Annotated in this window: 49 protein-coding genes and 1 pseudogene (1 of these 50 running past the window's edge); 26 read left to right on the top strand and 24 right to left on the bottom strand. The window is 73.9% G+C overall.

Translation table 11 applies throughout. From position 1 onward, the window contains the following. The 3 genes from AC07BF_RS28275 to AC07BF_RS28265 all read right to left on the bottom strand — a co-directional run. Positions 1–1,734: the 5' portion of an FtsX-like permease family protein gene (locus tag AC07BF_RS28275; RefSeq protein WP_400809874.1), read on the bottom strand. The gene continues 1,131 nt to the left of window position 1, outside the view; 1,734 of the gene's 2,865 nt are visible here — the first part of the coding sequence; the start codon lies at positions 1,732–1,734; the stop codon falls past the left edge of the window. Continuing rightward, complete coding sequence (locus AC07BF_RS28270) at positions 1,731–2,495, bottom strand: ABC transporter ATP-binding protein (protein ID WP_363586731.1); 765 nt, start codon at positions 2,493–2,495, stop codon at positions 1,731–1,733. Before AC07BF_RS28270 ends, AC07BF_RS28275 begins: the two co-directional genes overlap by 4 nt. A 128-nt stretch (positions 2,496–2,623) precedes the next feature. Beyond that, positions 2,624–3,256 (bottom strand): PadR family transcriptional regulator, encoded by a 633-nt coding sequence (locus tag AC07BF_RS28265; RefSeq protein ID WP_063347909.1) that lies wholly within the window; start codon positions 3,254–3,256, stop codon positions 2,624–2,626. Between the two features lie 78 nt (positions 3,257–3,334). Between AC07BF_RS28265 and AC07BF_RS28260 the strand changes: the two genes are divergently transcribed. Then, entirely contained in the window at positions 3,335–4,306 is a 972-nt protein-coding gene (locus tag AC07BF_RS28260) for an endonuclease/exonuclease/phosphatase family protein (RefSeq protein ID WP_363372609.1), read from the top strand. An 18-nt stretch (positions 4,307–4,324) separates the two neighbouring features. On the opposite strand, the gene AC07BF_RS28255 is transcribed toward AC07BF_RS28260, so the two are convergent. The 4 genes from AC07BF_RS28255 to AC07BF_RS28240 form a co-directional block, all read right to left on the bottom strand. After that, positions 4,325–5,509: a PP2C family protein-serine/threonine phosphatase gene (locus AC07BF_RS28255; protein WP_363586732.1), complete on the bottom strand. Its 1,185-nt coding sequence runs from the start codon at positions 5,507–5,509 to the stop codon at positions 4,325–4,327. 190 nt (positions 5,510–5,699) lie between these two features. Continuing rightward, positions 5,700–8,927 (bottom strand): UvrD-helicase domain-containing protein, encoded by a 3,228-nt coding sequence (locus AC07BF_RS28250; protein ID WP_371517223.1) that lies wholly within the window; start codon positions 8,925–8,927, stop codon positions 5,700–5,702. 32 nt (positions 8,928–8,959) lie between these two features. Further along, positions 8,960–12,277, bottom strand: a complete 3,318-nt coding sequence (locus tag AC07BF_RS28245; protein ID WP_363586734.1) for an ATP-dependent helicase — start codon at positions 12,275–12,277, stop codon at positions 8,960–8,962. A 173-nt stretch (positions 12,278–12,450) separates the two neighbouring features. Continuing rightward, the gene (locus tag AC07BF_RS28240) at positions 12,451–12,813 is read right to left on the bottom strand and encodes an MGMT family protein (RefSeq protein WP_371517224.1); all 363 of its coding nucleotides are present in this window, start codon (positions 12,811–12,813) and stop codon (positions 12,451–12,453) included. A 134-nt stretch (positions 12,814–12,947) separates the two neighbouring features. Between AC07BF_RS28240 and AC07BF_RS28235 the strand changes: the two genes are divergently transcribed. After that, positions 12,948–15,704, top strand: coding sequence for a lysylphosphatidylglycerol synthase transmembrane domain-containing protein (locus AC07BF_RS28235; RefSeq protein ID WP_363586736.1), 2,757 nt, complete (start codon positions 12,948–12,950; stop codon positions 15,702–15,704). A 60-nt stretch (positions 15,705–15,764) separates the two neighbouring features. Here the strand turns inward: AC07BF_RS28235 and moeZ are convergent, their stop codons facing one another. The 4 genes from moeZ to AC07BF_RS28215 form a co-directional block, all read right to left on the bottom strand. Next, a complete protein-coding gene (gene moeZ / locus AC07BF_RS28230; RefSeq protein ID WP_363372596.1) occupies positions 15,765–16,943 on the bottom strand; it encodes an adenylyltransferase/sulfurtransferase MoeZ in 1,179 nt (392 codons plus the stop codon). Between the two features lie 228 nt (positions 16,944–17,171). Next, complete coding sequence (locus AC07BF_RS28225; RefSeq protein ID WP_363586737.1) at positions 17,172–18,146, bottom strand: NAD-dependent epimerase/dehydratase family protein; 975 nt, start codon at positions 18,144–18,146, stop codon at positions 17,172–17,174. Between the two features lie 119 nt (positions 18,147–18,265). After that, the gene (locus AC07BF_RS28220; RefSeq protein WP_363586738.1) at positions 18,266–19,366 is read right to left on the bottom strand and encodes a hypothetical protein; all 1,101 of its coding nucleotides are present in this window, start codon (positions 19,364–19,366) and stop codon (positions 18,266–18,268) included. After that, positions 19,366–21,045 carry a DUF3492 domain-containing protein gene (locus tag AC07BF_RS28215; RefSeq protein ID WP_363586739.1) on the bottom strand — a complete coding sequence of 560 codons (1,680 nt, stop codon included), beginning with the start codon at positions 21,043–21,045 and terminating at the stop codon, positions 19,366–19,368. The genes AC07BF_RS28220 and AC07BF_RS28215 overlap by 1 nt, the downstream gene beginning before the upstream one ends. 793 nt (positions 21,046–21,838) lie before the next feature. Between AC07BF_RS28215 and AC07BF_RS28210 the strand changes: the two genes are divergently transcribed. From AC07BF_RS28210 to AC07BF_RS28200, 3 genes are all read left to right on the top strand, one after another. After that, entirely contained in the window at positions 21,839–22,489 is a 651-nt protein-coding gene (locus AC07BF_RS28210; RefSeq protein WP_363586740.1) for a TetR/AcrR family transcriptional regulator, read from the top strand. Between the two features lie 141 nt (positions 22,490–22,630). Beyond that, the gene (locus AC07BF_RS28205; RefSeq protein WP_063347919.1) at positions 22,631–22,858 is read left to right on the top strand and encodes a DUF3107 domain-containing protein; all 228 of its coding nucleotides are present in this window, start codon (positions 22,631–22,633) and stop codon (positions 22,856–22,858) included. 134 nt (positions 22,859–22,992) lie between these two features. Beyond that, on the top strand, positions 22,993–23,316 hold the full coding sequence (locus AC07BF_RS28200) for a hypothetical protein (protein ID WP_363586741.1): 324 nt from the start codon (positions 22,993–22,995) through the stop codon (positions 23,314–23,316). A gap of 19 nt (positions 23,317–23,335) precedes the next feature. Here the strand turns inward: AC07BF_RS28200 and AC07BF_RS28195 are convergent, their stop codons facing one another. Further along, a complete protein-coding gene (locus AC07BF_RS28195; RefSeq protein WP_063347921.1) occupies positions 23,336–24,064 on the bottom strand; it encodes a ferritin-like fold-containing protein in 729 nt (242 codons plus the stop codon). A gap of 706 nt (positions 24,065–24,770) precedes the next feature. Between AC07BF_RS28195 and AC07BF_RS28190 the strand changes: the two genes are divergently transcribed. The 4 genes from AC07BF_RS28190 to AC07BF_RS28175 all read left to right on the top strand — a co-directional run bounded on the left by AC07BF_RS28190 (position 24,771) and on the right by AC07BF_RS28175 (position 28,969). Beyond that, on the top strand, positions 24,771–26,732 hold the full coding sequence (locus AC07BF_RS28190) for a DEAD/DEAH box helicase (RefSeq protein ID WP_478334094.1): 1,962 nt from the start codon (positions 24,771–24,773) through the stop codon (positions 26,730–26,732). Between the two features lie 164 nt (positions 26,733–26,896). Then, positions 26,897–27,520, top strand: a complete 624-nt coding sequence (locus AC07BF_RS28185; RefSeq protein WP_478334093.1) for a PadR family transcriptional regulator — start codon at positions 26,897–26,899, stop codon at positions 27,518–27,520. After that, positions 27,517–28,407 carry an NAD(P)H-binding protein gene (locus AC07BF_RS28180; protein WP_478334092.1) on the top strand — a complete coding sequence of 297 codons (891 nt, stop codon included), beginning with the start codon at positions 27,517–27,519 and terminating at the stop codon, positions 28,405–28,407. Before AC07BF_RS28185 ends, AC07BF_RS28180 begins: the two co-directional genes overlap by 4 nt. Further along, positions 28,400–28,969 carry a cupin domain-containing protein gene (locus tag AC07BF_RS28175; RefSeq protein WP_400844909.1) on the top strand — a complete coding sequence of 190 codons (570 nt, stop codon included), beginning with the start codon at positions 28,400–28,402 and terminating at the stop codon, positions 28,967–28,969. Before AC07BF_RS28180 ends, AC07BF_RS28175 begins: the two co-directional genes overlap by 8 nt. A 23-nt stretch (positions 28,970–28,992) precedes the next feature. Here the strand turns inward: AC07BF_RS28175 and AC07BF_RS28170 are convergent, their stop codons facing one another. Next, positions 28,993–29,880, bottom strand: a complete 888-nt coding sequence (locus AC07BF_RS28170; protein WP_478334091.1) for a fructosamine kinase family protein — start codon at positions 29,878–29,880, stop codon at positions 28,993–28,995. 119 nt (positions 29,881–29,999) lie between these two features. Here AC07BF_RS28170 and AC07BF_RS28165 point away from each other — a divergent pair, with 119 nt between their 5' ends. After that, positions 30,000–30,563, top strand: coding sequence for a YbaK/EbsC family protein (locus AC07BF_RS28165; RefSeq protein WP_478334090.1), 564 nt, complete (start codon positions 30,000–30,002; stop codon positions 30,561–30,563). A 188-nt stretch (positions 30,564–30,751) separates the two neighbouring features. After that, the gene (locus AC07BF_RS28160) at positions 30,752–31,516 is read left to right on the top strand and encodes an SDR family NAD(P)-dependent oxidoreductase (protein ID WP_363589053.1); all 765 of its coding nucleotides are present in this window, start codon (positions 30,752–30,754) and stop codon (positions 31,514–31,516) included. A gap of 285 nt (positions 31,517–31,801) precedes the next feature. On the opposite strand, the gene AC07BF_RS28155 is transcribed toward AC07BF_RS28160, so the two are convergent. Next, positions 31,802–33,451 (bottom strand): FAD-dependent monooxygenase, encoded by a 1,650-nt coding sequence (locus tag AC07BF_RS28155; protein ID WP_478334089.1) that lies wholly within the window; start codon positions 33,449–33,451, stop codon positions 31,802–31,804. Continuing rightward, complete coding sequence (locus AC07BF_RS28150; RefSeq protein WP_478334088.1) at positions 33,444–34,031, bottom strand: PadR family transcriptional regulator; 588 nt, start codon at positions 34,029–34,031, stop codon at positions 33,444–33,446. The genes AC07BF_RS28155 and AC07BF_RS28150 overlap by 8 nt, the downstream gene beginning before the upstream one ends. Before the next feature lie 196 nt (positions 34,032–34,227). On the opposite strand from AC07BF_RS28150, the gene AC07BF_RS28145 reads away from it, so the two are divergent. The 6 genes from AC07BF_RS28145 to tpx all read left to right on the top strand — a co-directional run bounded on the left by AC07BF_RS28145 (position 34,228) and on the right by tpx (position 39,420). After that, positions 34,228–34,764, top strand: coding sequence for a hypothetical protein (locus AC07BF_RS28145; RefSeq protein WP_478334087.1), 537 nt, complete (start codon positions 34,228–34,230; stop codon positions 34,762–34,764). Between the two features lie 508 nt (positions 34,765–35,272). Then, positions 35,273–35,662, top strand: coding sequence for a type VII secretion target (locus tag AC07BF_RS28140; RefSeq protein ID WP_478334086.1), 390 nt, complete (start codon positions 35,273–35,275; stop codon positions 35,660–35,662). After that, on the top strand, positions 35,662–37,428 hold the full coding sequence (locus tag AC07BF_RS28135; RefSeq protein WP_478334085.1) for an alpha/beta hydrolase: 1,767 nt from the start codon (positions 35,662–35,664) through the stop codon (positions 37,426–37,428). The genes AC07BF_RS28140 and AC07BF_RS28135 overlap by 1 nt, the downstream gene beginning before the upstream one ends. Then, the gene (locus AC07BF_RS28130; RefSeq protein WP_478334084.1) at positions 37,425–38,066 is read left to right on the top strand and encodes a hypothetical protein; all 642 of its coding nucleotides are present in this window, start codon (positions 37,425–37,427) and stop codon (positions 38,064–38,066) included. The genes AC07BF_RS28135 and AC07BF_RS28130 overlap by 4 nt, the downstream gene beginning before the upstream one ends. 117 nt (positions 38,067–38,183) lie before the next feature. Further along, complete coding sequence (locus tag AC07BF_RS28125) at positions 38,184–38,666, top strand: hypothetical protein (RefSeq protein ID WP_363589039.1); 483 nt, start codon at positions 38,184–38,186, stop codon at positions 38,664–38,666. Positions 38,667–38,919: 253 nt separating this feature from the next. After that, positions 38,920–39,420: a thiol peroxidase gene (gene tpx, locus AC07BF_RS28120; protein ID WP_063350790.1), complete on the top strand. Its 501-nt coding sequence runs from the start codon at positions 38,920–38,922 to the stop codon at positions 39,418–39,420. Positions 39,421–39,663: 243 nt separating this feature from the next. Here the strand turns inward: tpx and AC07BF_RS28115 are convergent, their stop codons facing one another. From AC07BF_RS28115 to AC07BF_RS28105, 3 genes are read right to left on the bottom strand one after another with little or no spacing between them, the layout of a single operon-like run. After that, positions 39,664–40,419, bottom strand: coding sequence for an SDR family NAD(P)-dependent oxidoreductase (locus AC07BF_RS28115; protein WP_363589037.1), 756 nt, complete (start codon positions 40,417–40,419; stop codon positions 39,664–39,666). Continuing rightward, positions 40,416–41,399, bottom strand: coding sequence for a 3-oxoacyl-ACP synthase III family protein (locus AC07BF_RS28110; protein ID WP_363589035.1), 984 nt, complete (start codon positions 41,397–41,399; stop codon positions 40,416–40,418). The genes AC07BF_RS28115 and AC07BF_RS28110 overlap by 4 nt, the downstream gene beginning before the upstream one ends. A 17-nt stretch (positions 41,400–41,416) precedes the next feature. Further along, complete coding sequence (locus tag AC07BF_RS28105; protein ID WP_063350787.1) at positions 41,417–41,677, bottom strand: hypothetical protein; 261 nt, start codon at positions 41,675–41,677, stop codon at positions 41,417–41,419. Between the two features lie 933 nt (positions 41,678–42,610). On the opposite strand from AC07BF_RS28105, the gene AC07BF_RS28100 reads away from it, so the two are divergent. The 6 genes from AC07BF_RS28100 to AC07BF_RS28075 all read left to right on the top strand — a co-directional run bounded on the left by AC07BF_RS28100 (position 42,611) and on the right by AC07BF_RS28075 (position 49,482). Continuing rightward, the gene (locus tag AC07BF_RS28100) at positions 42,611–43,498 is read left to right on the top strand and encodes a class I SAM-dependent methyltransferase (protein ID WP_363589033.1); all 888 of its coding nucleotides are present in this window, start codon (positions 42,611–42,613) and stop codon (positions 43,496–43,498) included. A gap of 17 nt (positions 43,499–43,515) precedes the next feature. Next, the gene (locus AC07BF_RS28095) at positions 43,516–45,075 is read left to right on the top strand and encodes a flavin-containing monooxygenase (RefSeq protein WP_363632279.1); all 1,560 of its coding nucleotides are present in this window, start codon (positions 43,516–43,518) and stop codon (positions 45,073–45,075) included. Positions 45,076–45,370: 295 nt separating this feature from the next. Further along, complete coding sequence (locus AC07BF_RS28090) at positions 45,371–46,858, top strand: FAD-binding protein (RefSeq protein WP_478334083.1); 1,488 nt, start codon at positions 45,371–45,373, stop codon at positions 46,856–46,858. A 424-nt stretch (positions 46,859–47,282) separates the two neighbouring features. After that, on the top strand, positions 47,283–47,939 hold the full coding sequence (locus AC07BF_RS28085) for an SRPBCC family protein (protein WP_478334095.1): 657 nt from the start codon (positions 47,283–47,285) through the stop codon (positions 47,937–47,939). Beyond that, positions 47,936–48,823, top strand: a complete 888-nt coding sequence (locus AC07BF_RS28080; protein ID WP_363633649.1) for an alpha/beta fold hydrolase — start codon at positions 47,936–47,938, stop codon at positions 48,821–48,823. Before AC07BF_RS28085 ends, AC07BF_RS28080 begins: the two co-directional genes overlap by 4 nt. Further along, the gene (locus AC07BF_RS28075) at positions 48,820–49,482 is read left to right on the top strand and encodes a 4'-phosphopantetheinyl transferase family protein (protein WP_478334082.1); all 663 of its coding nucleotides are present in this window, start codon (positions 48,820–48,822) and stop codon (positions 49,480–49,482) included. The genes AC07BF_RS28080 and AC07BF_RS28075 overlap by 4 nt, the downstream gene beginning before the upstream one ends. A 183-nt stretch (positions 49,483–49,665) precedes the next feature. Here AC07BF_RS28075 and AC07BF_RS28070 read toward each other — a convergent pair whose 3' ends face one another. Continuing rightward, positions 49,666–50,505: an SAM-dependent methyltransferase gene (locus AC07BF_RS28070; protein ID WP_363589602.1), complete on the bottom strand. Its 840-nt coding sequence runs from the start codon at positions 50,503–50,505 to the stop codon at positions 49,666–49,668. Between the two features lie 131 nt (positions 50,506–50,636). Beyond that, complete coding sequence (locus AC07BF_RS28065; RefSeq protein ID WP_400807876.1) at positions 50,637–51,311, bottom strand: helix-turn-helix domain-containing protein; 675 nt, start codon at positions 51,309–51,311, stop codon at positions 50,637–50,639. A gap of 182 nt (positions 51,312–51,493) precedes the next feature. On the opposite strand from AC07BF_RS28065, the gene AC07BF_RS28060 reads away from it, so the two are divergent. The 3 genes from AC07BF_RS28060 to AC07BF_RS28050 all read left to right on the top strand — a co-directional run bounded on the left by AC07BF_RS28060 (position 51,494) and on the right by AC07BF_RS28050 (position 55,151). Then, positions 51,494–52,684 carry a cytochrome P450 gene (locus tag AC07BF_RS28060; RefSeq protein ID WP_363589600.1) on the top strand — a complete coding sequence of 397 codons (1,191 nt, stop codon included), beginning with the start codon at positions 51,494–51,496 and terminating at the stop codon, positions 52,682–52,684. 301 nt (positions 52,685–52,985) lie between these two features. Further along, entirely contained in the window at positions 52,986–53,687 is a 702-nt protein-coding gene (locus tag AC07BF_RS28055; RefSeq protein WP_363633643.1) for a hypothetical protein, read from the top strand. A 102-nt stretch (positions 53,688–53,789) separates the two neighbouring features. Beyond that, entirely contained in the window at positions 53,790–55,151 is a 1,362-nt protein-coding gene (locus AC07BF_RS28050) for a M64 family metallopeptidase (protein ID WP_478334081.1), read from the top strand. A gap of 161 nt (positions 55,152–55,312) precedes the next feature. Here the strand turns inward: AC07BF_RS28050 and AC07BF_RS28045 are convergent, their stop codons facing one another. The 4 genes and pseudogenes from AC07BF_RS28045 to AC07BF_RS28030 all read right to left on the bottom strand — a co-directional run. Next, entirely contained in the window at positions 55,313–55,672 is a 360-nt protein-coding gene (locus AC07BF_RS28045) for a hypothetical protein (protein ID WP_478334080.1), read from the bottom strand. Between the two features lie 318 nt (positions 55,673–55,990). Then, the gene (locus AC07BF_RS28040) at positions 55,991–56,599 is read right to left on the bottom strand and encodes an anthrone oxygenase family protein (RefSeq protein ID WP_363589724.1); all 609 of its coding nucleotides are present in this window, start codon (positions 56,597–56,599) and stop codon (positions 55,991–55,993) included. 211 nt (positions 56,600–56,810) lie between these two features. Then, positions 56,811–57,470 carry a hemerythrin domain-containing protein gene (locus AC07BF_RS28035; RefSeq protein ID WP_400807885.1) on the bottom strand — a complete coding sequence of 220 codons (660 nt, stop codon included), beginning with the start codon at positions 57,468–57,470 and terminating at the stop codon, positions 56,811–56,813. A gap of 84 nt (positions 57,471–57,554) precedes the next feature. Next, a pseudogene (locus tag AC07BF_RS28030) lies at positions 57,555–57,671 on the bottom strand (NmrA family transcriptional regulator); the annotation flags it as partial.

Here is a 57,671-nt window from a genome sequence, read left to right as displayed (position 1 = left end):
GAGCATGACGGCGCCGGAGGGGGCGGCGGCGGTGTACTCGCGGCGGTTCCCCTCGTCGTAGCTGGCGAGGTAGACGCTGACCGCGACGGTGCCGGCGACGGCGGCCATCACGGCGGCGACGGCGGGCGCGGTGCGGCCGCGGTGGCGCACCGAGTCGCGCAGGGCGAGCCGGGGGCCGAGCGAGAGCCAGCGGCCGAGCCGGCCGAACAGGCCGACCAGGTAGGGCGTCAGGGCGACCATGCCGAGTTCGGCGACGGCCGAGCCACCGAGGACGGACAGGCTGCGGTTGGCGAAGCCGCTGGTGGCGCCGAGCAGGGCGAGCGCGGAGCCGCCGCCGAGCATCAGCAGGCCGAGCAGGGCGAGCTTGCGGCTCGGGGGCTTGAGCGAGTCGCGGCCGGTGAGCGCGGCGACGACGTCCTGGCGGGAGGCCTGGACGGCGGGCACGACGGCGGCGAGCAGGCCGGTGACCAGGCCGACCAGGAGCACGCCGAGCAGGTCGAGCGGCTGGAGGTTGAAGTGGCCGAAGCGCTGGCCGGCGTACTCCTCGGCCCGGGTGCGCAGCAGGGCGACCAGGCCGATGCCGAGTCCGAGGCCGACGACGGCGCCGGTGATGCCGAGGACGATGCCGCCGCCGAGGACGACGGCGCGGATGTTGGCGCGCTCACCGCCGCCGGCGGCGAGCAGTCCGAGCTGCCGCCGGGAGCGCCTGGCCCCGACGGCGAAGGCGGGGCCCGCGAGGAGGACGATCTCCAGCAGGGCCATGCCGACGACGGTGGCGAGGATGACGACGGAGGTGCGGTCGAGGTACCCGGGGGTGGGGCCGCCGTGCTTGTCGGCCTCGACGTAGTAGGGGACGTCGGCGCGGGCCGGCGGGTCGAGCAGGACGGCGCGGGAGGCGAGGGTGAAGCCGTAGCCGCCCAGTTCGGTGACCTTGGGCCAGTCCAGGCTGCCGGCGGGGAGCTTGACGAGCCAGCGGGTGGGCGCGTCGGTGCCGGCGTTGCGGCTGCGGTCGGCGCCGGGGAGCTTGGCGAGCTTGCTGATCAGGGTGCCGGGCCGGGCGATGATCTCGGTGGCCGTCAGTTCACCGGGGTACTCGACGACGCCGGTGATGGTGAAGGGGGTGTCCTCCAGGCCGCGGACGGCGGTCTGGTCGCCGATCTTGAGGCCGGAGCGGGTGAGGAAGTCCCGGGTGACGGCGGCTTCGCCGTCGGTGGCGGGGGCGCGGCCCTTGACCAGGTCGACCCGGCCCTTCCAGACCGGGTCGGTGAGGTCCAGCTCGGTGGTCCGGGTGCTGAGCAGGCCCTGGGAGCTGCCGGCGGCGGTGTAGGGGCCCTGCCGCTCGGGCACGAGGACGGTGCCGGGCGGGAGCAGCTGCTTCGCCAGTTCGACGGGTTCGGTGTCGAGGCTGCGCTGCTGGGCGGGGGTGTACTGGGGGGCGGCGCCGTTCTTCGCCTCGTCCTTGGCGCTCCTGGTGGACATTCCCTTGTCGGGGTCGGGCGCCTGGAGGACGATGGCGCCGCGTTCGAGCATCTGCAGTTCGCCGTCGGCCTGGCCCATGACGCGCACGACGTGTTCGGCGGGTTCGAGGTCGGCGCTGCGGAAGACCACGTCGGCGCCGGTGACGCCGAGGACGGGCAGTGCGACCATGGCGACCACCAGGGCGCTGCGGCCCTTGGCGCGCAGGGCGTCGCGGCGGGCGATGCGCAGGGCGACCCGCCAGGCGCTGAGCTTCACTCGTCCACCTTCATGCTGTTGGTGGCGGCGCTGACGAGCAGGCTGGCGGCGTCCTGGCTGACGCTCTCGTCGACCATGCGGCCGTCGCGCAGGAAGACCACGCGGTCGGCCCAGGCGGCGTGCCGGGCCTCGTGGGTGACCATCATGGCGGCGGCGCCGGCGTCGCAGCGGGCGCGCAGGACGGCGAGGACGGCCTCGCCGGTGGTGGAGTCGAGGGCGCCGGTGGGCTCGTCGGCGAGGACGAGGCGGCGGTCGCCGATGAGGGCGCGGGCGATGGCGACGCGCTGCTGCTGGCCGCCGGACATGTCGTCGGGGAAGCGGTCGGCGAGCTCGGGGATGCCGAGCTCCTCCAGGGCGGCGAGCGCCTCGCGGCGGGCGGCGCGGGCGGAGAGGCCGTCGAGTTCGCGCGGCAGCGAGATGTTCTCGCCGGCGGTGAGGGCCGGTATCAGGTTGTAGTCCTGGAAGACGTAGCCGATGGAGCGGCGGCGGACCTGGGCGAGCCGCTTGCGGTTGAGCCCGCCGAGGGCGACGCCCTCGACGAGGACCTGGCCGGTGGTCGGGGTGTCCAGTCCGCCGGCGAGGGTGAGGAGCGTCGACTTGCCGGAGCCGGACGGGCCCATGACGGCGACGAACTCGCCGGGGTGGACCTTGAGGTCGATGCCGCGCAGGGCTTGGACCTCCGCGGCGCCTTGGCCGTGGACTCGGGTGACGTTCTCCAGGTGCAGTACCGGCGTCTGCCGGGCCGGGTCGGTGTGGGACATGGTTCCCCCCTTGTGCTGGTGGTGGGCTCGGCGTCGGGTCCGGGCCGGTGGTTCGGGCGGGCCGTCGCGGTCAGGTGCGCGAGCGGCGGCCGTCGCGGGGGCAGGTGCGCGAGCGACGGCGGGCGGGGTCAGGTGCGCGAGCGGCGGCGGGCGGGCCGAGCGGCCGTGGCGCCGCCGTCGCGGGCGGCTTCGGCGGCGCGGGCCTGTTCGGTCTCCGCGTGCTGGTGGAGCCGGGTCTCGCAGTGGTCGAGCCAGCGGATCTCGGCCTCGGTCTGGAAGATCAGCTGGTCGAGGACGAGCAGCCAGGCCAGGTCGTTGCTCGCGGAGGGCGCGATGCCGGGCCGTGACTCCCCCGCCAGCGCGCGGCCCTTGAGCCGGGTGTAGTCCTGGAGCGCCTTGATGCTGTGGCGGCGCTGGCCCTGGACGACGGCGGAGACGTCCACCCCGGGGACGGTGACGGCCATGGCGAGCTTGATGGCCAGTTCGTCGCGCGGGGGGTTGGTCCGGGGCACCGGGGTGTCGAACCAGGCCCGCAGCTCGGTGCGTCCCTCTTCGGTGACGGCGTAGAACTGGTGGCCCTCGTCGTCCTCTCCGGCGGGCTCGACCAGGCCGTCCCGCTCCAGTCGGGACAGCGTCGTGTAGACCTGCCCGACGTTGAGCGGCCAGGTGGCGCCGGTGCGCGCCTCGAACTCGGTGCGCAGTTGGTAGCCGTAGCGCGGGCCCTGGTCGAGCAGGGCGAGCAGGCCGTGTCGGATGGACATACTCAGTATGTATACCCGGTATGCCCCACGGGCTCAAGCCGCGCCCCCTCCCCCGGCGAGCGGGTACCGTCGTGCGGTGTGAGCCAGTTGCGCATCGCCACCTTCAACCTGCTGCACGGTCAGCCGCTCGCCCCGGACGGCGCCCCGCGGCCCTACCCCGCCGACGCCGGCGGGCCGCTGGCGGAGGCGGTGGCCGCGCTGGACGCCGACGTACTGGCCCTCCAGGAGGTGGACCGCCACCAGTCCCGCTCGGGCGGCACCGACCAGGCCGCGGTGGCCGCCAAGGCCATGGGGGCCGCCGACTGGCGGTTCGCCGCCGCCCTGCACGGGCGCCCGGCGCCGGTCGCGGGCTGGGTGCCGGAGCCCTCCGTGCCCGGCGGCCTGCGGGTGTACGGGCCCGGCGACGTCGGCGACGGCGCCCCGCCCTCGTACGGCACCGCGCTACTGACCCGGCTGCCGGTGCGGCACTGGCGGGCCCGCCGGTTCGCCCCGGCCCCGTTCGGACTGCCACTGCGGGTGGCCGGCCGGCGCGGGCTCACCCCGGTGCCGGACGAGCCGCGGGCGGCGCTGGCGGCCGTGCTGGAGGGCGACCACGGCCCGTTCACCGTGGTGGCGGCGCACCTGTCCTTCGTCCCCGGGTGGAACATGGCGCAGCTGGCCGGCATCCGGCGGTGGATCGCGGACCTGCCGCAGCCGTACCTGGTGCTGGGCGACTTCAACCTGGTCGGCGCGGTGCCGCGCACCGTCCTCGGCGGGGCGACCGCACTGGAGCGCACCGCGCCCCGGGCACGGGTCCGGGAGCTGCGGGCGGCCCGGCGGGCCCGGCCGGCCCTGGCCGAGCCGCGCCGGCGCCGGGTGCGCGAGCCCCGCCCCCGTCTGCAGGGCTGGTACGACCTGGCCCGCACCCCGACGTACCCCTCGCACCGCCCGGCGGTGCAGTTCGACCACGTGCTGGCGGTCGGCGTGCCGCGCGCCGCGGTCGGCCCGGCGGCGGCGCCGCGCGCGGCGGTGTCGGACCACCGGCCGCTGCTGGTGGAGGTCTCGCTCTAGTGCGGGCCCAGCACGGGACTAGTGCCGGGTCAGGACGCCGTGCTGGTGCGGTAGTTGGGTGCCGGCGGCGGGGGCCGGCGCGTACTGGAGGAGCAGCATGGCCGCGTCGTCGCCGAGTTGGCGGCCGACGTGGCGCACCACGTCCTCGTGCAGGCGCTGCAGGACGTCCGCCGGGCGGCCGTCGGCGCAGCGCGGGAGGCGCTCGGCGAGCGGGTAGAAGGCGCCGGAGCGGTCGCGGGCCTCGATCACCCCGTCGGTGAACAGCAGGACCCGGTCGCCGGGCCGCAGTGCCACCCGGTGCACCGGCGGCCGGACGTCGGCCGGGTCGAGGACGCCCAGCGGCGGGACGGTCTCGGCGAGTTCGAGCGGCCGGACATCCCCGCCGCGCAGCAGCAGCGGCGAGGGGTGGCCGCAGTTGACCAGTTCCGCGGTGCCGTCCGCCCCGACACCGATCAGCACCAGGGTGACGAACTCCTCCTCCACGCCCGGGTGGTCGTTCTCGTGCAGGGCCCGGTCGAGGCTGACGGCCAGCCAGCCGGCGACCCGGTCCAGTGCGGGCTCCTGGTGCGCGGCCTCGCGGAAGGCGCCGAGGACGGCGGCGGCGGTCTCGACCGCGCCGAGGCCCTTGCCGCGGACGTCGCCGACCACGGCCCGCACCCCGTGCCGGGTGTTGACCACCTCGTACAGGTCGCCGCCGATCCTGGCGTGCGCGGCGGCGGCCTCGTAGTGGACGGCCGCCTGGACGGTGCCGACCCGCTCGGGGACGGGCCTCAGCAGCACCCGGCGGGCGATCGAGGCGACAAGCTGGGCGTCGGCCAGCGCCCGCTCCTGGCGCAGCCGCAGGGTGGCGCTGACCCAGCCGATCAGCGCGACCAGCAGGATCGCGAAGACGCTGGCGGCGTGCACGGACTGGTCGAGCGCGTCGCTGCGGAAGGCCATCAGGAAGGCCACCGCCTCGGTGAAGAGGCCGATGGCGAGCGGGTACCAGGTTCGGTGGCTGACCACGGCGGCCAGCGCGGGGACGGCGGTGAGGGCCGGTTCGACCGTCACCTCGGTGTTACTGACGAAGTCGAGGGCGACGATCAGCGCCATGCCGATGAAGGGCAGCGCGAGCGCCGTCCTCGGCCAGGTGCCGGTCGTGCCCGGAGCGGGTCCCGGGGTCGGCCCGGTGAACCGCTCTCTGATCCATCCGGTCGCGCTCAACGTCGTTACTCCAGCAGAAGACGCCGATGCCCTGGGGCACCTGCGGTGATGACTGAGGGTTAGGGAATGCGGGCCTCGCTGGCGGCCGGAGCACGGGGGTTGACCGGTTACCGACCCCACAATAGGCACGAAACGTGCATGACGCACAGGTTTCGGGCGCTGCCGTGATGACTTGAATGCTCTGCGTGACTCATTCTTCACTGTTCCCGATCAGGAGCCGTTCCAACTCTTTTCGGTCGGGAAGTCCTGCCGGACGGACGATCCGCCCGCTGCGGACGTACAGGAAGGAAGCCGTGACCTGCTCCGGCGGAACGCCCGCCTGCTCGGCCCAGGCGATCCGGTAGACCGCGAGCTGCAACGGGTCGGCAGTCTCCTCGCGGTGGGTCTTCCAGTCCACCACTTCGTAGCGTGACGCGCCACCGGCTACTGACGTCACGTCACCGTCCCGGTAGACCGCGTCGATCCGGCCGCGCACCACCCGCCCCCCGAGCACCAGCTGGAACGGCGCCTCCACCCGGTGCGGCCGGCGCTGGGCGTACGGGGTGCGCAGGAACGCCTCCTTGAGCTGCTCCAGGTCCTGCTCGTCCTCGATGCCGTCGTCGTCCGCGCCGGGCAGCGCGCCCGGCTCGATCAGCAGCAGCGGTTCGATCCGGGACTGCACCCAGGCGTGGAAGCGGGTGCCCCGCCGGGCGGCCGGCTGCGGCGGGCGCGGCATCGGCCTGGCCAGGTCGCGCGCGAAGCCGTCCGGGTCGGCGGCCAGGCGCAGCAGTTGGGTGGCGGACAGCGCGGCGGGCAGCGGCACGTCGCGGGCGGTGCGCCGGGAGCGCTCCAACTCGCCCAGCAGCGCGGTGAGGTCGCGGTCCCAGGAGGCCGCCTGGCGCTGGTCCTCGGCGGCCATCGGCTCGGGCTCGGGGGCGGGCGCGCCGGCCAGCCGGGCGTGCACCACCTCGGCGACCCGGCGGCGGGCCAGCTGGGCGGCCGGGTCCAGCGGCAGCGGCCAGGGGTGCTCGACGGGGGCGGCCAGCGCCGGGTTCTCGGCGCCCTTCTCCGGCTGCTCGGCCCAGTGCTCGACCTCCCCGGCGCCGGGCCGCTCGCAGTGCTCGCGCAGCTGCTCCAGGAAGGCGGACGGGCCGCGGACGGTCTTCTGGCTGGGCCCCCACCAGTGCCCGGAGGCCAGCAGCAGCGTGCGCGGGCGGGTGAACGCGACGTAGCCCAGGCGCAGTTCCTCGGTGCCGGAGTGCTCGGCCAGCTGCCGTTTGAACGCGGTCATGGCCTTGCCGTCCCACCCGCCGCGCACGTCGGGCAGGGTGTCCGCGTCGCCGCGCAGGGCGTGCGGGAGCACCCGCTTGCTGCTGGTCCAGCGCTCGCGCGAGGTGGTGGACGGGAACGAGCCCTTGACCAGGCCGGGGACGGCGACGACGTCCCACTCCAGGCCCTTGGACTTGTGTGCGGTGAGCACCTTCACGGTGTCCTCGCCGCCGGGCAGGCTGCTGTCCAGGCCGCGCTCGTACTCCTGGGCGGCGCGCAGGAAGCCGAGGAAGGCGGCCAGGCCGGGGTCGCCGTCGAGGTCGGCGAAGGAGGCGGCGACGTCCAGGAAGGCGTGCAGGGTCTCGCGCCGCCGGGCGGCCAGCGCCTGCGGGGAGGCGGCGAGTTCGACCTCCAGACCGGTGACGGCCAGCACCCGGTGCAGCACGTCCATCAGCGGGTCGGCGAGCGAGCGGCGCAGGTCGCGCAGCTCCTGGCCGAGGCGGGCCAGGCGGACCCTGGCCTCGGCGGAGAAGGGCAGTTCGTCGGGCTGCTCCGCGTCGAGGAAGGTCTCCACCGCGTCGGCGAGCGAGACCACCTCGGTGGGGTCGGCCTCGGCGACGGCCGCCGTCAGCGCCTCCACGCCCTCGGGCCGGTCGGTGCGCACCAGGTCGGCGGCCCGGCGACCGAGCAGGGCGAGGTCGCGCGGGCCGATCCGCCAGCGCGGGCCGATCAGCAGGCGCACCAGCGCGGCGTTGGCGGTCGGGTCCTGGAGCACCTCGCAGACCGCCACCAGGTCCGCCACCTCGGGCAGTTGCAGCAGCCCGCCCAGGCCCACCACCTCGACCGGCACCTCGCGGGCGACCAGGGCCGCGTGGATGTCCGGGAAGGCCGCGCCGCCGCGGCACAGCACGGCGATCCGGCCGGGCGCGGTGCCGGTGCGCACCAGGTGGGCGATCGAGTCGGCGAGCCAGTCGACCTCCTCGGCGTGGGTGGGCAGCAGCGCCGCCCGCGCGTAGCCGTCCTGCTCGGCGCCGGGGGCCGGGCGCAGCGCCTCGACGCCCTCGTGCATGGCCCGCAGCGGCGCGGCGAGTTCGTTGGCGAAGGCGAGCAGCCGCCCGCCGCTGCGGCGGTTCTCGCTGAGCGCGTAGCGGGCGGCGGGGCGGCCGTCGGCCTTCGGGAAGTGCCGAGGGAACTCGTCGAGGTTGGCGACGGAGGCGCCGCGCCAGCCGTAGATCGCCTGGCAGGGGTCGCCGACGGCGGTGACGGGGTGGCCGCTGACGGGGTGGGCACCGCCCGGTCCCCCTGGGCCGGCGCCGAACAGGCCGGCCAGCATCAGCCGCTGGGCGACCGAGGTGTCCTGGTACTCGTCGAGCAGCACGACCCGGAACTGGCCGCGGAGCAGCGCGCCGACCTCGGGCCGCTGCTGGGCGAGCCGGGCGGCGGCGGCTATCTGGTCGCCGAAGTCCATCAGCCCGGCGGCGTGCTTGCGGCGCCGGTAGTCCTCGACCAGGCGCAGCAGCTCCAGCCGGGCCCGGGCGGTGGCGGGGACGGCCCGCAGGTCGTCGTTGGTGAGCTTGACGGTGGCGAGGGTGTCCAGCAGGTCCTCGTCGTGGGCGCGCAGGGTGTCCGGCTCGACCAGGTGCTCGGCGAGTTCGCCGTCCAGGGCGATCAGGTCGGCGACCAGGTTGGCGAAGGTGCCGGTGAGCGCGGGGAACGGGCCGCGGGCGGTGCGCAGCACCTTGGCGGCGAGCTGGAAGCGGGTGGCGTCGGCGAGCAGCCGCACGTCGGGTTCGATGCCGATCCGCAGGCCGTGCTCCTTGAGCAGCCGGCCGGCGAAGGCGTGGTAGGTGGAGATCTCCGGTTCGCCGAGCGGCTCCGCGCCGTCCTCCCCGGTGACACCGGCCCGCAGCAGGGCGGTGCGCACGCGTTCGGCGAGTTCGCCGGCGGCCTTGTTGGTGAAGGTGAGGCCGAGCACCTCCTCGGGCCGGACGGCGCCGGAGCCGACCAGCCAGACCACCCGGGCGGCCATCACCGTGGTCTTGCCGGACCCGGCGCCGGCCACGATCACGGCCGGTTCCAGGGGGGCGCCGATGGCCGCCATCTGCTCCCGGTTGAACGGGATGCCCAGCAGCTCCTTGAGCTGGTCGGGATGGCTGAGCACGGCGGTCACCCCGCAACGTTAACCGGAGCGGCGGACAACCTTCACTCGACGAGTTGCGCCCCGTCCCGCTGGGCGGAGCAGCTGCGGCGGAAGGTGCAGCGGTCGCAGCCGCCGCCGGTCTGCGGGACGAAGCGCTCGGCGAGGACCCGGCCGGCCGCGTCGGCGAGCAGGTTCTCGATCCACGGCTCGCCCTCCGGCGGGTCCTGCCGCTGCACCTTGGGGGCGTCCTGGGCGGCCTTGGCGGCGGGCTCGCGCAGGTGGACGAGTTCGGCGCCGCCGGTGGCCGGGGGGCGGTCGGCGAAGCCGGGCAGCTCGTTGAGGGCCCCTGCGCGGACGGCGAGCTGGTAGACGGCGAGCTGCTTGTGCTCGGGCAGCGACCTGTCGGTGGGGATCTGCTTGCCGGTCTTGAAGTCGACGACGTAGGCGCGCCCGGCCGCGTCCTTCTCGACCCGGTCCATCGAGCCGCGGATGCGCACCGAGACGCCGCCGGCGTCGAGGGTGACGTCGAAGCCGTGCTCGGTGGCGACGAGGTCGCGGCCGCGTTCCAGCACGTGCCAGTTGAGGAAGCGCTCCAGGGCGGCACGGGCCTGGGTCTTCTCCTGCTGGGACTTCCAGGGCGCGTCGAAGGCCAGCGCGTCCCAGACGGTGTCCAGGCGTTCCATCAGGACGGCGAGGTCGGCGGGGGTGCGCCCGGAGCCGACCTCGTCGGCGAGCGCGTGCACGACGTTGCCGAAGCCCTGGGCGGCGGAGCCGGCTGCGCGGGCCTTGACCTCCTTGTCCAGGAACCACTGCAGCGAGCAGTTCTCCAGTTGCTCCAGGCCGCTGCCGGACAGCCGCACCGGCAGGTCGGCGCTGCGCAGCGGGTCGGGGGCGGCGGTGGCGTCGGCCAGACCCCACCAGCGGTCGGGGCGGGCGGCGGGCACCAGTGGCAGGCCCTCGTCGTCGGTGGCGGCGGCGAGCAGGGCGAGCCGTTCGGCGGCAGCCCGGCGCAGTTCGGGCGAGCGGGCCGGGTCGACGGTGACGGCCCGCAGTTCGGCGACCAGTGCGGCGACGGACAGCGGGCGGCGCGGACGGTGGGTGACGTCCTCGACGACGACCGGCGGGGTGCGGCGCACGACCCTTCCGGTGCGCGGGTCGACGTCCTCGCGGTAGAGCTCGCGCAGGAAGCGGGAGGGCTCGTCGCCGTCGTCGGCGGGGGCCTTGACGGCGGTGACGATCAGCCGCTCCCGGGCGCGGGTCGCGGCGACGTAGAAGAGCCGGCGCTCCTCGCCGAGCAGGGCGCCCGGGGAGAGCGGTTCGGCGAGGCCGTCGCGGCCGATCCGGTCGGCCTCCAGCAGGGAGCCGCGGCGGCGCAGGTCGGGCCAGAGGCCGTCCTGGACGCCGGCGACGACGACCAGGCGCCACTCCAGGCCCTTGGAGCGGTGGGCGGTCATCAGCCGGACGGCCTCGGGGCGCACGGCCCGGACGGTGAGGGTGTCGGCGGCGATGTCCTGGGCGTCGAGCTCGGCGAGCAGGTCGAGGGCGCCGCGGTGGCCGGTGACCTGTTCCTCGGCGCGGGCGGCGGTCTCGAACAGGGCGCACAGCGCGTCGAGGTCGCGGTCGGCGTTGCGGCCGGCGGCGCCGCCGCGCAGGGCGGCCCGTTCCAGACGTTCGCGCCAGCGGCGGCTGCCGTCCCACAGCTCCCAGAGCGCCTCCTCGGCGGTGCAGCCGCCGGCGAGGCGTTCGCGGACCTTGCGCAGCAGGGTGCCGAGGTCGCGGGCCCGGCGGGCGTGGGCGGGGTCGAGGGCGATCAGCCGCTCGGGTTCGGCGAGGGCCTCGCGCAGCAGGTCGCCGGCCGGGCGCGGGGCGGCCGGGTCCCCGTCGGCGCGCAGGGCGGCGCGTTCCTCCTCGCGCAGGGCGCGGCCGAGGCGGCGCAGGTCGGAGCCGTCGAGGCCGCCGAGCGGGCCGGTGAGCAGGGCGTGGGCCAGGTCGGTGGTGAGCGGGTCGGGTGTGTCGGGGTCGCCGTGCCGGTCGCGGGCGGCCTGCTCGGCGCAGACCCGCAGGGCGAGCAGCAGGTGGGCGACGGCCGGCTCCTCGCGCAGCGGCAGGTCGTCGCCGTCGATCTCCAGCGGGACGCCGGCCGCGCTGAGCGCCCGCCGTACGCCGGGGATGGAGCGGGCGCCGGCCCGGACCAGGACGGCCATCTCGCCCCAGGGCACGCCGTCCTCCAGGTGGGCGCGGCGCAGCAGGTCGGCGATCGAGTCGAGTTCGGCGCCGGGGGTGGGGTAGGTGTAGACCTCGGCCCGGCCGCCCTCGCGGGAGGGCAGCAGCGCGCGGTGCTGGGCGAGCTTGTCGGCGGGCAGCCGGCCCATCGGCATCCGCCGGGCGAGTTCCCGGGAGGCGGCGAGCAGGACGGCGCCGGAGCGGCGGGAGACGCGCAGCACCTTGACGTCGGCGGGTTCGCCGTCGGCCCGGCGGAAGGTCTGCGGGAAGTCGAGGATGCCGTTGATGTCGGCGCCGCGGAAGGCGTAGATCGACTGGTCGGGGTCGCCGACCGCGACGAGTTCGCGACCGCCGCCGGCCAGCTGGCGCAGCAGCCGGACCTGGGAGGGGTCGGTGTCCTGGTACTCGTCGACGAACACCACCTCGTAGCGCCGCCGCAGTTGCTCGGCGACCTCGGGGCGTTCGGCGAGCAGGACGGCCCGGTGGACGAGTTCGGCGTAGTCGAGGACGCCGCGCAGGTCGAGCACGTCGAGGTAGTCGGCGAGGAAGTGCGCGGCGGCGGCCCAGTCGGGGCGCTGGACGCCCTGGGCGAAGCGCTCCAGTTCGGCTTCGCCGAGGCCCAGCTCGCGGCTGCGGGCGAGGACGGCACGGACCTCGTCGGCGAAGCCGCGGGTGGTCAGGCAGGCCCGCAGGTCGAGCGGCCAGTGGATCCGGGAGCTGCCGAGTTTCGCGTCCTCGGCCCCGCCGGCCAGCAGTTCGCGGACCATGACGTCCTGCTCGGGGCCGGAGAGCAGCCGCAGCGGTTCGGCGTAGTCCTGCGGGTCCTGGTGGGCGCGCAGCAGGGCGTAGCTGAAGGAGTGGAAGGTGGTGGCCTGGGGGGCGGCCGAGGAGGAGCCGAGCCGGGCGGACATCCGGTCGCGCAGTTCCGTCGCGGCCTTGCGGCTGAAGGTGAGGACGAGGATGCGCTCGGGGTCGGTGCCGTCCTCGATCCGCCGGGCGACGGCCTCGACCAGGGTGGTGGTCTTGCCCGTCCCGGGGCCGGCGAGCACCAGCAGCGGCCCGCCGCCGTGCTCGACCACGGCGCGCTGGTACTCGTCCAGCACGGGTGGGGCGGGCTGGACGAGCGGGCTGCGCACGAGCCGGTACGGGGAACTCACGGAGGCGGATCCTGGGGTTGTGCTGGAGGCGTGGTCGGGCGGGCCCGCCGGGGCCCGCCCGTATCGAGCCTACGATCCTGCCCCGTCATTCCCGTCGGCGCGGCGGTTTCGCGGCATCCCCGGTCCGCGGCGACCCGGTCCGCGGCGGCCTCGTCGCGCGTTCCGCGGCGGCCTCATCGCGCGGTGCCCGGCTCCCGTCCGTCCCAGCGGGCCCGGCGCAGGTCGACCCGGGGCGGGTCGGCGAGTTCGCGCAGCGGGGTGCCTTCCTCGCCGTAGTGGGCGAGGGCGCGGTGCTCGTGCCCGGGCAGGAAGCGGCCGTCGGCGCGGATGACCCGCCACCAGGGGACCGAGCCGCCGTACAGGGCCATCACCCGGCCGACCTGCCGGGGGCCGCCCTGGCCGAGGTACTCGGCAACGTCCCCGTAGGTCATCACCCTGCCGGGTGGAATCCGCTCGGTCAGGTCGAGCACCAGTTCGGCGAAGGGCGGCAGGGTGTCCGGGAGGCCGTCGTCTGTTACGTCCGTCACCTGCGGCATTCTTCCTCACGGGGGCGCACCCGCGGCCCCGTACGAACGATCCGCCGCGCCCGATCCGGCCCCTGTCCAGCACGGGGCGCCGAGGCATGCCACCATCTTCGGGGCGGTGAGTGGTGATACGAGGACAAGACCAGATGACCGGGACGGCTGACGTGGGTGTGGACGAGGACTCCGACGAGTCCGCCGCCGCCGTGCCCTCGGCTCCCGGTGGTGGGCCCGCGACCGGGCCTACGCCGGAAGTCTCCCTGATCAAGGACCGGACGATCAAGACCCCCGCGCCCGCCGAGGCCTCCGAAGAACCCGCCGAACCCGCCGAACCCGCCGAGGCCCCCGGGGAACCGGCCGTCCCCGGACCGGCGGCTGCCGAACCGCCGGCCCGGCGCCCGCTGCCCGACTACCACGACCCGCTGGACGGCACCCCGCACCTGGACGTCGACGAGCCACTGCTCGCCGCCCGGGCGCACCGCCCGTCCGACCTGATCCGCTTCCTGGCCGGCGTCTTCGGCATAGTCGCCGTCTTCGTGCTGGCGGGCATCGCCACCTCGACCACCACCGGCATCGAACAGGACATCGCCACCAACGCGCCGCACTTCTCCGCGGTGCTCTCCACGATCACCGGCCTGCTCTCCAGCGTCGCGGTGCTCGCCGTGCCGCTGGCCTTCGCGGTCGAGCGGCTGATCAAACGCGACGGCCTGCGGGTCGCCGACGGCGTGCTCGCCTCGGTGCTCGCCTACGGCGTCTCGCTGGGCATCGACTGGTGGGTGGCCGAAGGCGCCTCCGACCACATCCGGGACGCGCTGACCAGGCTGCCGATGGACAGCAACGGCACCCTCACCGACCCGGTGCACGGCTACCTCGCCCCGGTGATCGCCTACATGACCGCGGTCGGCATGTCGAGCCGCCCCCGGTGGCGGGTCGCCCTGTGGGTGGTGGTGGTCTTCAGCGGGATCACCGAACTGCTCGGCGGCTACACCACCCCGCTGTCGCTGCTGCTCACCGTCCTGATCGGCTGGTCCGTCGCGTACGGCACGCTGTACGCGATCGGCTCCCCGAACATCCGGCCCACCGGCCAGCACCTGATGATCGGCCTGCGCAAGGTCGGCTTCACCCCGGAGAGCGCCCACCGCGCCCCGGACGCGCCCGGCGGCACCCGCCGCTACTACGTCACCCAGCAGAGCGGCCCGCCGCTGGACGTCCACATCATCGACCGCGAGCAGCAGGCCTCCGGCTTCTTCTACCGGGCCTGGCGGCGGCTGCGGCTGCGCTCGGTGGCGGTGCGCCGCAGCCCGCAGTCGCTGCGCCAGGCGCTGGAGCAGGAGGCCCTGATCGCCTACGCGGCGGCCGCGTCGGGCGCCCGCGCGCCGCAGCTGGTCGCCACCTCCGAGCTGGGTCCGGACGCCGCGATCCTGGTCTACGGCAAGGTCGAGGGCCGCATCCTGGACGAGCTCTCCGACGAGGAGGTCACCGACCAGGTGATGGCCTCGCTCTGGGAGTCGGTGGCGGCCCTGCACGAGCGCCGGATCGCCCACCGCCGGCTGACCGGCGAGTCGCTGCTGGTGGTGGACGAGAAGACGGCCTGCCTGGTCAACCTCTCCGGCGGCGACATCGCCGCCACCGACCTGACGCTGCGCATCGACGTCGCCCAGCTGGTCACCACCTTCGCGCTGCGGATCGGCCCGGAGCGGGCCGTCGCCACCGCCAACGCGGTGCTCGGCGCCGACCGGGTCGCCCAGGCGCTGCCGCTGCTCCAGCCGGTCGGGATGAGCCGCTCCACCAGGGTCGACCTCGCGCGGCTCACCAAGGAGCGCAAGACCGTCGCCCGGGCCAGGGCGCTGGAGCAGGTCGCGGCCGGCGAGCGCACCCAGCAGCAGGCCGAGGAGGACATCGCGGTGGCCGGCGAGGACCTGCTGAGCCGCATCCGCGGCCAGATCCTCCAGATCGCCCCCGAGGCGCCGATGGAGCCGGCCAAGCTGGAGCGGCTGAAGCCGAAGAGCCTGATCATGGTGATCGCGCTCACCTTCGCCGCCTACCTGGCGCTGACCACCATCAAGCCGGCCCAGCTCAAGCTCTCCCAGATGGACTGGGTCTGGGCGGCGGCGGCCCTGCTGGCGGCCGCGTTCAGCTACGTCGCCGCCGCGATGAGCCTGACCGGATTCGTCCCGGAGAAGCTGCCGTTCCGGCGCACCGTCGCGGCCCAGCTGGCCGGCTCCTTCGTCAAGCTGGTCGCGCCCGCCGCGATCGGCGGCATCGCGCTCAACACCCGCTACCTGCAGAAGGCCGGGATCCGCTCCGGCCAGGCGGTGGCCTCGGTCGGCGCCTCCCAGCTGGCCGGCCTGGCCGGGCACCTGCTGCTGCTGTTCAGCTTCGGCCTGATCACCGGCAGCCAGACCAACGGCGACCTGTCCGCCTCCCGCGCGGTGATCATCGGCGTGCTGACCGCCGCCGTGCTCGCCCTGGTGGTGGCGGCGGTCGCGCCGCTGCGCCGGTTCGTGCTGGGCCGGCTGCGTTCGCTGTTCTTCGGCGTGGTGCCGCGGATGCTCGACCTGATGCAGACGCCCAGCAAGCTGGTCACCGGCTTCGGCGGCATCCTGCTGCTGACCCTGTCCTTCACCGCCTGCCTGGACGCCTCGGTTCAGGCCTTCGGCGGCGACGTCAGCTTCTCGGCGGTCGCGGTGGTCTTCCTGACCGCCAACGCGGCCGGCTCGGCGATCCCCACCCCGGGAGGCATCGGCCCGGTCGAGGTCGCCCTGATCGGCGCCCTGACGGTCGCGGACGTGTCGCCGGCGGTCGCCACCCCGGCGGTCTTCCTCTACCGGGCGCTCACCTTCTGGCTGCCGGTGCTGCCGGGCTGGATCTCCTACAACGTGCTGCAGCGCCGCGGCGCGCTCTGACGTCCACCGGATACGCGGAAGGGCCCGCCGAGGCGGGCCCTTCCGGTGCGTTCCGGCGTTCTAGTAGACCGGCTTGTGCGGCTCGATCTGGTTGACCCAGCCGAGCACGCCGCCGCCCAGGTGGACGGCGTTGGCGAAGCCGGCCGCCTTGACCACGGCCAGCACCTCGGCCGAGCGCACGCCCGACTTGCAGTGCAGCACGATCTTGCGGTCCTGCGGCAGCTTCTCCAGGGCGTCGCCCATGAGGAACTCGTTCTTCGGGATCAGCACCGCGCCGGGGATGTTGACGATCTCGTACTCGCCGGGCTCGCGGACGTCGATCAGGAAGATGTCCTCCTTGTCGTCCTGCCACTGCTTGAGCTGCGCCGAGGTGACGGTCGAGCCGGCGGCGGCGGCCTGCGCCTCCTCCGACACGACGCCGCAGAAGGCCTCGTAGTCGATCAGCTCGGTGACCGTCGGGTGCTCGGAGCAGACGGCGCAGTCCGGGTCCTTGCGGACCTTCACCTGGCGGTAGTTCATCTCCAGGGCGTCGTAGATCATCAGCCGGCCGACCAGCGGGTCACCCACGCCGGCCAGCAGCTTGATCGCCTCGGTGACCTGGATCGAGCCGATGGACGCGCACAGCACGCCCAGCACGCCGCCCTCGGCGCAGGAGGGGACCATGCCCGCCGGCGGGGCCTCCGGGTAGAGGCAGCGGTAGCAGGGGCCGTGCTCGGCCCAGAACACGCTGGCCTGGCCGTCGAAGCGGTAGATCGAGCCCCACACGTACGGCTTGCCGAGCAGCACCGCGGCGTCGTTCACCAGGTAGCGGGTGGCGAAGTTGTCGGTGCCGTCCACGATCAGGTCGTAGCCGGAGAAGATCTCCATGACGTTGGAGTTGTCGAGGCGCTCCTCGTGGAGGATCACGTCGACGTAGGGGTTGATCTCCTTGACCGAGTCCCGCGCCGACTCCGCCTTGGAGCGGCCCACGTCCGACTGGCCGTGGATGATCTGGCGCTGCAGGTTCGACTCGTCGACCACGTCGAACTCGACGATGCCCAGCGTGCCGACACCGGCCGCGGCCAGGTACATCAGCGCGGGCGAGCCCAGGCCGCCGGCGCCGACGCACAGCACCTTGGCGTTCTTCAGCCGCTTCTGCCCGGCCATGCCCACGTCGGGGATGATCAGGTGGCGGGAGTACCTGCGGACCTCGTCAACGGTGAGCTCGTCGGCCGGCTCGACCAGGGGTGGCAACGACACGGGGACTCCGATGGGTGTCTGGTTCAGGTGGCCTGGGCCAGCCTCATGGTGGTTGCTGCGCCGCCACGCGGGTGGCTCCTAGGCCAACAGTGTCACGCCCCTTCGGTATTCCGAGACAGCTCGTCCGATGGGCGAGACGGCCGGCGTCGGATCGTGGGACCGCCCGCCGGAGCCCGGAAAAGCGCCCCGGGCCTGTGCCGACAGGCCCGGGGCGCTCCCGGTGGCCGCTCAGACCCGGCAGGCCGTCTCCAGCCAGACGTCCCCGAGCGACTCCTCCAGCGGCACCTGTGTCCGCCAGCCGAGACGGTCCCGGGCGGTGCGCACGTCCGCCTGCCGCCACGGCACCGGCTCCCCCGCCGCGACCCGGCCCTCCGGCCGGTGGCCCGGCAGGTGGTGGCCGGGCAGGTGGTCGCCGACCGGGCCGCCGGCCTGCGCGGGCAGCAGGACCTGGCGGTTCTCCTCGACGATCGCCCCCTCGAAGCCGGACGCCCGGACCAGCAGCTGGGCCGCGTCCCGGGCCCGGACGGCGTGCCCGCTGCCGATGTTGACCACCCCGGTGGCGGCCGACACCGCCGCCGCCTGAATCGCCCGCGCGACGTCCCGCACGTCCACGAAATCCCGGTATCCGGACAGGTCCGGCATCCGCACCTGGGTTTCGTCCCGCTCCAGGGCCCGCCGCAGCCCCTCCGCGAGCCGCCCGAACAGCGAGGCGGTCGGCGCCCCCGGGCCCACCACGTCGAACACCCGCAGCACCGCCGCGTCCAGGCCCGACGCCAGCACCAGCTCCGTCCCGGCCAGCTTGGACACCCCGTACGGGCCGACCGGCCGCGGCTCGGCCTGCTCCGACACCGGCACCCCGCCCGGCACCGGGCCGTACTCGGCGGCCGAGCCGACGTGCACCAGCCGGGCCGGCTCCCGGCTGCGCCGGATCGCCTCGCAGACGGTGGCGACGGCCAGCGTGTTCGACCGGATCAGGGTGCGCGAGCTGCCGTAGGTGGCGCCCGCGCAGTTGATCACCACCTGCGGCACGACCGCGTCCAGGAACCGGGCCAGCGCGCCCGGGCTTCCGGTGGTCAGGTCGAAGCGGATGTCGGCCGAGTCGCGCCGGCCGAGCACCGTCACCTGCAACTCCTGGTCCATGAGCAGACGATCGGTGACCCGGCGGCCGATGAAACCGTCGGCGCCCAGCAGCAGCACCCTCATCGGGGGCGTCCTTCCACGAAGCGAGGTCGGGGACGACCTGGCGGACTGAAAATCAAGAGCGGACTGAGTGAGAGCAGAGAGAAGGGGGCGGCACCCGGGGCCGCACCGGCGGGCGGGGCTCAGCGGTGCGAACCGGCCCGGCCGAGCACGGCCCAGGCGTACGCCAGCAGCACCGCGGCGACCGCGCCGCCGCCGAGCACCCCGGCCGTCGGCCCGGAACGGCCCAGGGCGAGCAGCCCGAGCGCCACGGCGGGCCCGGCCAGCGCCCCCGCCGCGGCGGCCGCCGTCCGGCCGCAGCGGGCCAGCAGCGCGGGCAGCACCAGCAGCAGGCCCAGCACGCCCTGCGCCGCCCACTGCGCGGCGCCGGCCCGTTCGGCCGCCAGGTGCAGCAGGCCCCCGCCGTGGCCCGGCCCGGGGCGCGGCGCGAGGACGGTCAGCACCGCCAGCGCGGCGAAGGTCAGCACCGCGAGCACCGCCAGGTGCAGGGCGACCGCCACCGGGAGCACCGGCCGCATCCGGGACCGGAACTCTGCCAGCGTGGCCGCCGCGCCGAGATGGCCGCGGCCGACCTGCCGGTACCAGCGGGCCGCCCGCTCGGCCGACCCGGCCGACACCGCCCCGGCCAGCACCAGCGCGGCGGTCAGCCGCCGGTCCCCGTCCGCCGCGGCCAGCGGGAGCAGCAGCAGCGCGGCCAGGCCCAGCCCGTGCCCCAGCGCCGCCGGGTGCCACCGGGAGCCGGCCCGCCGCGGCGCCCGCGCCGGACCCAGCCCGTCCGCCGCGCCGCAGGGGCGGGTGTCCGGCGGGCCGGGCTCGGCGGCGGGGTCCGCGGCCAGGGCGGGCACCAGCACCAGCGGGACGGCGGCCGGCAGCAGCACCGGCCAGCGGGCGCCGAGCGCGACCACGGCCGCGCAGGGCAGCGCGGCCAGCGCGGCGGCGGTCAGCGTCGCCCGGGTGGCGGCGGCGCACTCCCGGCCGCGCGGCGGCTCCGGCACGGGTGGGCGGCGGGGCACCCGCGCGTACAGCTCCTCGGCGAGCGAGAACAGGTCGGCGTGCCGGCAGCGCGCGGCGGCCTGCGGGCCGAGCCCGGCCTCCTCCAGTCCGGCGGCGATCTCCAGCGGGTCGACGGCCCGCTCGCACAGCGCCCGGTGCTCGGCCATCACCTCGCGCACCGGGTCCCCCACCGGGCTCCCGGGGCCGCCCGGCGCCGCGCCGCCCGCCATCAGACGGCCTCCGCGAGGGCGCCGGGGCGCTCTTGCGCGCCGGCGTCACCGCCCCCGTCCTCCGGCCGCTCGGACCCGGCCGGCCCGGCGCCGTGGCGTCCGCCGGAGCCGTCCGCCGCGTCCGGGGCACCCTGGCCGCCCGGGCCGCCCGGCGCGCGGCGGCCGTCGGCGAGCCAGTACTCGGCGGGCCGGGCGAACGGGCGCGGCGACTCCCCGGCCGCGCCGCTGGCCCCGCCGCCGGGGAAGGCCGGGTACTGCGAGACCAGCTCCAGGTAGATCTCCCGGAAGGCGCCGATCACCGGCTCCACGGCGAAGCGTTCCTGCGCCCGCAGCCGCCCGGCCAGCCCGAGCCGGGCGCGCCGCTCCTCATCGCGCAGCAGCGCCAGGCAGGCGCCGGCCAGCGCGCGCGGGTCCCGGGCGGGCACCAGCAGCCCGGTCGGCCCGACCACCTCGCGGGCCACCCCGACGTCGGTGGACACCACGGCCCGGCCGCTGAGCATCGCGTCCGCGAGCAGCCGGGGGCTGCGCTGGGACAGCGCGGAGAACACGGCCAGCGTGCCGCCCTCCCAGACCTCGGCGAGCGAGCCGGGCCGCCCGGCGAAGTCCACCGCCGCGGCCAGTCCGAGCCGCTCGGCGAGCGCCGCGCAGTGCGCCCGGTAGCCGGGCTCGGCCTCCTCGCCGTGGATCACCAGCCGGGCCCTCGGCAGGTCGGCGCGCACCCGCGCGAAGGCGTGCAGCATCAGCTCGGTGTCCCGCCCCGGCTCCAGCGCGCCCGCCCACACCAGGGTCGGCACGGCGGGCTCGGGCCCGGCCGCCGGGCGGACCACCGCGGGCGTCCCCTCGTAGACCACCCGGGTGCGCGCCTGGTCGGCCCCGCAGCGGCGCTGCCACTGCTGGTCGTGGGCGCTGCCGGGGGTCAGGACGGCTGCCTGCCGGTAGGTCTCCTCGGTCAGCGCCCGGAAGTACGCCAGCAGCAGCGCCCGGACCGGCCACCGGTACGGCGCCTCGCGGTGGCCGAGGTACTGCTCGCGCAGGTGCAGGCCGTGCTCGGTGACCACGAACGGCACCCCGTGCAGGTACCGGGCGACCAGCGCGGGCAGCGCCGCGGGGCCGCCGCCGACCACGTGGCACAGGTCGGCGCCGCCGAGGCCGTCGGGCCCGGTGCCGTACCAGGGCGCGGACAACGGCCGCAGGCACTGCTCCAGCAGGTCCGCCGCGACCAGCACGTCGCGGACCAGCGGCTGCCCGGCCGAGGTCTCCGCGCCCGGCAGCCGCCAGACCCGCTCCAGGGTGCGCCGGGCGTGCGCGGAGGCGAGGAAGGCGGGCAGCGTGCCGTCCTCCCGGGCGAGGACGGCCAGCCGGTACAGCCCGGCCCCGAAGCCGGCCCGCTCCCCCGGCAGCACCAGGGCTCTGACCAGGTCCTCGTACGCCCGGGCGTACTGGCGTCCGCGCAGCGTGCCGGGCACCCGGCCGCCCGGCCGGCGCCCCCACAGCGCCAGCTCGCGCGCCCCGCGCCAGGCGGGCGACAGCCGCTCGGCGGTGCCCTGGCCACCCTGGCCGGTCAGCAGGTACAGCCCGAACTCGTGCTCCGGCAGGCCCGCGGCCAGCCGGTCGCACCAGCCTCCGGCGCCGCGCCGGGAATGTGGGCCGGCACCCTCGGTGAGCAGGGCGATGCGCACGGGAGACCTCCAGGGCAGAGCGGATCACGGGCGGGCGGATCGACGGATGGCTTGAGCGGCTTGAGTGGCCACCGGGGCGGCCCCGCACGGCGGCGGGGACGGTCCGGGGGCGAGGAGTCCGGTCGGCCGGGTACGACACCGCGACGCTCCCCCGGGGCGGGGCACCACCGAGCGGTGGTGCGGCCGTCCGGCCCGACGGTCCGGCCGCGCCCCTCCCGCGATCCGTTCCCCCGGGCGCACGCCCGTTCCGGCGGGCCGGGCCCGACCCGCCGGGCCCCCTGGGTGCGGCCGCCCTCCGGATTTCCCCGGCGTCCGCGGCCTCCCCCACACCTGTTCGGTCCGACAGCAGAAAGGTAGGACCGGGCCCGGGCAATCCATCGGTCACATGCCTGGTTGCCACCTGAACGAGTGAACGGGCGTGACCTCGCCCCGAACCGGGCCGTTACCGGGCGGCGCCGGCGGCCGGGCGCCGGTCGCCGGCCTCCCCGCTCATGGCGGACGATGGGAGTGGCCTTGTTCGCCGCCGCGAGGGGCCCCGGGTCCACGATGCCGGCCCGCGCTCCGCGCTCGGTGACGCCGCCGGTGCGGTGCGTCACGAGGTTCGGATTCCGACGGCCCGGACGGCCGTTCCGGCCCCTGTCACACCCCTGCCGACGCCGAGGTCAGCGCCGTATTGTGGGCTCCTGACAAGGAGGCCGAGGTCCTTTTCTCACTCCCGCCGAACGCGGAAGCGGTTACCGAAAAGTAGAATCGGCCCTCTTGCCAGCCCCGAACAACCGAAGTGAGGAGCGCCGTGACGGCCATCCAGGAGGCGCAGGAGCGCCCGCGCGGTGCCCGCCTGCCGCGAAGCGCCCGCCGTGAACAACTGCTCGGTGCCGCCCAGGAGGTGTTCGTCGCGCAGGGTTACCACGCGGCCGCCATGGACGACATCGCCGACCGCGCCGGGGTCAGCAAGCCGGTGCTGTACCAGCACTTCCCCGGGAAGCTGGAGCTGTACCTGGCGCTGCTGGACAAGCACTGCGACGCCCTGGTCGAGTCGACCCGCGACGCACTGTCGACGACCACCGACAACAAGCTCCGGGTGGCCGCGACGATGGAGGCGTACTTCAACTACGTCTCCAGCGAGTCCGGCGCGTTCCGCCTGGTCTTCGAGTCGGACCTGACCAACGAGCCGGCCGTGCGCGAGCGGGTCGAGCGGGCCTCCGAGGCGAGCGCGACGCTGGTCAGCAAGGTGATCCAGGAGGACACCGACCTGCCCGAGGCGGAGTCCAAGCTGCTCGCCGCCGGGGTCTGCGGCCTGGCCCAGATCACCGCCCGGTACTGGCTGTCGCAGGGCCTGGACATCCCGCGCGACGAGGCGGCGCGACTGGTCGCCAGCCTGGCCTGGCGCGGGCTGAAGGGCTTCCCGATGCACCCCACCTCGGAGGGCGGAGAGGCCCTCTAGCAGGGGTGATCCACCGACCTTCGCCGCCGCGGTGATCCCGTGCTCTATGGTGAAGCCGTACGGCGCGGTCGTCGCGAACGCTTGTCCCAGGCGGTCGGGGTGTCCGCGCGTGGAGGCTGCAACCCCGGAGGGACGGAAGCCGTGGAGGTCAAGATCGGCGTGCAGAACACGCCGCGCGAGATCGTGATCGAGAGCACGCAGAGTGCCGATGAGATCCAGAGCGCGATCGCCAAGGCGCTGGAGGGTTCGGAGAAGCTCTTCGCGCTGACCGACGAGCACGGCCGCCGCGTCATCGTCCCGGCCGAGCGCCTGGCGTACGTGGAGATCGGCGAGCAGGCCGCCCGCAAGGTCGGCTTCGGCACCGCCTGAGGCGTCGTCCGAGCTGCTCACCCGGTGCCCCGCTCCCCCAGGGAGCGGGGCACCGTTGCGTGTACGGCCGGGTCGGCCGGGGTACGGCGACAGTGCGGCCGTCGGCGCCGCGCGCCCGTCCCCGGGAGGCAGTTTTGCTGGTCGAGTCGATCGCCTTCGCCCTCGTCGGCCTGGCCGCGGGCCTGGCCGCACTGCTGGCGCGGCCCGCGTACTTCCGGGCGGCTCGCACCCTGACCCTGGGCACCGCCCTGGCGGCGGCGCTGCTCGGCGGGACGGTGGCGCACTTCTGCCTGGACGGGCGCTACCCGGCGGCGTCGATCGCGGCCGCGGCGCTGGCCTCGGCGGTGCTGACCACGACGCTGGCCCGGCCGGACCTCGCCGCCGGGCGGGCCCCGGCGCACCGGCACCACCCGCACCGGGCCGGTGTCCACCGCACACGGCGCCACCGGCCGGCCTGACGCCCGGGCCGGACAGGCCCTAGCTGGCCAGGCCCAGGGCGGCCATCCGCCGGGTGTGCGCCTCGGTGATCCGGTTGAACATCTTGCCGACCTCGACCAGGTCGAAGCCCTGCACCTGGACGCCGCCGACCAGCAGGTTGGACAGCGCGTCCCGCTCGGCGACCACCCGCTGGGCCTGGCTGAGCGCCTCGCCCATCAGCCGCCGGCCCCACAGCGCGAGCCGGCCGCCGGAGCGCGGGTCGGCCTCGATGGCCTGGCGCACCTTGTCCACCGCGAACTGGGCGTGCCCGGTGTCGGACATGACGCCGAGCACCAGGTCGCGGGTGTCGTCGTCGAGCCGGACGGCGACCTCGCGGTAGAAGTCGGTCGCGATGGCGTCGCCGACGTAGGCCTTGACCAGGCCCTCCAGCCAGTCCGAGGGCGCGGTCATCCGGTGGAACAGCTCCAGCGGCTCGACGAACGGGCGCATCGCCTCCTGCGGGTCGGCGCCGATCTCGGCGAGCCGGTCGTGCAGGCGCTGGTAGTGCTGGAACTCGGCGGAGGCCATCCGGGCCAGGGCCGCCTTGTCGGCGAGGTCCGGCGCCAGCTTGGCGTCCTCGGCGAGCCGCTCGAAGGCGCTCAGCTCGCCGTAGGCGAGTGCGCCGAGCAGGTCCAGCACCGCCGCCCGGTAGCCGGGGTCGGCCGAGCACGCGGCCCAGTCCCCGATCGAGCCGGCCGCGGCGTCCTGCGTCTCACCATGGGTCTCCATGACCCGCCACCTTAGTCCCGCCGGCCCGGGGGACCCACCCTGGCCGGCCGTCGGCCGGTCGCCCGGGTGACCGGCCGGAACACCCCTTCCGGCCCGGGTCGGGAGGGGCAATGTCAGACGCGTCACGTGTTCGAGTCGTCGCCTGACTGTATGGTGGTACGGAGCCCCGTCGTGTTCGCACGGTGTCACCGCCGTCTCGGTGTCCCGCGCAAGCCCGCTCCGAAGCGGCACCGTCCATCCGGACGTGTCCGCACCGGAGCCACGGGTACTCACGTACGCGGATGCCCGGTCGGAGAGCCGATCGGCTCCGACCATGGCTTGGACTTCAAGCCTTGGCACCGCATCAGTGGCCGAGCGAGGGCCGCCGAGACCACGCCCCCTGGCGAAGGTCCCGCGCAGGTCCCTCATGGGAATCCTCCCCGACGCCGCCGGCGACGCGCCCCGCACAGGGCAGCGCGCACCGGCCGGCCGCAGGGACCGGCGCGGTTGTGCGTCCGCTCAGCTGCATCAGGGCCGCCAGGCCCGTACGCAGCCGTGCGGCTGCCCGCCCGCCGCTCGCTCTCGGCCCCTTTCACACGGAAGAGGCAGCACCCTGTCCACCACCGCTGAACCCATCAAGACGACGTTCCGGGATCTGGGAATCCTCCCGGAGACCGCCGAGGCGCTCGAGTCCGTCGGCATCGTCCACCCCTTCCCCATCCAGGAGATGACCCTCCCGGTCGCGCTGACCGGCCACGACGTCATCGGCCAGGCCAAGACCGGCACCGGCAAGACCCTCGGCTTCGGCCTCCCGCTGATCGAGCGGTGCGTCGTGCGCGCCGACGTGGACGCCGGCCGGGCGACCGAGGAGCAGCTCTCCGACGGCCCGCAGGCGCTCATCGTCGTCCCGACGCGTGAGCTCTGCACCCAGGTCACCAACGACCTGCAGACCGCCGGCAAGGTCCGCGACGTGCGCGTCCTGGCCGTCTACGGCGGCCGCGCGTACGAGCCGCAGGTCGAGGCGCTCGCCAAGGGCGTCGACATCGTGGTCGGCACCCCGGGCCGCCTGCTGGACCTGGCCGGGCAGAAGAAGCTGAACCTGTCCAAGGTCCGCTCGCTGGTCCTGGACGAGGCCGACGAGATGCTCGACCTCGGCTTCCTGCCGGACGTCGAGAAGATCATCACCATGCTGCCGGCCAAGCGGCAGACCCTGCTGTTCTCGGCCACCATGCCGGGTCAGGTCATCAGCCTCGCCCGCCGGTACATGAGCCAGCCCACCCACATCCGGGCCGCCGCCCCGGACGACACCGGCACCACCGTCGCCAACATCGAGCAGCACATCTTCCGCGCGCACTCGCTGGACAAGGTCGAGCTCGTCTCGCGCATCCTCCAGGCCGACGGCCGCGGGCTGGCGATGATCTTCTGCCGGACCAAGCGCACCGCCGCCGACGTCGCCGACCAGCTGACCCAGCGCGGCTTCGCGGCCGGCGCCGTCCACGGCGACCTCGGCCAGGGCGCCCGCGAGCAGGCGCTGCGCGCGTTCCGCAACGGCAAGGTCGACGTGCTGGTCTGCACCGACGTCGCCGCCCGCGGCATCGACGTCGAGGGCGTCACGCACGTGGTCAACTACCAGTGCCCCGAGGACGAGAAGACCTACCTGCACCGGATCGGCCGCACCGGCCGGGCCGGCGCCTCGGGCACCGCCGTCACCCTGGTCGACTGGGACGACATCCCGCGCTGGCAGCTGATCAACAAGGCGCTGGAGCTGACCTTCAACGACCCGGAGGAGACCTACTCCACCTCGCCGCACCTGTACGAGCTGCTGAAGATCGCGCCGGGCACCAAGGGTGTGCTGCCGCGTTCGGAGCGGACCCGGGCCGGGCTCGGCGCGGAGGAGGTCGAGGACCTCGGCGAGACCGGCGGGCGCGGTGCGCGCACCGCCCGGGCCAAGGGCCCGCGCAGCGGCTCCGGCCGCACCGGCGCCCCCGAGGCCGCCGTGGCGACCGAGGAGAAGCCGCGCCGCACCCGTGAGCGCCGCCGCACCCGGGGCGGCTCCGCGGTCGCCGAGGGCGAGGCCGGGACCGTCGTCGAGGCCCCCGCGGCCCCGGCCGTCGAGGGCACCGAGGGCGAGTCGGCCCCGCGCCGCCGTCGCCGCCGTTCGCGCGGCGCCGCCGCCGGCGAGGCCGCCGTGGTGGCCGAGGCCGTCGCGGTGACCGAGGCGGCCGTGGCGGCTCCGGTCGCCGAGGCTCCGGCCGCGGTGGCCGTCGTGGCCGCCGCCGAGGCCGTCGTCGAGGCCGCCGTCGCGGAGAAGCCGGCCGCCCGCACCCGGACGCGCGCCACCCGCAAGCCCAAGGCCGAGGCCGTCGAGGCCCCGGCCGAGGCTCCGGCCGTCGAAGCCGTCGAGGCCGCTGAGGCCGTCGTCGCGAAGAAGCCGGCCACCCGGACGCGCACCCGCAAGCCGAAGGCGGAGGCCGTCGAGGCCGTCGTCGAGGCCCCGGCCACCGAGGCCGCCGTCGCGGAGAAGCCCGCCACCCGGACGCGCACCCGCAAGCCCAAGGCCGAGGCCGCGACCGCCCCGGCGGCTCCGGAGGCTGCGGCCGCCGACGCCGCGACCGAGGTCCCGGCCCCGCGCAAGCGCACCCGGGCCCGCAAGGCCGCCGCCGCGCCGGAGGCCACCCCGGAGAGCTGACGCACCCCGTCCCGGGGGGGGGGGGGGGGGGGGGGGGGGGGGGGGGGGAGGCCCCCCCCCCCCCCCCCCCCCCCCCCCCCCCACGTCCGGGCCCGCAGAACCATCACGGCCCCGCACCCGTAGTCGCGTTTGACTATGGGTCGTAGTCGTGTTCGACTAGTGATGTGAGCACTTCGCGACTCTTCGCACTCGGCGCGCTGGCCCGGGGCGGGCCGATGCACGGCTACCAGATCCGCCAGGCGGCCCAGCTCGACCGCACCGAGCTGTGGACCGACGTCAAGCCCGGATCGCTCTACAGCGTCCTGCACCGGATGGCCGACGACGGCCTGGTCGAGGTGGTGCGCAGCGAGAAGGTCGGCAACCCGCCCGAGCGGACCGTCTACGCGATCACCGACCGGGGCCGCCGGGAGCTCGCCGCCCTGCGCGACGCGGCGCTGGGCAGGGTGCGCCTGCTGCCCGACCCGGTCGACCTGGCCCTGCAGTACACCGCGGACCTCACGGACGAGGACCTGGCCGGGTCCGTGGCCGCGCGCCGGCGGGCCGTGGCCGACCAGGTGGCCCTGTTCGAGGAGCAGTTCGAGGCCGCCAGGCCGGACCTGACCGGCCTCGAACCGTGGATCTTCGAACACTGCCTCGCCCGTCTGAAGGCCGACCTGGCCTGGCACGACGACCTGCTCGGCACCCTGACGACGAACACCCCGTCGACGAACACCCCGTCGAAGAACACCCCACCGAAGAACACCCCGGCAAAAAACACCCCGCCGAGGAACACCCGGAGGACCCCGTGATACTCGTGACCGGCGCGACCGGCACCGTCGGCCGCGCCCTCGTCGGCCACCTGACCGCCCTGGGCGCCCCCGTGCGCGCCGCCACCCGCCGCCCCGACCGGGCCCGCCTGCCGGGCGGCGTGGACGTCGTCGGCGCGGACCTCGGCGAGCCGGACAGCCTGGCCGCCGCCCTGCGGGGCGTGCGCAAGGTGTTCCTGCTCTCCGACGGCCCCGACATCCCGCGCCACGACGCCAACCTCGCCGCCGCGGCCGCCCGCGCCGGCGCCGAGGCCGTCGTCAAGCTGTCCTCCGGCCGGGCCGCCGACCCGGACGCGGACGACCCCGTCGCCCGCTGGCACCGCGCGGGCGAACAGGCCGTCCAGGACAGCGGCCTGGCATGGACGTTCCTGCGCCCGATGGGCTTCATGTCCAACACCCTCGCCTGGGCCGGGACGATCCGCGCGGCCCGCACCGTGCGGGCCCCGTTCGCCGCCGGCCGGGTCTCCGTCATCGACCCCGCCGACATCGCCGCCGTCGCGGCCCGCGCCCTGACCGAGCCCGGACACGACGGCCGGGCCCACCTGCTGACCGGCCCCCAGGCCCTCACCCCCGGCGAGATGACCACGATCCTGGCCGACGTCCTGGGCACCCCGCTGGCCTTCACCGAGATCCCGCCCCACGCCGCCCGCCGGGCACTCCTGGACCACGGCCTGCGCCCGGAGACCGCGGACGCGGTCATGGCGCTGCGCGCCGCCTCCCTGGAACCGTTCGCCGCGACCGTCACGCCCGCGGTCCAGCAGCTCACCGGCCGCGCGGCGACGCCCTTCCGGGCCTGGGCCGAACGCCACCGCGAACAGTTCACCGAGGAACCCGGCGCGGAGCCCGGCGCGGAGCCCGGCCGTGGCTGACACCCACCGCAAGCAGCCCGGCGCGGAACCCGGCGGCGAGCCCGGCGGGGAGCCCCGCGGGGAGCCCGGCCGTGGCGGCGTCCACCGCGAACCCGTCGCCCTGGCCCCCGGACACGGCGGGCGCCGCCACGTGCCGGGCAGCCCGTACGTCGTCAAACTCGCGGGCGCCCAGAGCGGCGGATCGATCGCCGTCCTGGAGTCCACCTTCGAACCCGGCCAGGGCGCACCCCTGCACCTGCACCGCGGCCACGACGAGACGTTCTACGTCGTCAGCGGCGCGTTCCGCCTGCGGTGCGACGAACACACCACCGAGGCGGGCCCCGGCGCCTTCCTGCACGTCCCGCGCACCCACCCGCACTCCTTCACCGCGATCGGCGACACCCCCGCCACGATCCTGGTGACGCTGACCCCGGCCGGCTTCGAGGAGTTCTTCATCGAGGCCGCCGCCCTCGCCGCCGACGGCCGCCCGAACCGCCGGATGATGCAGACCCTCCTGGCCCGCTACGACCAGGAACTGGTCCCCGACACACCGCAGGACCACCACCGGCCGGACGGCCGCTGAGGCCACCGTCCGAGCGGCCCGCGTCAGCGGTAGGTGCGCAGCACGTCGAGCAGGTCGCCGGTGTGGCCGTCGCGCGCGCCGAAGTGGGCGGCGCAGCTGAGCTGTTCGCGCAGGTGGAGCAGCCGCATGCGGTCCTGCCAGCCGTCGGTGAGGGGGTGGTGTTCGCGGTAGGCGTCGAAGAAGCGGGCGGGGACGCCGCCGGTGCAGAACATCATGCTCAGGTCCGTCTCCGCCCACGTCCAGCACACCGCCGGGTCGATGAACGCCGGTGTCGCGTCCGGGCGGGCGAGGATGTTGCCGTGCCACAGGTCGCCGTGGGTGAGGACGGGTGGTGCGGCGGGGAGGAGTTGGGGCAGCCGGTCGCAGATCCGTTCCAGGTCGGCGCGGCCCCGGGGCCCGAGCACCTGGCGTGCCAGGGGTTCGTCGAGGTAGCGCAGCAGGCGGTGGCGGGCGAAGAACTCGTGTCCGTCCTCGGTCCAGGGGTTGCGCTGTGCCAGGCGGCCGAGCCAGCCGTCCTCGGCCCAGCCGAAGCGCTGTCCGGTGGTGGCGTGCAGGCCGGCCAGCGCGTGTGCGGCGCGTTCCCAGAAGCCGGTGTCGTGCGCGGGCGGCTGTTCGAGGGCTTCCAGGACCAGGCCGTCCGGGTGAAGGGCCAGCACCCGCGGGGTCGCCAGCGCGCCGTGGGTGCGCAGGGCTTGCAGGCCCTGGGCCTCCTTCGCGTACGCGTCGGGGGCCAGTGCCGGGGTGGACTTCACCACCACGCGTCCGCCGCCGGCCAGGGTGACCAGCCAGACGGTGTTCGCGGCGCCGCCGGCCAGGCGCACCGCGTGCGCCGGCGGGCCGGGGAGCAGGTGCGGCGGCGGACCGTCGTGTCCGGCGGCCGCCTCATCGGTGTTCTGCGCAGGATCTTCCATGGCGGGCCCCTTTCCCGCGCCCGGCGCCACCGACTCCGGCCGGCACCGGATTTCGCCGCCCCGGGGGCAGCGGCAGGACCCGCGCCAGGCCTGCCGGGGTGCGCGGTACAGTCCGCTTCATGAACGAGAACGTGCGCGCCCCGTTCGGGAACTTCACCCTCGTCCGCGCGGCGATCGAGGTCTGCGGCGACCTCGCCGCCCCCGTCGCCGACGCGTTGAAGAACGCGGACGCGCAACGGTGGGCCGGATCCGTGCTGTACGTGGACACCGACCCCGACAAGGCGGACACCGCGGTGTTCTGCCAGGCCTACGACGTGCCGCTGGAGCTCTCCGCGAACTGCGTGGTGGTCGCCGCCAAACGCGGCGGCGACGTCACCCTAGCCGCCTGCCTGGTGCGCGCCGACACCCGCCTGGACGTCAACACCGCCGTGCGCAGGCACCTGGGCGCGCGCAAGGCCTCCTTCGCGCCGGTGGACGTCGCCGTCGCCGCCACCGGCATGGAGTACGGCGGCATCACCGCCGTCGGCCTGCCGGACGGCTGGCCGCTGCTGGTCGACGAGGCGGTGGCCGCCGCCGATCACGTGCTCATCGGCAGCGGACGGCGACGGGGCAAGCTGATCCTGCCCGGCTGGGCGGCGGCCCGGCTGCCCGGCGCCGAGGTCCTCCCGGGCCTGGCCGCCTGAGCCCGGCGGGGCCGGCGGCGGCGGGACCGGCCCGGGCCCGGGCTCGGGCCCGGGCGTGCGCGGCCGTGGCCGTGGCCGTGGCCGGGCACCATACCCCGCAGTACCTGAGTGGACGTCAAACCCGGCTGAGGCTGACCTTGGGGGGTCGGGCGGCGGGATCTGGGCGGAACACGGTCGAAAGGGTGGACATGGGAAACCTCAGCGGGAAGGTCGCGCTGGTCACCGGCGCCAGCCGGGGCATCGGGCGGGGCATCGCCGAACGCCTGGCCCGGGACGGCGCCCTGGTCGCCGTGCACTACGGCAGCAACGAGGCGGCGGCGAAGGAGTGCGTCGCGGCGATCGCCGGGGCCGGTGGCCGGGCGTTCACCGTGGGCGCCGAACTGGGCGTTCCCGGCGACGTGGACACCCTCGTGGGCGGGCTGGAGGCCGGGCTGCGCGCGCACGGGGAAGCGGCGCTCGACATCCTGGTCCACAACGCCGGGCTCAATCTCATGGGGCGCCCGATCGAGGTCCTCACTCCCGAGGAGTTCGACGAGATGGTCGCGGTCAACGTCAAGGCGCCGTTCTTCCTCACCCAGCGGCTGCTGCCACGGCTGCACGACGGCGGCCGGATCATCAACATCTCCTCCGTCTCCACCCGTATCGCCTCCGCCCACGGCATCGGCTACCCGCTCACCAAGGGCGCCCTGGAGGTGTTCGGCCACACCCTGGCCAAGTACCTCGGACCCCGCAACATCACCGTCAACTCCGTCGTCGTCGGGTTCACCCGCACCGACATGACCGCCGACGTGCTGGCCGACCCGGCGAACCTGGAACGCAACCTCGCCCTGACCGCCCTCGGCCGGATCGGCGAGATCCCGGACATCGCCGACGCGGTCGCCTTCCTCGCCTCCGACGACGCCCGCTGGATCACCGGCACCAAGATCGACGTCACCGGCGGCGTCAACCTGTAGCGGCCGCAGCGGGGGCCGCACCGCGCACAGGCCGTACCGCGCGCAGGCCGTACCCGGGCCCGGGCAACCCGCCGCCCCGGGCGGCCGCGGGAGCTGCCCCGCCCGGCGGGCGGGACGGCGGGCAGGACGGCGGGCGGGCGGGACGGGCCTCGCGGCACAGCGGACCCCTGTGCCGCGGGCGCCGCCAACGCCTCGCGCACCACCGCCGGTTCGCCCGGCGGCACACCGGCGGCACACGGCCGGATGGCCGGAGCACCCGGACCCCGCGCGGAACCCGGCGCCGCGTTACGGGAGGTCGGGCGCCCCCGGCCCCGGCACCGCCGCCGCCGGGTGCCCGAACCACAGGTGCAGGGCCGCGCGCAGCTGTTCGGCGGCGGTCTGGGGTGCCTGGTCGGGTGGTGCGGTCCAGGCGGCGTGGCCGTCCGGGCGCACCAGGACCGCGGGCGTGTCGGGCAGGGCGCCGGGCCGCACCGTCGCCGCGCTCACCCGGTCCGCCCAGGGGCCGGCCGCCGTGCGCAGTGCCTCGGCCGCGGTGGTGTCCTCCAGGAGCAGGGCGCCGGCGCCGGTGTGGGCCAGCAGTGGTATCAGGGCGCCGTGTTGGAGGGTGTCGTCGTGGAGGGTGTCGTGTTGGAGGGGGATGTCCGGGACCATCGCGCCTTCCCAGGGGTGGCCGCTGCCGTGGGGGGCCGGGTAGCGGGTGGCGATGCCGGTGATCTCCTCGGCCAGGGGGCCGGCCGTCTCCTTGGCCTGTGCGAGTTCGGCGAGCAGGTCGCGCACCGGCGCGAGTTCCTCGTCGTCGCCGGCGAGCAGTGCCTGGGCGCGGGTGTTGCGCAGCAGTCTGGCGCCGGCCGCGTGCCGTTCGGTGTGGTAGGTGTCCAGGAGGGTTTCGGGGGCTTGTCCGCGGGCGACGAGGGCGAGTTTCCAGCCGAGGTTCATCGCGTCGTCGATGGCGGCGTTGACGCCGATGGCGCCGGCGGGCGGGTGGATGTGGGCGGCGTCTCCCGCCAGCAGGACCCGGCCCTGGCGCAGCCGTTCGGCCAGGCGGGCGGCGTCGCCGAAGCGGGTCAGCCAGTGGGCGCGGGCGATCGGGACGCGGTGTCCCAGGGCGTGGTCCAGTGCCTGCTGGAAGCGGGGCAGGGTGAGGGGTTCGTGCCGGTCCTGGGGCGGGTGGGGGTCGGCGGTGATCAGGCGGACGTAGCCGGGCCTGGGGATGGCGAACACGGTGCCGCCCGGGCCGGTGTTCACGCCGAAGGGGATCGCCTGCGGGTCGGTCAGGACCACGTCCGCGAGCAGGGTGAAGCGGCGGGCGGGGGTGCCGGGGAAGGCGATGGCGGCGAGTTTGCGTACGGTGCTGCGGCCGCCGTCGCAGCCGGCCAGCCAGCCGGCGTGCAGCAGTGCGGGGCCGTCGGGGGTGTCGGTGTGGGCGTGGACGCCGTCGTCGTCGAGGTCGAGGGCGTTCAGGCGGTGGCCGCGCAGGATGCGTACGCCCAGGTGGTGGGCGTGTTCGGTGAGGATCTCCTCGACCCTGGTCTGGGCGATGCCCAGGACGTAGGGGTGGCGGGTGCGCATGGCGGCGAGGTCGAGGCGGGCCTGTGCGGTGAACGCGGTGGTCGCCGCGGTGGGGCCTTCGGCGAGGAGGCGTTCGGCCAGGCCGCGGCGTTCCAGTAGTTCCAGGCTGCGGGCGTTGAGGTTGAAGCCGCGGCAGTAGCCGGGCGGGGCGGGGTCGCGTTCCAGGAGCACGGTGCGCACGCGGGCCAGGGCCAGTTCGCAGGCCAGCGTCAGGCCGGCGGGGCCGGCGCCGACGACCAGGACGTCCGCGTCGCCGGCCCCGGGCGCGGCGGCGGGTAAGCGCCGTGCGGCGGGGACCTGTGCGGGGACGGGGACGGGCGTGGCGGCGGGTGCGGGTGCGGGTGCGGGTGCGGGGGTGTCAGGCATCGGGGGCGGCCTCCGGCCAGGCCAGGGTGCCCTGTTCGATCTCCTCTGCGGTGCGCAGCACCCATTGGCGTTCGGCGTGCAGCATGGCGTTGCCGTACTCGGCCTCGATGACGAACAGTCGGGGGGCGTGGTGTTCGTGGGTGGCGCTGTGGTGGGCGTGTTCGCTCTCGGTGATGCGGGTCTGCAGGGCGGCGGCCCGTTCGCGCAGTGCCTGGGCGGCGCGGTGTGGTCCCAGGGCGCCGAGGTAGCTGACGGCGGACAGGAATTTCGGGTATTCGCGGGAGGGTTCGCGGATGAGTTCGTCCAGCCACTGGGTGAAGTACTGGCGGCCCTGGGGGGTGTGGCGGTAGACGGTGCGGGTGGGGCGCGCGCCGACCTGTTCGGTGTCGGTGGCCTCGATCCAGCCGTCGCGGGCCAGGGCGCGCACCGTGTCGTAGAGCGAACCGGTGGTCAGTTTGAAGGCCTGGTCGAGGTGGCGCTGGCGCAGGGTGGTGGCCATGGCGTGGGGGTGCAGGGGCTGTTCGAGGAGCAGGCCGAGCAGGGCCAGGGCCAGGGGGTTGGCGGGTCGTTTGGCGGTCATGGCACTCCGTGGTCGCACGCGGGGCCCCGGGGCCGGGGCCCCGGGCGTGATACTCGGATCGTACTACTCGGATCCGAGTATGTGGAGGGGGTGGCCCGGGTCGCCCGCCGCCGGGCCGTGCCGCACCGGCCGCGCGGCGCGGGGGAGTTCGGGCCCGGCCGCGGCCGGGGCGCCGCCGGGTGCGATCATGGCGGGCATGGCTTTCGACGACGCACGGCCCCGGGCCGGCCTGGTCCATGAGCGCTGGCGTGCCCGCGAGGCGCCCCACGGGGACTTCATCGTGTTCGGCGACGGGTCGCTGTCGGTGATGCGGCTCATGCGGCTCTCCCCCGCCGACCGGCTCCACGACCCGCGGGCCCAGCAGTGGAGTTGGGGGGAACTGCTGCGGGCCGGCGCGTGGACCCCCACCGACTGGACGGACGTCGACACGGTGACCGCCACCAGCACCCACGCCGGCAGCCGCGCGCTCGCGGGCGAGGCGTCCGAGCACGGCAGCATCGGCTGGGTCGCGCTGACCCGCGACGACGAGGAGAACACCCTGGAGTGGCTCGCGATCTCCTGCTCGTCCAACCCGTTCGCCGACGTCGCCCTGGACGACACCACGGTGACCGCCACCAGCACCCTGGGACGGATCTGGACCTTCCCCCGCGACGCCCCGCAGCAGGTGCGGATCACCGAGGACCCCGACTACCCCTGGCACTCCCCGGCCGGGCCGGCGGGCCCCGCCTCCTGAGGCACCCGGCCGCGACCGGCCCCGGCGGCCTTCCGGTGGACCTGCGTGTTCGCCGCCGGCGGGCGGCAGCCCGCCTCCAACGCGGCACGTTGGAGGCGGACCCGGCCGCACACGGCTCCGCCCCGCGCGGGGCCCGCGACGCCCCCGACCGGCCGGGCCGCGAACCCGTCCCCACCGCCGCCGGGCCACCGCGGCCGCAGACCGCGCCCCCGCCGCCGCCCGGCCACCGTGCCCCGGGCCCAGGTGACGGGGCGCCACCCCCGGGACACGGGCACCGAAAGCCTCCCCCGGGCCGTCACCGGGCAGGCTCCGGACCGTCACCGGGCAGGCGCCGGACCGCCACCGGGTCGCGGCCGGGTCGGCGCCGGTGGGCTGATCTGCTATTTTCGCCATGCTTCGACGCGAACCGTACAAGCGTGCGGTTTCGCATGCCCGCACGGGACCCCGGCCGCGAGCCCGGCCCCGAGGCGGGCACGGCAGTAGGTCGACCAGCGGGGGGACGGGATCCATGAACGCGTACGCGGGCTCCGACGGGCCTGGCCTGTACGGGCCGTACGGGCCGCCGGCGGGCGGGTCCCTGTTCGGGGTGAACCCGGCGGACCTGGACGCGGCGGCGAAGGTCGCCAAGGACACCGGTGAGGCGATGCCGGGCGAGCTCAAGCACATCCACGAGCCCTCCGACACGGCGGTCGCGGCGCTGTCGGGCTGGCGCACCGGGGCGTCGCTGCACGCCTGCACGGCGGCGTGGGAGGAGTGCCTGAACAAGCTGGCCTCGGAGGTGGACGGGGTGAGCCTGAAACTGGGCCAGACCGCCGGCAACTACCGCGGCACCGACACGGGCAACGCCGGCGCCCTCAAGCCGCCCGGCGCCGGACCCTACGCGCCGGCGGTGAACTGATGGTCACCCTCGCCCAGCTGCGCGACGCGGACCTGTCCTCCCTGGCCGGCGCCGCCGGCGCCTACGACACCCTGGCCGGCGCGTTCGGCAAGCACGTCCAGGCGATGAACACCGAGGTCACCAAGCACGTCTTCAACAGCCAGTGGGTCGGCACCGCGGCCGGCGCCGCCAACGCCTCCCTGCAGCGCACCAGCGGGCGCCTGGACGCCGCGCACACCGAGATGTCCGCGGTCTCGGGACTGCTGCGCGAGGCCTCGGAGAGCTTCCAGCTGGCGCAGTCCAAGCTGAAGGAGGCCCTCCAGGAGGCGCAGGGCGCGGGGCTGACGGTCGCCGAGGACGGCACGGTCAGCTGGCCGGCGCCCTCGCAGGCCGAACGCCACGACCCCGGCTACGACACGCCGCAGCGGGCCAGGGCCCTGGCGGATCGCATCTCCCACGCCGTCACCGAGGCCGACGGCGCCGACCAGAAGATCGCCAAGCTGCTGGACGACCTGACCGTGCGGGCCCGCACCGGCACCGGACTGGACCTGACGCAGGCCGGCGCCGACCGCAAGGCCGTCGACGAGCTGGGCACCGGCCTGATGGCCGCCGGCTGGCCGCCCGCCGGCGCCGCCCCCACCGAGGTCAACTCCTGGTGGAAGGGCCTGACCCCGGACGAGCAGCAGCGCCTGCTCCAGGCCCACCCCGACCTGCTGGGCCTGCGCGACGGCATCCCCGCCACCGCCCGCGACCAGGCCAACCGCTTCAACCTGGCGCACCTGATCGACACCTACGAGCACAAGCCGAACCCGTCGGACGACGACAAGCAGAAACTGGACGGCTTCCGCGCGATCCGGGACAAGCTGAACGTGCAGAACGGCAAGCAGCCGCCCGCGTTCCTGCTGGGCGTCGGCGAACAGGGCCAGGGCCGCGGCATCCTGTCCTTCGGCGACCCCGACACCGCGAAGAACGTCAGCGCCTACGTGCCGGGACTGGGCACCACACTGTCCGCCGTCGGCGGCAAGGACGCCGACCGGGCCCTGAACGTGTGGACCGCCGCGCACAACGCCGACCCCACCAGCGCGACCGCCTCCATGGTCTGGCTCGGCTACGACCCGCCGCCCGGACTGGAGAAACTCGCCGACGGCGACACCCGGCCCCTGGACGTGATGGACACCGACCGCGCCGCCAAGGGCGGCGCCGCCTACGACACGTTCATGGCCGGACTGCGCGCCACCCACGAGGGCACCCCCGCGCACCTGGTCGCCCTCGCCCACAGCTACGGCTCCACCACCGTGGGCCTGGGCGCACAGCGCCCCGGCGGCACCGGCGCCGACGACATCATCCTGGTCGGCTCCCCCGGCACCGGCGCCGCCAACGCCTCCCAGCTGCACATCGACCCCCACCACGTGTGGGTCGGCGACGCCGAGAACGACCCGGTCAGCCACCTGCCCTCCAAGGGCCGCGTCTCCAACGACCTCGGCGGCGTCCTGGGCGGCGCCTCCGCCGGCCCGCTCGGCATGCTCGGCGGCGGCTACATCGCCGACAAGGTGTACGACTGGTTCGGCCCCGACAACCAGCTCTGGTTCGGCCAGGACCCCGCCGGCGAGGAGTTCGGCGCCAACCGGTTCAAAGTCGCCGACGGAGCGGAGAACTCCTTCCAGTCCCACTCCGACTACATGACCGACCCCGGCGAGAAGGACTCCAAGACCCTGGAATCGGTCAACAACATCGGCCAGATCGTGGCCGGCCGGTACGACAACGTGAAAACCCAGGGCCAGCGATGAACCAGACCCCCCACCAGACCCCCCGGCCCGTCCCCCGGCCGGCGCCCCTGGCCGCGGCCTGCGCCGCCCTCGCCCTCGCCCTGACCGCCGGCGGCTGCGCCGCCACCGGCGGCGGGGGCGGGGGCGGGGGCGGGGACACCAGCGCGACACCCGGCCCGCTCATGCAGCCCGCACAGGCCCTGCACCGGCTCGACGACCTGCTCCAGGAGGCGACCTCCGGCATCCAGCCCGCACTGCGCTACCGGGACGCCTGGCCCGACTGGCGCGAGCAGTACGCCAAGGGCCTGGACGAGCACTCCCTGGGCTACGCCCGGGCCTCACGCCGGCGCAACATCACGACCAAGGTCGCCCCCGCCAAGTACGGCGCCCTGCTCGACGCGGTACGCGGCACCTGGCAGACCAAGGGCTACCGCCTCACCACCGGCCCCGACAGCGTGGCCGCCACCACCCCCGACGGCGCAAGCCTCGGCATCACCATCCACCCCTACGCCGGCAACATCGACATCAGCGCGGCGGTGGGACCCATCCCGCTCCCCCACGGCGCCGACCCCTTCGGCACCCCCACCCCCGAACCGACCCTGCCCGGCGGCAGCCCCGACATCCTCCCCGCCTACGACGACCCCTACTGGTCCACCTGACCCGCCCCCGCCCGCCACACCCTCCCCGGACCCGCCGCCCCCTCGCCAGGACCCGTCCCTCCCCAGGACCCGCCCCGCCCCCGCCGCGTGACCCCGCACCAGCCGAAGGCCCCCGCCATGACCCCCGAACAGGCCGTCCACACCCTCGACGCGCTCCTCGACGAGGCGATGTCCGCCATCCGCCCCCCGCTGCGCCACCGGGACGGCTGGCCGCGCTCCACCGAGCAGACCACCGGCGGCCTCCAGGACCGCTCCCTGGGCTACGCCACCGCCACCCGCGAACGGCACGTCACCACCCGGGTCGCCCCCGCCAAGTACGGGGCGCTGCTGGGCGTCACCGAACGCGGCTGGCAGGACCGCGGCTACCGGATCACCGCCGTCAACCCCCGCCAGCCCGCCATGTTCGCCACCACACCCGCCGGATACGGCGTCGCCGTGCTGTTCGGCGCCGCCGGGAACATCACCTTCCAGGCCACCGTCGGCCCCATCCCCGTCATCCGCGACCGCGACCCCTTCGGCACCTACGTGCCCGAACCGACCCTGCCCGACGGCACCCTGGACGTCCTGCCCCGCCACGACGACCCGTTCTGGTCCGCCTGAACGCCAGACCCGTTGGCGGGCACACCCGCAGACCCGCCGGCGAGCGGCACCGGCAGGCTCACCGCCAGCCCCGCCGGCAGACGCACCGGTGAGCGCACCGGCAGACCCACCGGCAGACGCACCGGCAGGCACGGTGGCGGCACCCCCACGCCCTCCCGCGTCCGAGGGATGGCCGCCCGGCGTCCGGGACCGGGCGCGCGCAGTAGGATCGGCGGCGTTGTCACCACATTCCACCGCTGGTAGGAGGCTTTTCATGGCTCAGGTCACGCTGAAGGGGAACCCGGTCCAGGTCGGCGGCGCGCTGCCCCAGGCCGGCAGCCAGGCCCCGGCGTTCACGCTGGTCGGCGAGGGACTCGCCGACACCTCGCTGCAGGACTTCGCCGGCAAGCGCAAGGTCCTCAACATCTTCCCCAGCATCGACACCCCCACCTGCGCCACCTCGGTGCGCACCTTCAACGCCAAGGCCGGCTCGCTGGCCAACACCGTGGTGCTGTGCATCTCCGCCGACCTGCCGTTCGCGCAGGCCCGCTTCTGCGGCGCCGAGGGCCTGGACAGCGTCCGGACCCTGTCCACCCTGCGCGGACGCGACTTCCACGAGAACTACGGCGTGGCCCTGGCCGACGGCCCGCTGGCGGGGCTGACCGCCCGCGCCGTCGTCGTCCTGGACGAGAACGACACCGTCCTGCACACCGAACTGGTCGCGGAGATCGCCGACGAGCCGAACTACGAGGCCGCGCTCGCCGTCCTCGCCTAGAACCGATGCCGGTGACTTTGCGGTCTTCCACGGCCCTCTGGCCGAAGCACTGCCGCAGGTCAGCGGCTCACGATCGTTGCTAAGTCACCGGCATCGCGCCTAGAACCCCCCGCGGCACACCCGCCCCGGCCCCGGGCCGGCCCGCGCACACCGCCCGCGCACGCCGCCCGGCCCGCCCCCCAGGTCTTCACCAAGGGGGGCGGGCCGGGAAGGGGGCCGGGCGGGCCGGGAACCGGGGGCGGGTCAGGTGATGGAGGCTCCCGAGTCGATGCTGATGACCTGTCCGGTCATGCAGTCCTGGTCGAGGAAGAGCCCGATGGAACGGGCGACCTCCTGCGGGGTCACGAACCGCGGCACCGGCACCTTCTCCCGCATCCCGGCGACCACGTGCTCGGGCAGGGTGTCCGTCATCCCCGTGATCATGAACCCGGGCGACAGCGCGTTCACCGTCACCCCCCGGCGCCCGCACTCCGCCGCCAGCGTGCGGGTCAGCCCGATCAGCCCCGCCTTGGACGCCGCGTAGGCGGTCTGCCCGGCGGTGGCGATCAGCGCGGACGGGGAGACGATGTTGACCACCCTGCCCCAGCGGGCCCGCAGCATCGCCGGCACGCACACCCGCGCGGTGTGGAAGGAACCGACCAGGTTCGTGTCGATCACCTGCCGCCACTGCGCCGGATCCTGCATGGCCATCAGCGCGTCCCTGCGCACCGCCCCGTTGTTGACGAGCACGTCCACCGGGCCCAGCGCCTCGGTGATCCGCTCGTACATCGCGGTGACCTGCGCGTAGTCCGCGACGTCCCCGGTGACCAGGACATGGTCGCCGGCCAGCTTGCCCGCCACCTCCTCGGCGGCCTGGCGGGCACTGTTGTAGTGCACCGCGACCCGGCACCCGGCCGCGTCCAGCGCCAGCGCCAGCTCCCGGCCCAGCCCCCCCGAAGCGCCGGTCACCAGCGCCACCGGGGACGCGGGCCGCTGCCCGAAAGCACCCTTGCCGCTCACCGCGCCCCTCCCCACGTCAACAGGACCGAACCCCACGTCATCCCGGCACCGAACCCGGCCAGCAGCACCGTGTCCCCGTCCTGGATGCGCCCGGCGTCCAACGCCTCCGCCAGCGCGATCGGGATCGACGCCGAAGCGGTGTTGCCGTACCGGTCCAGATTCGCCACCAGACGGTCCGCGGGAATCCCGGTATGGGCGAGCACCGAGTTGATGATCCGGATGTTCGCCTGGTGCGGCACCACATGGTCCACGTCCGCCGGCGTCAGCTTCGCCTGCTCCAGCGTCTCGCGGATCGTACGCACCGTGTAGCGCACCGCGTTCAGGTAGATCTCGTTGCCGTTGATCTGCGCGTAGTGCAGACCGCGGCGCACCGTCTCCTCGGTCGTGGGCATCCGCGAACCCCCCGCCAGGACCTTCAGACTGTCCTTGCACGAGCCGTCCGCGCCCAGGTTCCACGCCAGGACCCGCTCCACCGGGCCGGGCTGCAGGACCACCGCACCGGCCCCGTCACCCACCAGGATCGACAGGTCCCGGTCCGCCGGGTTCGCGGTCAGCGTGTGGGTGTCCGAACCGATCACCAGGATCGGCCGCGGATCCATGCGCAGCAGACCCACCGCCGTCACCAGCGCGTACACGAACCCCGCGCACTCGGAGTTCACGTCGTGCGCGCTGCCCGCGATGCCCAGCTCGTCGTGGACGAACGCCGACGTCGCCGGCGAGGGCTGCTCCGGCGTCGCCGTCGCCACGATCAGGTGCGCGATGTCCGCACCCGACAGCCCCGCCCGCTCCAGCGCCCGGCGCCCGGCCTGAACCGCCATCGACGCGGTGCTCTGCCCCGCCCCGACCGCCCGCCGCTCCCGGATCCCGCACCTGGAGACGATCCAGTGCTCGTCCACACCGAAACGCTCCGCCAGCTCCACGCTGGTCACCACGCGCTCGGGGACCGAGATCCCCCACCCGGTGATGTCGAAGCCGCTCATCGAGCAGTGCCCCGCGCTCAGACGCCGGCCTGGCCCACGAGCGCCAGGATCCGCTCGTGCACCACCCGCAGCGTCGTCGTGTCGTCGATGTCCGCGAACAGCGACTCGTCCGCCGGAATGTGCGGGTACTGGTTCTGGAACCCGTACAGCCACTCCATCAGATCCAGCGAGTCCACGTCCGCGATGTGCTGCAGCGCCGCGTCCGCGTCGATCTCCTGCGCTCCGGAGACCGCCTGCAACTGCGCGGCCAGGTCCTCGATGGTGGGGATGTCGGACATGAGTGATCGTTCCTTCCTGGACGCCCCGGAACGGGCGCCAACACGTGATGAGGCAGAACAGACCCGGAGAACACACCCCCGGGGGGTGACGGACACCGCCACCGCGCACCCCGCCGCCCACAGGCCACGGGACGCACCGCGACGGAACCCGAAAACCCCTCCGGGGAAACCCGGGAAGGCCGTGGGGGCCGCGTGTCTTGTCGAAACCGCATGAAACCCACCCCCACGCAAACGCCCCGCAACCCCGGCCCCCCACCCACGCTTGCGCACCGCTTGCGAGACACGCGCTTACCTGACCCGAGACACCGCACCCACACGCACGACACCCACCACCCCCCCACCGCGCCGCACCGGGAGGGAACGACCCGCACCACCCCCCACCGCGACGCACCACGGCCCGGACACCGCACCGCACCGCGACGCACCACGGCCCGGACACCGCACCGCACCGCGACGCACCGCGACGCGGACACCGCACCGCACAACGCCGCACCGCACAACGCCGCACCGCCGGCGACCGTGCCGGGACCCACCGCACCAGGAACGCACGCACCGGGGACGCACCACACCGCACCGCGACGCACCGCGGCGTGGACACCGCACCGCCGGCGACCATGCCGGGACCCACCGCACCAGGGCCCTACCGCGCCGGGGACGCACGCACCGGGGACGCACCACACCGGGCAAGCACCGCGTCAGGGCGGCCCGGCCACCACACGGACGCCCGCCAACCGCCCTCACCGGCACGAACACCCGCACCGCACGGGACCGACCACCGCCACCGACACGGCCGTCCACCCGGACAACGGCGCCCCCGGCCCCACCGCCCGGCCGAGCCCGGCCGGGCACCACCCGGCACCACCCGGCCCGGCCGAACACGGCCGAGCCCAGTCCAGTCCACCCGATCCGCCATCAGAACAGGGGCACACCCGCATGACCACCGCCGAGACCCGCTCCATCAACCCCGACGTCGACGCGATCCGCCACCACTACGAGGTCGGCAACGACCTCTACCGGCTCATCCTCGGCCCCACCATGATGTACTCCGGCGGCTACTGGGAGGACGGCGAGGACCTCGTCGCCACCCTCGACGAGGCCCAGGAACGCAAGCTCGACGTCTTCACCGACCTCGCCCAGGCCGCCGGCAAGGCCAAGGTCCTGGACATCGGCTGCGGCTGGGGCACCATGCTCAACCGCCTCACCACCGTCCACGGCGTCCAGCAGGCCGTCGGCGTCACCCTCTCCCGCACCCAAGCCGACTTCGTCGCCGCCCTCGACAACCCCGCCATCCACGCCCGCGTCGAGAGCTGGGAGGACCACAAGGCCGAAGGCGAGCCCTACGACGCCGCGTTCTGCATCAACGCCCTCGAACACTTCGTACTCTCCTCCCTCACCCCCAAGGAGCGCACCCAGCGCTACCGCGTCTTCTTCAAGCAGGTCCACTCCCTCCTCAAGCCCGGCGCCCGCTTCGTCCTGCACACCATGACCGTCGAGAACCCCCCGCTGCGCCGCCAGCTCCTGGACGACCTCAAGTTCCTCCAGCGCGAGGAGTTCGAGGGCTGCCACATCCCGCGCCTGCCCGAACTCGCCGCCGGCCTCGACGGCCTCTTCGAGGTCACCGAGATCCGCAACGAACCCGAGTCCTTCGCCCGCGCCTGCCGCGCCTGGCTCCAGCTCCTGGCCGCCCGCCGCGACGAAGCCGTCGCCATGGCCGACGAGACCACCGTCCAGCGCTTCGAGCGCTACCTCGACATCTTCGCCTACACCCTCGAAGACCACATCTTCAACAACTTCCGCGTCACCCTCACCCGCCGCGCCTGAAAGGGGACACCCCGGCCATGACCACCACCGCCGAACACCCCGCCCCCTCCGGCGCCGACCAGCCCGAACCCGCCGGCGCCACCACCCATCCCGACACCACCGCCGTACGCCACCTCAAAGTCGCCATCATCGGCGCCGGCATCTCCGGCCTGGGCACCGCGATCCGCCTCCTGCAGACCGGCACCGACGACTTCCTCGTCTTCGAACGCGCCACCGACCTCGGCGGCACCTGGCGCGACAACACCTACCCCGGCTGCGCCTGCGACGTCCAGGCCCACCTCTACTCCTTCTCCTTCGCCCGCAACCCGGAGTGGAAGTCCACCTTCGCCACCCAGGCCGAAGTCCACGCCTACCTCAAGGACACCGCCCACCGCTTCGGCGTCGAACCCCACCTGCGCTACGGCCACGAACTCCTCGACGCCCACTGGGACACCGACCACCGCCACTGGCGCATCCACACCACCCACGGCCGCTACACCGCGCAGATCCTCATCACCGGCACCGGCTACCTCTCCGAACCCGCCGTCCCCGACCTGCCGGGCCTGGCCACCTTCACCGGCACCCTCTTCCACTCCGCCCGCTGGCGCCACGACCACGACCTCACCGGCCGCAACGTCGCCGTCATCGGCACCGGCGCCTCCGCCATCCAGTTCGTCCCCGCCATCCAGAACCAGGTCGCCCGCCTCGACCTCTACCAGCGCACCCCGCCCTGGGTCGCCCACAAACCCGACAAGCCCAACACCCCGCGCCACACCTGGATGCTGCGCCACCTACCCGGCTACCAGCGCTTCCGCCGCGCCTTCAACAAGAACGGCCGCGAGATCGTCGCGTTCTTCATGTCCCGCCCAGGCCGCACCACCGGCATGAAGAACATGGCCGCCGGCCACCTCAAGAAATCCGTCCCCGACCCCGGCCTGCGCCAGCGCCTCACCCCCGACTACACCGTCGGCTGCAAACGCCTCCTCTTCTCCAACACCTGGTACCCCGCCATCCAGCAACCCAACGTCGACATCGTCTCCGACACCATCACCGACATCGGCCCCACCCACATCACCACCGCCGACGGCACCACCCGCACCATCGACACCATCATCCTCGCCACCGGCTTCACCGCCACCGACCGCCCCGTCGCCCGCCGCATCCACGGCCGCGACGGAGCCACCCTGCGCGACACCTGGCACACCCACGGCATGAAAGCCCACCGCGGCACCACCATCCACGGCTTCCCCAACCTCTTCATGCTCCTGGGCCCCAACACCACCCTGGGCCACTCCTCCCAGACCGTCATGATCGAAGCCCAGATCGCCTACATCATCGACGCCCTCAAAACCATCGACACCCACGGCATCACCTCCGTCGAGGTCCGCCCCGAAGCCCAGAACACCTACAACCAGACCCTCACCGACCGCCTGAAGAACACCGTCTGGAACACCGGCGGCTGCCAGAGCTGGTACACCGACCAACACGGCAACAACCCCTCCATCTGGCCCACCTACACCTACCGCTTCCGCCGCCAGACCCGCCGCTTCGACCTCCTCAACTACCAACGCGCCACCGTCACCCACACCACCCCCTAACCCCCACCCCCCTGCCCGGCACACGGGCACACGGGCACACGGGCACACGGGCACAACCACACAGGCACACCCAACACGGCCGGGCGGCACCCGCCCACCCACGGACCCCGCCGCCCGGCCGGCCCACACCCCCGGAACACCCCACCGGAAACCAGAACCGGACACACAACCGACAACCGAACACCCACACAGCCCCCACCACCTCAGGGACCCACCCACCCGCCCTCACACACTAACCACCACCCGAACACCCGCCCCGCCCCACCACACCCACCCCTACCCGAACAGGACCCCCATGCCCAACCCCAACCTCACCAGGCGCACCCTCCTCACCACCACCGCCACCACCGCCCTCATCACCGCCTACAACACCACCACCCGCACCTGGGCCACCACCAACACCCCCACCACCCACGGCCACCTCTCCCCCGTCCCCACCCTCGACGGCACCCTCACCACCGACACCGCCACCCTCACCGAATTCAGCCACGACTTCGGCCGCCTCACCACCAACACCCCCCACGCCGTCCTCAAACCCGGCTCCGACCAAGACATCATCAAAATCATCAACTACGCCCGCTGCAACGGCCTCAAAGTCGCCATGAACGGCCGCAGCGGCACCGACAACGACCTCGAATCACACTCCAACTACGGCCAGGCCTCCCCCGCCGGCGGCATCAGCATCGACGCCCGCACCCTCAACCGCATCCACACCATCACCCCCACCAACGCCACCGTCGACGCCGGCGTCACCTGGGCCCAACTCACCGACGCCGCCCTCGACCAAGGCCTCACCCCACCCTGCCTCACCGACTACCTCCACCTCTCCATCGGCGGCACCATCAGCATCGGCGGCATCGGCAACACCGTCCAAAAACACGGCCTCCAAGCCGACACCGTCGAATCCATCGACATCATCACCGGCACCGGCCGCCTCCTCACCGCCACCCCCACCAAAAACCGCGACCTCTTCCACGCCGCCCTCGCCGGCGCCGGACAATTCGGCATCATCATCCGCGCCACCGTCAAACTCATCCCCGCCCCCCAACGCGCCCTCGTCTTCAACCTCTACTACAACAACCTCACCACCTACCTCACCGACCAACAAAACATCCTCAACGACGGCCGCTTCCACACCCAAATCGGCGAAATCATCCCCCGACCCGACACCACCCCCCAATACAAAATCGAAACCGCCACCTACTACAACGGCACCACACCCCCCAACCCCACCCCCCTCCTCACCGGACTCAACCCCGACCCCGGCCAAACCACCATCACCGACCAGACCTACCGCGAATACACCTACCGCGCCGACACCTGGACCCAAAACCTCAAAAACCTCGGCTACTGGAACCAACCCAAACCCTGGCTCAGCCTCTTCCTCCCCGCCACCCAAGCCGCCAACTTCATCACCTACGCCACCCCCCTCCTCACCCCCGAAACCCTCGGCCAAGGCCTCCTCCTCTTCTACCCCTTCCCCACCAACAAAATCACCCACCCCTACGCCATCACCCCCAACGAACCCACCACCTACCTCTTCGACCTCCTCACCTTCCCCCACCCCAACACCAACCCCACCACCCAACTCACCCACAACCGCACCCTCTACGACCACGCCACCACCCTCGGCGCCAAACGCTACCTCGTCGGCGCCATCCCCCACATGACCCCCACCGACTGGAAAAACCACTACGGCCCCCAATGGAACAACCTCACCAACACCAAACACAAATACGACCCCACCCACACCCTCACCCCCGGCCAAAACATCTTCCCCTAACAACACAAACACACAGACACACAGACACAGAAACACACACAGGAACACACACAGGAACAGACCCACAGAAACACAGACACAGGTAACGCACACAAACACAGACACAGACACAGGTAACGCACGCAGACACAGACACAGGCACAGGAATAGGCGCACAGGCCACGAGCCACCGGCCGCGGGCACACAAGCACAAGCACAAGCCACGAGCACCGAGCACCGAGCACAGGCCACGAGCACAAGCACTGGCACAGGCACACAGAAACACACCAACAAAAAAGCACAGACACAAAACACGGAAAAACCACAGGCACAGGCCAGAAACGCCAGACGGCAGACGGCAGACGGCAGACGGCAGACGGCAGACGGCAGACGGCAGACACGCAACGAAAACGACAAGCACAAATCACCAGACGACCAGACCGCAATCCGCAGTCCGCAGTCCGCAAGCGACGAACGACAGGCGGCACACAGAAAAAGAAATACAGACCCAAAGACCAATAAACCAGAACAGCAGAAAAGCAAGAACCCGGGAAATCAATCCATCAGAAACTCAGGACCCCAGGAAAGAACAGGAGGCCACACCATCCACACCTACGACCTCGTCAACGAAGCCGTCATCCACGCCCCCACCCACCAGGTCTGGAACCACCTCATCGCCGAACTCAACGGCACCACCACCTGGTGGACCCCCCACAACACCCACCAACCCGGCAACCCCACCCCCGAACACCCCGGCGGCACCACCCACATCACCGTCCACCCCAACGGCCACACCAAACCCGGACCCAAAATCCACTTCACCGCCACCACCACCCACATCACACCCCCACACACCCTCACCACCACCCACACCGGCCACTTCACCGGCACCACCACCTACACCCTCACCCCCACCCACAACAACCAACACACCAAACTCACCATCACCTTCACCACCACCCCCCACGGATGGCCCACCCTCCTCCCCAAACACACCATCCCCAACCAACACACCAAAGCCACCCACAACGCCCTCACCAACCTCAACCACCAACTCACACACAACACAAACACCACAGACGCAGGCAGGAGCACCTCGTGACCACCACCACTGACATCACCATCACCGACCTCACCACCACCACCCCCGACGGCGCCCGCCTCACCGTCGCCATCCACCACCCCGCCCACATCGACCCCCACGACACCACCCCCACCAGCACGCCCCTGATCGTCCTCGCCCATGGCTGGGGCGCCACCCACACCGTCTGGCACGCCACGGCCCGGCTGCTGGCCGCCCAGGGCCACACCGTCGTCGCCTACGACCAGCGCGGCCACGGCACCAGCACCCTTGGCGACAAGGCCCTCACCATCGAGCAACTCGGGCACGACCTCGCCACCGTCGCCGACGCCCTCGCCCCTCACCGTCCCGTCGTCATCGCCGGCCACTCAGGCGGCGGTTACGCCGCGCTCGCCTACGCCACCCAGCTCTACGCCGACGCCCCCCGCACCGCGCCCCAGCGCCTCGTCGGCCTCCTCCTCGCCGCCAGCGCCGCCGACGACCAGCAGACCCCTCCGGGCGAACTCCGCATCATGAAGACGAAGGCCTTCCAGCGCGCCCTCAAGAGCCCCCGGCTCGGCCGCCAGCTCCTCAAGAAGACCCTCCACCCCAACACCCCCGCTCACACCCAGGAGACCAACCGCCGTCTCTTCGCCAACACCAACCCCCACATCCGTCTCACCACCTTCGCCTCCACCAGCACCATGGACCACACCCCCCACCTCCGGAACATCACCACCCCCACCACGATCCTTCGTGGCACCCACGACACCTCTGTCGGCCAGACCCACATCCGCACCCTCCAAACCCACCTCCCCAACACCACCGTCGACACCCTCTCCGACGCCGGCCACATCCTCCCGCTCGAAGCCCCTCACCAAATCGCCCGCCAGATCCACCAGCTCACACTCACTTCGCAGCGGTGACCACCACCTCCCTCACCACCGAGCTGGGCAGGCTCCTGCCGCCAACTGTCCACTGCACCGAGGCCTTCGGGCCGCCGCCCCAGGGCGCGCTCCTTCCTGCGGAGCGCGCCCACATCGGTGGCCGATCGCCCCGCAGGCAGCGGCAGTTCACCGCCGCCCGTACGCTCGCCCGTCGCGCTCTCGCCCAGCTCGGCCACCCTCCGGTCCCGCTGCTCCCGGGGCCGGGCGGGGCCCCCGAGTGGCCGTCGGGGACCGTCGGGAGCATCACCCACTGCGACGGTTACACCGCTTGCGCTGCGGCGCACGCGGCCGATGTCATCTCGCTCGGCATCGACGCCGAGCCTGCTCTGCCGCTCCCCGAGGGGGTCCTCACCCTCACCGCTTCCGAGGACGAGCGTCACCGGATCGGCCGGCTACCTCACGGCCAAGTCCCTTGGGACCGACTGCTCTTCAGCGCCAAGGAGGCCACCTACAAGGCCTGCTACCCGCTCACCCGACGCTGGACCGGGCTGGCCGGCATCTCCGTGCGCCTCCACCCCGACCGCACCTTCACCGCCCACCACCCCCACCTGCCCGGCCGCTGCCACGGCCGCTGGACCAGCACCGATGCCGTCCTCCTCACCGCCCTCACCATCCCGCACGGGACCACGACCGGCTGAGCGCGCAGCACCGCGGCACCGCAGCACCGCAGCACCGAGGGGACAGTCGACGGATCGGTCAGAGGGACCACCCGACCGGCAAGGAGCCCGGCCCATGGCACTGGCCCATGGCACTGGCCCACACGCTCACGCTCATCGCCGACGCCGCCGTCTGCCCCGTCTGCCCCACCTGGGCCTTCGTCCTCAACGCGCAGGTCTGTCCAGGCCGTTGTCGCCGGTGCGCACCGCTTCGATGAAGCCGGTGGTGCTCGGGCCCGAGCCGGGCGGGAAGGGGCGGCCGTACGCGGCGGCGACCTCGTCGAGCAGGGTGAGCCGGGTGTTCCAGCCGTGGGCGTCGAGCCACTCGTGGGTGTGGGGGCCGAGGCCGCCCTGCCACAGGTCGGTGATGTGGGCGAGGGCCGGGTCCTGCGGGGTACTGGTCACGTCCCGGCCCTTTTCGAGCAGCAGTCGGCTGCCCGGGGCGGAGAGGGTGCCGACGGCGGTGAGCAGGCCGGCCGCCTGGTCGGCGGTGAGGTAGACCAGCAGTCCTTCGGCCAGCCAGACGGTGGGCCGCTCCGGGTCGAGGCCGGCTTCGACGAGGCGGCGCGGCCAGTCCGGGTCCAGCAGGTCGCCGGGCAGCGTGGTGCGTTCGCCGGCCGGGTCGGCGCCGAGTTCGTCCAGGACCTGCTGCTTGAAGGTCAGGACGGGCGCGAGGTCGAGTTCGAAGAGGCGGGTGCCGGCCGGCCAGTCGAGCCGGTAGGCGCGGGCGTCCAGGCCTGCCGCGAGCAGGACGACCTGGTCCGCGCCGGCGGCGAGCAGGCGGTCGTCGTAGAAGCGGGTGCGCAGGATGCCGTGGACCACCAGGCCTTTGGCGAGGCCGCTCGCCGGTCCCGAGGTGGGCATCGGCATGCCGGAGGCGGTGACGAAGGCGGCGGCGTAGGGGTCGGTGAAGAGCGGTTCGGGGCGGGAGCTCTCGTAGGCGCGCACCAGCGCGACGGACAGGGCGGTACGGGAGACCGGGCTCAGCGGGTCGGTGGTCGTCATGCCCGGGAATCTACCCCGGCGCCGAGTCGGCCGGGCCGGCACTCCCCCTCGCCGGACCAGGCCGGGCCGGACGGGCACCTGGCCTGCGGGGACAGCGAGTTGACGCAACGCCACGAGGTCGCGCCACGAGGTCACGTCAGGAGGTGACGCCAGCGGTCGGCGGACTCCATCATGTCCCGGATGACGCGTTCCAGGAACGTCCCGCCCCTGGCCAGCCGCTGCCCCACGGGGCTGTCGGGCCCGAACTCCGCCGCGGCCGTCATCGCGATCCGCGCCGTCCCGAGCGTCTCCCGCGAGCCGATCATGATCGAGTGGTACCAGGCCTCGTCGTCGACCACGTAGATGTCGCGACGCCGCTGCGGATCGCGTTCGCGCCGGACGTACCCGTGCTGGACCAGGTAGTTCACGGCCACGGAGACGGAGGCCGCACTGACGTTCAGCCTGCGGGTCAGCTCGGCCGCGGTGCGCCTGCCGTCCTCGGACAGCAGCAGGTCGATGTGCACGCGCGCCGTCATCCTCGGCAGCCCCGTCCTGACCGCCATCTCGATGATCTCCTCTCCCGTCGGGCTGTCCGAGGGCCCGTCCGCGGGCGGCGGCGCCGGGGTGCCGCGCCGCGCGCGCTGGACCGTCGCCCGGTGCGCCTGTTCGGGCCGGTAGCCGCTGGGGCCGCCATTGCGCCCGATCTCCCGGCTGATCGTCGACGTCGGCCGAGCGAGCCGCCTGGCGATCTCGGCGTAGGAGAGCCCGTCGGCGAGTCCGGCCGCGATGCGCTGGCGGTCCTGCTGGGTCAGTCGTCCTCCTGGCATGCCGCCAGTATTGCCTTCGCATTCATCCATTGCAATGCGGCATTGCATTCGACCTCAGCGTCATTGCATCAATTTACCGCTGTTCACCTGGGATAGCTGCTTCGACCAATTGCGACCATGCTGAATGCAACGTAGCTTTCGAAGAGTCCCGAAGACGCATTTCCGCGAGATGAGGAACGGTCATGGGTGAATCCGTCCACACCGTCACCACGCTGCCGACGGCGCGCCCGCCCGGCTGCCCCTTCGACCCGCCGGCCGAGCTGACCGACGCCCGACGGCACGGCCCCCTCAGCCGCTACACCCACCCCGGCGGGGCGGCCGGCTGGCTGATCACCGGGTACGAGCTGGTCAGGTCGGTCCTGGCCGACCCGCGGTTCAGCTCGCGCAAGGAGCTCATCAACGTGGGCGACTTCGAGATTCCTCCGGCTCCGCCCGGCGAGTTCCTCCTCATGGACGACCCGCAGCACGGGCGCTACCGGAAGCCGCTGGTGGGCAAGTTCACCGTGCGGCGGATGCGGCTGCTCGCCGAGCGCGTCGAGCAGATCACCGCCGAGTGCCTGGACGCCATGGAGGCGGCCGGGCCGTCGGCGGACCTGGTGACCGCGTTCGCCAAGCCCATCCCCGCCATCGTGATCTGCGAGCTGCTGGGGGTGCCGTACGAGGACCGCGGCTCCTTCCAGGAGCAGATCGACTCGTTCGTGAACGGGGAGACGAGCGACGAGGAGCTGATCGCGGCCTACACGGCGACCCAGCAGTACCTCGCGGAGCTGGTGGCCGCCAAGCGTGCGAACCCCACCGACGACGTGCTCAGCGACCTCATGGACAGCGACCTCACCGATGAGGAGCTGAGGGGCGTCAGCCTGATCCTGCTGGCGGCCGGGCTCGACACCACCGCGAACATGCTGGCGCTGGGCACCTTCGCGCTGCTGCAGAACCCGGCGCAGCTGGCCGACCTGCGCGCCGACCCGACGCTCACCGGCCGGGCCGTCGAGGAACTGCTGCGGTACCTGAGCGTCGCCAAGTCGTTCATGAGGACGGCGCTGGAGGACGTCGAGTTGGGAGGCCAGACCATCAAGGCCGGCACGACGGTCATCCTGTCGTACAACACCGCCAACCGTGACCCAGAGCGCTTCGCCGATCCCCACGTGCTCGACTTCCGGCGGCAGTACGCCGGGCATCTGGCCTTCGGCCACGGCGTCCACCAGTGCCTGGGGCAGCAGCTGGCCCGCGTCGAGCTGAGCGTCGCGATCACCGCGCTCGTCAAGCGCTTCCCCACGCTGCGCCTGGCCGTACCGGCGGAGGAGGTCGGCCTGCGGCCGGAGGCCGCGGACATCTACGGGGTGAAGAGCCTCCCGGTCACCTGGGACGCGTGACCGGGAACCGGCCCGGGAGAGGTCGGGGCCAGGGTCGGGGTCCGGGTCGGGATCGGGGGACCCGCCCGGGCGGAGGGGCCGAGGGGTTGTCCGCCCGTGCCCGGAACGACCGAAAACACGCGGTCACCGGCGTACCTCCCGCACCCCCGGCATGGCACAAGTCCGTTACAGCGGTGCCGGGTTCCTCCCGCCCCGCACGCGTCCCTGGCATCATCCAAGTCCGTGCCGCCCCCGGAGCGGCCCACGGCGTGCCGGGGCGTCGGCCCGCATGGCGACCGACGTCCAGACGAGGGGGAGTCCGATGACGCTGTTCGGCAAGCCGCCGGGCCCGCAGGACGCCCGGCCGCGCGGGCGGGCCACCGCGCTGACGCCGCGGGTCGTGGCGCAGGCCCTGCTCATGCTGCTCGGACTGTCCGCGGTCGGCCTCGGGTTCGCGCGGTTCGTCGGCGCGTACCACGAGGGGTGGGCGTACCGCGGCGCCCCGGTCTGCGGCGCTCCGGCGATCGGGCCCGGGGTGGACTGCACGCTGCGGGAGAGCGGGCGGGTGACGAAGAGGGCGGCGGAGCGGGACGGCGACTCGACCTCGTACACCCTGACCGTGGCCCGCGAGAAGGCTCCGACCGACACCTACGACGTCGGGGAGGCGTTCTACGACGACGTGCGGATCGACACGGTCGTGAACCTGACGGTCTGGAGGGGCCAGGTGGTCGAGGTCGACCACCAGGGGCACCGGGCGCGCAATCCGCACACCCTGTGGCTGGCCATCCTGAAGCTGGCGCTGCTGATCGGCGCGGGCACGGCCCTGATCACGGGCGGCCTGCTCGGGCCGAACGTGCGCTCCTGGTGGATCTCGGCCGGGATGTCCGTACCCGTGGCGGTCACCACGCTGGTGGGTGCCGCCATGCTCCTCCTGATGGACTGGCCGCTGCCCGTGACCGTGACCCTGGCCGTCCTGGCCTGGCTGCTCGCGGTCTCCGTCATCAGCGGGATGTCCGCGGAGTAGCGGCCCGGAGCGGATCCGGAATGCCCCTCACAGGTTGTCAGGTTCTCAACATGGGAAATAGGCTGCCACCTCCCGCTCACGCCACCACCGGGGAGGCCACCCATGCCCAGCAGTACCAGGAGCCGCAGGACCAGAACCGCCGCAACCCTCCTCACCGCCGCCCTGGCCGCGGCCCTCCTCGGCGGCGCCCCCGCGCTCGCCGCACCCGGAGCCCCGCCCGGACCCACGACGGGCGCCGTCCCCATAGCCGCTCCGGCGGACGGCCGGCACCCGGTCGAGGTGTTCGGCGAGGACGGCGGCATCTCCCGGGCCCTCGTCCCCGGCGGCTCCCCGTACACGGCCGGCTCCCGCGCCCAGGGCGTGGCCCCGCTCCAGGACGACGGCGACGTCACCGCGCTGGTGCGCAACGGCGATCCGGCCGCCAAGCTCGACGTGGTGGTCATCGGCGACGGCTACGCGACGCAGGAACAGGAGAAGTTCCGCAGCGACGCGGCCGAGAAGTGGCGCGAGATCACCGCCGTCGAGCCGTACGCCACCTACCGCAACCTGTTCAACGTCTGGGCGGTGTCGGCCGTTTCGCCCGAGTCGGGCGTCTCCGGGGATCCGGACCAGACGACCGTCCGGCACACCGCGCTGGGCTCGTACTTCTGGTGCGACGGGGTGGAGCGGCTGCTCTGCGTGGACGAGAAGGCGGTCGAGCGCTACGCGGCCAAGGCCCCGCAGGCGGACCTGGTGATCGTGGTGGCCAACAGCACCAAGTACGGCGGCGCGGGCTACAACGACGTGAAGTCCCCGCTCGGTTACGAGGGCATCGCCACCGTGGCGGGCGGCAACGCGAAGTCCGGGCAGATCGCGGTGCACGAGACCGGGCACTCGCTGGGCAAGCTCGCCGACGAGTACGCGTACGACGGCCAGGGCACCTACCAGGGCGCGGAGCCGGCCGAGGCCAACATCAGTACGCTGACCGCCGACCGGATGCGCGCCCAGGGCACCAAGTGGGCCCGCTGGCTCGGCCGGACGTCACCCGACGGCGGGACGGTCGGCGCGTACGAGGGCGGCGGCTACTACCCGACGGGGCTGTACCGGCCGACCGAGAACTCGATCATGCGCTCGCTCGGGCGGGAGTTCAACCTGCCCGGACGGGAGGCGATGATCGCCGGCTTCTACCGTCACGCGACCCCGCTGACGAGTCCCGTCTCCACCGACACCCGGCTCACCTCCGCCAGCCGCCTCACCGTCGACCTGCCCGTCCCGGGCACCCGGCTGCGCTGGTTCCTGGACGGACGCGAGCTGCCCGGACAGCGCGGGCGTACCGCGCCCGACCTCGCCGCCCTCCACCCGGGCGGACCCCGCTCCCGGCCGCACCTGCTCACGGCCGTCGCCACCGACCCCACCCCGGCGGTGGCCGACCCGGCGCTGCGCGAGCACCTGACCGGGAGCCTGTCCTGGCTGGTGACGCTCTGACGCGCGTCCACCACGGTGACGGCCCCGGGGGGGGGGGGGGGGGGGGGGGGGGGGGGGGGGGGGGGGGGGGCCGCCCCCCCCCCCCCCCCCCCCCCCCCCCCCCCCCCCCCCCCCCCCCCCCCCCCCCCCCCCCCCCCCCCCCCCCCCGGGGCCGGCCGTCCCTACCGCCCGTCCTCTCCCGGCCTGCGAGGGGGGTTGCGCCGCAGCGGGGCCAGTTCCCGGGCCAGCGTCCGCACGTCCACGGCTATCCGCGCCGCGAGTTCGCCCGGCCCCGCGTCGCCCGGCAGGCGCCGGGACCAGGAACGCGCCTTGGCCGGACCGTCCTGGACCATGTCGAAGTTCAGCCGCACCGCCCCCGCCACGTCGGCCAGGGTCACCAGGATCCGGGTGTCCACGAGGTCGATCGTGACCTCGTTCCCGATGCACGAACACGCCACCAGACCCTCGATGTCCTCCTCCGCCAGATATCTGGCCAGGGGAACCGCTCTCCCCCGGATCAGGTACGGACGTATCACCGCCACCACAGACCCCGCCCCCTCTCCAGCTCACCGGACACGCCGACCACCGTACGGCCCGGCAACGGCGCAAGCGCGCCGCAACGACCGGGCCCGCCCATGCTCCACCCATAGCCCCCGGATCGCCAAGTCCAGGACGTCCCAGGTGACTTGACCGACAGCACTGGCCCGGCGCACCGGCGCACGCCCCGGCGCACTCGGGCGCCCCGCCATCGAGCCCGGGGGCAGCAGGCCCGCCGCACCCGAAACGCACGAACGCCCGCCCGCACGAGGCGGACGGGCATCCCCGCGGCCGCGCAGCCCTGCGGCGCGCGGCCGGGCCGCTCAGCGGCCCAGGCGGCTGAACCGGCCATGCAGGACCAACGAGCGGCTCAGGGCCGCCAGGCCCGCCGTGCAGAGCAGTGTGCGGAGCATGTTGGCGGCCACCCAGGTGCCCTCGAACTTGGCGCGCACGCCGGCGAAGTCGTGGATCTGGGACGGGTCGCCGGCCGCCGCCAGCTCGTTGTTGAGCGGGATGTTGACGCCCATCGTGACCATCAGCGCCACCACGTACAGCACCGTCGCCCCGGCCGCCCACAGCGCCGCCTGGCGCCGGCCGGCCTTGTGCTGGAGCCAGGCCGCCACGCCGGTGGCGGCGAAGGCTCCGACGAAGACCAGGCCGAACATCCCGTTCTCGATCGACGAGTTGATGTGCTGCATCGCCGTCACGTACGTCCGGTCGTCCCCGGCCGCGAGGCCGGGCATCACCGACACGTCGAAGGCGAAGAACAGGCCCGCCATCAGGCCCATCGCGATGGTGGCGCCCGCCAGGACGGGCCCGGCGGCACGGCCCTGCCCGGCGGTTCCGCCGTACGGTGAACTCCCCGGCCGCACACCGCCGATGGCCGACGGGACCGCGTACGACACCGGTGCCGACCTCTGATCCGAACGCATCACAGGACCCCTTTTCACTCTCCCGGCCCCGCAGGACGCGGCGCCGGCGAACAGCGGAACGAACGACACCACCCACCGTGCGGTGCCACCCGCAACGGAACCGCGACAACCGGAACCCCGCTACGCGCGACGACACTTGCGGCACCGGAGAGTGCCGGGTGCCGGGAGGAGTGCCGGGAGGAGTCCAGGGGAGTTGGAAAGGGGCCCGCGGTCACAGAACCGGGTTCAGGGTGCGCCGGTACCGGCGCTCCAGCACCGTACGGCCGATCAGCCGCACCGGGCCCGGGATGGTGGCCGACACGGCCCGCACGGACGCCGCGTCCGCGCCGTCGAACATCCACGGCTGCAGGTACGTCATGACCTGCCCCGGCGCGCTCTGGATGATCCGCCGCTCCACCCGCAGGTACTCGTCCACCGGCAGGCCCGCGATCGCCGGGAACACCACCGGCTCCTCGTGCCCCAGGTGCTCGCGGATCAGGTTCTCGAACCCCGCCGCGGCCTCGGGCAGTTCGGCGATCCGGCGGGCGGAGAGCACGTCCGCGACCCGGCGCATCGTCCGGTCGAGCGCTTCGTGGTCCTGCTCCAGGATGCCGCCGCCGTCGAAGCCGGCCAGCCGCTCGCGCAGGAAGGGCCAGAGGATCTCGTCCTCGCTGTGGTGGTGCCAGTCGATGACGGCCCGCAGCCGGCCGAACCAGTCCGCCAGGGCCGCCGCGGGGCCCCAGCCGCCCGCGGACGAACCCCGGGCGGCGGCCGCGCTCAGCCGCGCGGCGTCCCGGCGCATCGCCACGTGCATCAGCCCGAAGCCCCGGATGTGCCCGGGCAGCGAGCCCACGCCCTGCTCACTCGACCAGACCTGCTTGCCGTCCGACATGGCCAAACCTCCACTGTTATGTCCGGATACACGACCGACGCCCGCCCGGTGGCGGCCTGTTCGGGCCGCCACCGGCGAGCCGGATCACACGTTCCACACGCCCGAAGCGGCGGCCTCGCGGGCGAAGTCGGCGAAGTCCCGCGGCTCACGCCCCAACGCCCGCCGCACCCCGTCCCCCAACGAAGCGTTACGACCGTCCAG

It is taken from the genome of Kitasatospora sp. NPDC043950, assembly GCF_056435345.1.
Note: the sequence above shows the minus strand (reverse complement) of the source record. Positions and strands in the feature narration are given on the sequence as shown.

Bases quoted from the DNA above. Each gene is read 5' to 3' on its own strand.
- AC07BF_RS28165 (WP_478334090.1), top strand. From the start codon at position 30,000: ATGAACGAGAACGTGCGCGCCCCGTTCGGGAACTTCACCCTCGTCCGC.
- AC07BF_RS28265 (WP_063347909.1), bottom strand. From the start codon at position 3,256: ATGTCCATCCGACACGGCCTGCTCGCCCTGCTCGACCAGGGCCCGCGC.
- AC07BF_RS28105 (WP_063350787.1), bottom strand. From the start codon at position 41,677: ATGTCCGACATCCCCACCATCGAGGACCTGGCCGCGCAGTTGCAGGCG.
- AC07BF_RS28155 (WP_478334089.1), bottom strand. From the start codon at position 33,451: ATGCCTGACACCCCCGCACCCGCACCCGCACCCGCACCCGCCGCCACG.
- AC07BF_RS28240 (WP_371517224.1), bottom strand. From the start codon at position 12,813: ATGCCGCAGGTGACGGACGTAACAGACGACGGCCTCCCGGACACCCTG.
- AC07BF_RS28130 (WP_478334084.1), top strand. From the start codon at position 37,425: ATGAACCAGACCCCCCACCAGACCCCCCGGCCCGTCCCCCGGCCGGCG.
- AC07BF_RS28095 (WP_363632279.1), top strand. From the start codon at position 43,516: ATGACCACCACCGCCGAACACCCCGCCCCCTCCGGCGCCGACCAGCCC.
- AC07BF_RS28145 (WP_478334087.1), top strand. From the start codon at position 34,228: ATGGCTTTCGACGACGCACGGCCCCGGGCCGGCCTGGTCCATGAGCGC.
- AC07BF_RS28140 (WP_478334086.1), top strand. From the start codon at position 35,273: ATGAACGCGTACGCGGGCTCCGACGGGCCTGGCCTGTACGGGCCGTAC.
- AC07BF_RS28090 (WP_478334083.1), top strand. From the start codon at position 45,371: ATGCCCAACCCCAACCTCACCAGGCGCACCCTCCTCACCACCACCGCC.
- AC07BF_RS28225 (WP_363586737.1), bottom strand. From the start codon at position 18,146: ATGAGGGTGCTGCTGCTGGGCGCCGACGGTTTCATCGGCCGCCGGGTC.
- AC07BF_RS28135 (WP_478334085.1), top strand. From the start codon at position 35,662: ATGGTCACCCTCGCCCAGCTGCGCGACGCGGACCTGTCCTCCCTGGCC.
- AC07BF_RS28065 (WP_400807876.1), bottom strand. From the start codon at position 51,311: ATGCCAGGAGGACGACTGACCCAGCAGGACCGCCAGCGCATCGCGGCC.
- AC07BF_RS28220 (WP_363586738.1), bottom strand. From the start codon at position 19,366: ATGGCGGGCGGCGCGGCGCCGGGCGGCCCCGGGAGCCCGGTGGGGGAC.
- AC07BF_RS28125 (WP_363589039.1), top strand. From the start codon at position 38,184: ATGACCCCCGAACAGGCCGTCCACACCCTCGACGCGCTCCTCGACGAG.
- AC07BF_RS28060 (WP_363589600.1), top strand. From the start codon at position 51,494: ATGGGTGAATCCGTCCACACCGTCACCACGCTGCCGACGGCGCGCCCG.
- AC07BF_RS28035 (WP_400807885.1), bottom strand. From the start codon at position 57,470: ATGTCGGACGGCAAGCAGGTCTGGTCGAGTGAGCAGGGCGTGGGCTCG.
- tpx (WP_063350790.1), top strand. From the start codon at position 38,920: ATGGCTCAGGTCACGCTGAAGGGGAACCCGGTCCAGGTCGGCGGCGCG.
- AC07BF_RS28190 (WP_478334094.1), top strand. From the start codon at position 24,771: ATGACCCTCCCGGTCGCGCTGACCGGCCACGACGTCATCGGCCAGGCC.
- AC07BF_RS28100 (WP_363589033.1), top strand. From the start codon at position 42,611: ATGACCACCGCCGAGACCCGCTCCATCAACCCCGACGTCGACGCGATC.
- AC07BF_RS28070 (WP_363589602.1), bottom strand. From the start codon at position 50,505: ATGACGACCACCGACCCGCTGAGCCCGGTCTCCCGTACCGCCCTGTCC.
- AC07BF_RS28040 (WP_363589724.1), bottom strand. From the start codon at position 56,599: ATGCGTTCGGATCAGAGGTCGGCACCGGTGTCGTACGCGGTCCCGTCG.
- AC07BF_RS28050 (WP_478334081.1), top strand. From the start codon at position 53,790: ATGCCCAGCAGTACCAGGAGCCGCAGGACCAGAACCGCCGCAACCCTC.
- AC07BF_RS28235 (WP_363586736.1), top strand. From the start codon at position 12,948: ATGACCGGGACGGCTGACGTGGGTGTGGACGAGGACTCCGACGAGTCC.
- AC07BF_RS28195 (WP_063347921.1), bottom strand. From the start codon at position 24,064: ATGGAGACCCATGGTGAGACGCAGGACGCCGCGGCCGGCTCGATCGGG.
- AC07BF_RS28270 (WP_363586731.1), bottom strand. From the start codon at position 2,495: ATGTCCCACACCGACCCGGCCCGGCAGACGCCGGTACTGCACCTGGAG.
- AC07BF_RS28110 (WP_363589035.1), bottom strand. From the start codon at position 41,399: ATGAGCGGCTTCGACATCACCGGGTGGGGGATCTCGGTCCCCGAGCGC.
- AC07BF_RS28170 (WP_478334091.1), bottom strand. From the start codon at position 29,880: ATGGAAGATCCTGCGCAGAACACCGATGAGGCGGCCGCCGGACACGAC.
- AC07BF_RS28160 (WP_363589053.1), top strand. From the start codon at position 30,752: ATGGGAAACCTCAGCGGGAAGGTCGCGCTGGTCACCGGCGCCAGCCGG.
- AC07BF_RS28150 (WP_478334088.1), bottom strand. From the start codon at position 34,031: ATGACCGCCAAACGACCCGCCAACCCCCTGGCCCTGGCCCTGCTCGGC.
- AC07BF_RS28055 (WP_363633643.1), top strand. From the start codon at position 52,986: ATGACGCTGTTCGGCAAGCCGCCGGGCCCGCAGGACGCCCGGCCGCGC.